37 protein-coding genes (1 of these 37 running past the window's edge) are annotated in these 57671 nt (G+C 73.5%); 24 read left to right on the forward strand and 13 right to left on the reverse strand.

All coding sequences use genetic code 11. The annotated features are described in order from the left end of the window. Positions 1 to 295 precede the first annotated feature (295 nt). The 4 genes from ABTY61_RS34545 to ABTY61_RS34560 all read left to right on the forward strand — a co-directional run bounded on the left by ABTY61_RS34545 (position 296) and on the right by ABTY61_RS34560 (position 3794). A complete protein-coding gene (locus ABTY61_RS34545; protein WP_350509118.1) occupies positions 296 to 1003 on the forward strand; it encodes a ricin-type beta-trefoil lectin domain protein in 708 nt (235 codons plus the stop codon). 39 nt (positions 1004 to 1042) lie between these two features. Next, complete coding sequence (locus ABTY61_RS34550; protein WP_350509119.1) at positions 1043 to 1606, forward strand: YbaK/EbsC family protein; 564 nt, start codon at positions 1043 to 1045, stop codon at positions 1604 to 1606. A gap of 152 nt (positions 1607 to 1758) precedes the next feature. Further along, a complete protein-coding gene (locus ABTY61_RS34555) occupies positions 1759 to 3303 on the forward strand; it encodes an MFS transporter (protein ID WP_350509120.1) in 1545 nt (514 codons plus the stop codon). 101 nt (positions 3304 to 3404) lie between these two features. Next, positions 3405 to 3794 carry an SCO5389 family protein gene (locus tag ABTY61_RS34560; RefSeq protein ID WP_350509121.1) on the forward strand — a complete coding sequence of 130 codons (390 nt, stop codon included), beginning with the start codon at positions 3405 to 3407 and terminating at the stop codon, positions 3792 to 3794. A gap of 111 nt (positions 3795 to 3905) precedes the next feature. Here the strand turns inward: ABTY61_RS34560 and ABTY61_RS34565 are convergent, their stop codons facing one another. After that, complete coding sequence (locus tag ABTY61_RS34565) at positions 3906 to 4205, reverse strand: MarR family winged helix-turn-helix transcriptional regulator (protein WP_350509122.1); 300 nt, start codon at positions 4203 to 4205, stop codon at positions 3906 to 3908. Here ABTY61_RS34565 and ABTY61_RS34570 point away from each other — a divergent pair. Next, a complete protein-coding gene (locus ABTY61_RS34570; RefSeq protein WP_350509123.1) occupies positions 4195 to 4722 on the forward strand; it encodes a carbonic anhydrase in 528 nt (175 codons plus the stop codon). The genes ABTY61_RS34565 and ABTY61_RS34570 overlap by 11 nt on opposite strands. 25 nt (positions 4723 to 4747) lie before the next feature. Here ABTY61_RS34570 and ABTY61_RS34575 read toward each other — a convergent pair whose 3' ends face one another. After that, the gene (locus ABTY61_RS34575; RefSeq protein WP_502895479.1) at positions 4748 to 5557 is read right to left on the reverse strand and encodes a helix-turn-helix domain-containing protein; all 810 of its coding nucleotides are present in this window, start codon (positions 5555 to 5557) and stop codon (positions 4748 to 4750) included. A 131-nt stretch (positions 5558 to 5688) separates the two neighbouring features. Here ABTY61_RS34575 and ABTY61_RS34580 point away from each other — a divergent pair, with 131 nt between their 5' ends. The 3 genes from ABTY61_RS34580 to ABTY61_RS34590 all read left to right on the forward strand — a co-directional run bounded on the left by ABTY61_RS34580 (position 5689) and on the right by ABTY61_RS34590 (position 7934). Next, positions 5689 to 6465, forward strand: coding sequence for an alpha/beta fold hydrolase (locus tag ABTY61_RS34580; protein ID WP_350509125.1), 777 nt, complete (start codon positions 5689 to 5691; stop codon positions 6463 to 6465). Positions 6466 to 6543: 78 nt separating this feature from the next. Further along, positions 6544 to 6669: a hypothetical protein gene (locus ABTY61_RS34585; RefSeq protein ID WP_350509126.1), complete on the forward strand. Its 126-nt coding sequence runs from the start codon at positions 6544 to 6546 to the stop codon at positions 6667 to 6669. A gap of 218 nt (positions 6670 to 6887) precedes the next feature. Then, complete coding sequence (locus tag ABTY61_RS34590; protein WP_350509127.1) at positions 6888 to 7934, forward strand: SgcJ/EcaC family oxidoreductase; 1047 nt, start codon at positions 6888 to 6890, stop codon at positions 7932 to 7934. 619 nt (positions 7935 to 8553) lie between these two features. Here the strand turns inward: ABTY61_RS34590 and ABTY61_RS34595 are convergent. Beyond that, a complete protein-coding gene (locus tag ABTY61_RS34595) occupies positions 8554 to 9996 on the reverse strand; it encodes an MFS transporter (RefSeq protein WP_350509128.1) in 1443 nt (480 codons plus the stop codon). Further along, positions 9993 to 10451, reverse strand: coding sequence for a MarR family winged helix-turn-helix transcriptional regulator (locus tag ABTY61_RS34600; protein WP_350509129.1), 459 nt, complete (start codon positions 10449 to 10451; stop codon positions 9993 to 9995). The genes ABTY61_RS34595 and ABTY61_RS34600 overlap by 4 nt, the downstream gene beginning before the upstream one ends. Positions 10452 to 10683: 232 nt before the next feature. Here ABTY61_RS34600 and nadC point away from each other — a divergent pair, with 232 nt between their 5' ends. The 3 genes from nadC to ABTY61_RS34615 all read left to right on the forward strand — a co-directional run bounded on the left by nadC (position 10684) and on the right by ABTY61_RS34615 (position 13227). Beyond that, positions 10684 to 11544 carry a carboxylating nicotinate-nucleotide diphosphorylase gene (gene nadC, locus ABTY61_RS34605; RefSeq protein WP_350509130.1) on the forward strand — a complete coding sequence of 287 codons (861 nt, stop codon included), beginning with the start codon at positions 10684 to 10686 and terminating at the stop codon, positions 11542 to 11544. Positions 11545 to 11828: 284 nt separating this feature from the next. Beyond that, positions 11829 to 12122, forward strand: a complete 294-nt coding sequence (locus tag ABTY61_RS34610; protein WP_350509131.1) for a DUF1330 domain-containing protein — start codon at positions 11829 to 11831, stop codon at positions 12120 to 12122. A 439-nt stretch (positions 12123 to 12561) separates the two neighbouring features. Next, positions 12562 to 13227 carry a hypothetical protein gene (locus ABTY61_RS34615; RefSeq protein ID WP_350509132.1) on the forward strand — a complete coding sequence of 222 codons (666 nt, stop codon included), beginning with the start codon at positions 12562 to 12564 and terminating at the stop codon, positions 13225 to 13227. A 600-nt stretch (positions 13228 to 13827) separates the two neighbouring features. Here ABTY61_RS34615 and ABTY61_RS34620 read toward each other — a convergent pair. Further along, complete coding sequence (locus tag ABTY61_RS34620) at positions 13828 to 15852, reverse strand: sensor histidine kinase (protein WP_350509133.1); 2025 nt, start codon at positions 15850 to 15852, stop codon at positions 13828 to 13830. A gap of 574 nt (positions 15853 to 16426) precedes the next feature. On the opposite strand from ABTY61_RS34620, the gene ABTY61_RS34625 reads away from it, so the two are divergent. The 4 genes from ABTY61_RS34625 (at position 16427) to ABTY61_RS34640 (ending at position 19549) form a co-directional block, all read left to right on the forward strand. Continuing rightward, on the forward strand, positions 16427 to 17317 hold the full coding sequence (locus tag ABTY61_RS34625) for an ATP-grasp domain-containing protein (protein WP_350509134.1): 891 nt from the start codon (positions 16427 to 16429) through the stop codon (positions 17315 to 17317). A gap of 648 nt (positions 17318 to 17965) precedes the next feature. Then, positions 17966 to 18757 (forward strand): YwqG family protein, encoded by a 792-nt coding sequence (locus ABTY61_RS34630; RefSeq protein WP_350509160.1) that lies wholly within the window; start codon positions 17966 to 17968, stop codon positions 18755 to 18757. 190 nt (positions 18758 to 18947) lie between these two features. After that, the gene (locus ABTY61_RS34635; RefSeq protein ID WP_350509135.1) at positions 18948 to 19136 is read left to right on the forward strand and encodes a hypothetical protein; all 189 of its coding nucleotides are present in this window, start codon (positions 18948 to 18950) and stop codon (positions 19134 to 19136) included. Further along, positions 19133 to 19549 carry a hypothetical protein gene (locus ABTY61_RS34640; protein WP_350509136.1) on the forward strand — a complete coding sequence of 139 codons (417 nt, stop codon included), beginning with the start codon at positions 19133 to 19135 and terminating at the stop codon, positions 19547 to 19549. Before ABTY61_RS34635 ends, ABTY61_RS34640 begins: the two co-directional genes overlap by 4 nt. A gap of 63 nt (positions 19550 to 19612) precedes the next feature. Here ABTY61_RS34640 and ABTY61_RS34645 read toward each other — a convergent pair whose 3' ends face one another. After that, positions 19613 to 20287, reverse strand: a complete 675-nt coding sequence (locus tag ABTY61_RS34645; protein WP_350509137.1) for a hypothetical protein — start codon at positions 20285 to 20287, stop codon at positions 19613 to 19615. A 1144-nt stretch (positions 20288 to 21431) separates the two neighbouring features. Continuing rightward, positions 21432 to 21914 (reverse strand): carboxymuconolactone decarboxylase family protein, encoded by a 483-nt coding sequence (locus tag ABTY61_RS34650; protein WP_350509138.1) that lies wholly within the window; start codon positions 21912 to 21914, stop codon positions 21432 to 21434. A 232-nt stretch (positions 21915 to 22146) separates the two neighbouring features. Between ABTY61_RS34650 and ABTY61_RS34655 the strand changes: the two genes are divergently transcribed. After that, positions 22147 to 23013 carry an RNA polymerase sigma-70 factor gene (locus tag ABTY61_RS34655; RefSeq protein ID WP_350509161.1) on the forward strand — a complete coding sequence of 289 codons (867 nt, stop codon included), beginning with the start codon at positions 22147 to 22149 and terminating at the stop codon, positions 23011 to 23013. Positions 23014 to 23071: 58 nt separating this feature from the next. Then, positions 23072 to 23488, forward strand: coding sequence for a nuclear transport factor 2 family protein (locus ABTY61_RS34660; RefSeq protein WP_350509139.1), 417 nt, complete (start codon positions 23072 to 23074; stop codon positions 23486 to 23488). Positions 23489 to 23909: 421 nt separating this feature from the next. Here the strand turns inward: ABTY61_RS34660 and ABTY61_RS34665 are convergent, their stop codons facing one another. Continuing rightward, on the reverse strand, positions 23910 to 24398 hold the full coding sequence (locus ABTY61_RS34665) for a hypothetical protein (RefSeq protein WP_350509140.1): 489 nt from the start codon (positions 24396 to 24398) through the stop codon (positions 23910 to 23912). Positions 24399 to 24862: 464 nt separating this feature from the next. Between ABTY61_RS34665 and ABTY61_RS34670 the strand changes: the two genes are divergently transcribed. Together ABTY61_RS34670 and ABTY61_RS34675 are read left to right on the forward strand one after the other, a co-directional pair. Next, positions 24863 to 25948: an LLM class flavin-dependent oxidoreductase gene (locus ABTY61_RS34670; RefSeq protein WP_350509141.1), complete on the forward strand. Its 1086-nt coding sequence runs from the start codon at positions 24863 to 24865 to the stop codon at positions 25946 to 25948. Positions 25949 to 26018: 70 nt separating this feature from the next. Continuing rightward, positions 26019 to 26759 carry a hypothetical protein gene (locus ABTY61_RS34675; protein ID WP_350509142.1) on the forward strand — a complete coding sequence of 247 codons (741 nt, stop codon included), beginning with the start codon at positions 26019 to 26021 and terminating at the stop codon, positions 26757 to 26759. Positions 26760 to 26896: 137 nt separating this feature from the next. Here ABTY61_RS34675 and ABTY61_RS34680 read toward each other — a convergent pair whose 3' ends face one another. After that, positions 26897 to 27070, reverse strand: a complete 174-nt coding sequence (locus ABTY61_RS34680) for a hypothetical protein (protein ID WP_350509143.1) — start codon at positions 27068 to 27070, stop codon at positions 26897 to 26899. Positions 27071 to 27413: 343 nt separating this feature from the next. Here ABTY61_RS34680 and ABTY61_RS34685 point away from each other — a divergent pair, with 343 nt between their 5' ends. Continuing rightward, a complete protein-coding gene (locus ABTY61_RS34685; protein WP_350509144.1) occupies positions 27414 to 28349 on the forward strand; it encodes an LLM class flavin-dependent oxidoreductase in 936 nt (311 codons plus the stop codon). Between the two features lie 173 nt (positions 28350 to 28522). Here the strand turns inward: ABTY61_RS34685 and ABTY61_RS34690 are convergent, their stop codons facing one another. From ABTY61_RS34690 to ccrA, 4 genes are all read right to left on the reverse strand, one after another. Beyond that, a complete protein-coding gene (locus ABTY61_RS34690; RefSeq protein ID WP_350509145.1) occupies positions 28523 to 29551 on the reverse strand; it encodes a beta-ketoacyl-ACP synthase III in 1029 nt (342 codons plus the stop codon). Next, a complete protein-coding gene (locus tag ABTY61_RS34695) occupies positions 29548 to 31353 on the reverse strand; it encodes a fatty acyl-AMP ligase (RefSeq protein WP_350509146.1) in 1806 nt (601 codons plus the stop codon). The genes ABTY61_RS34690 and ABTY61_RS34695 overlap by 4 nt, the downstream gene beginning before the upstream one ends. A gap of 159 nt (positions 31354 to 31512) precedes the next feature. Then, positions 31513 to 32733, reverse strand: coding sequence for a cytochrome P450 (locus ABTY61_RS34700; protein WP_350509147.1), 1221 nt, complete (start codon positions 32731 to 32733; stop codon positions 31513 to 31515). A gap of 76 nt (positions 32734 to 32809) precedes the next feature. Beyond that, positions 32810 to 34159 (reverse strand): crotonyl-CoA carboxylase/reductase, encoded by a 1350-nt coding sequence (gene ccrA, locus ABTY61_RS34705; protein ID WP_350509148.1) that lies wholly within the window; start codon positions 34157 to 34159, stop codon positions 32810 to 32812. A 470-nt stretch (positions 34160 to 34629) separates the two neighbouring features. Between ccrA and ABTY61_RS34710 the strand changes: the two genes are divergently transcribed. The 4 genes in view from ABTY61_RS34710 to ABTY61_RS34725 are tightly spaced (at most 58 nt apart) and all read left to right on the forward strand, a layout consistent with a single transcriptional unit that may run on beyond the window. Beyond that, positions 34630 to 43281, forward strand: a complete 8652-nt coding sequence (locus tag ABTY61_RS34710; RefSeq protein ID WP_350509149.1) for a type I polyketide synthase — start codon at positions 34630 to 34632, stop codon at positions 43279 to 43281. Between the two features lie 25 nt (positions 43282 to 43306). Then, positions 43307 to 48460, forward strand: a complete 5154-nt coding sequence (locus ABTY61_RS34715) for a type I polyketide synthase (protein ID WP_502895482.1) — start codon at positions 43307 to 43309, stop codon at positions 48458 to 48460. A 58-nt stretch (positions 48461 to 48518) separates the two neighbouring features. Then, positions 48519 to 57308: a type I polyketide synthase gene (locus ABTY61_RS34720; RefSeq protein WP_502895483.1), complete on the forward strand. Its 8790-nt coding sequence runs from the start codon at positions 48519 to 48521 to the stop codon at positions 57306 to 57308. Further along, positions 57289 to 57671: the beginning of a type I polyketide synthase gene (locus ABTY61_RS34725; protein WP_502895480.1), read on the forward strand. The gene runs 3610 nt beyond the window's last position; the window shows 383 of its 3993 coding nt (coding positions 1–383); it begins with the start codon at positions 57289 to 57291; its stop codon lies off the right edge, out of view. Before ABTY61_RS34720 ends, ABTY61_RS34725 begins: the two co-directional genes overlap by 20 nt.

Consider the following 57671-nt stretch of genomic DNA (forward strand, 5'->3'; position numbering starts at 1 on the left):
TCGGCGAACTCCCCAAGACCCGCTCCGGCAAGATCATGCGCCGCCTGCTGCGCGACATCGCCGAAGGCCGCGAAGTCGGCGACACCACCACCCTCACCGATGCCGCCGTGATGGCCACCATCCAGGCCCAGCTGACCGACGGAGCGCTCGGCGGCTGAGCCCGTCCCGTACGCCCCGCACGCCGCTCACCGGTTCCCCTCCCCGGTGAGCGGTCCGCGGCCGTGCGCAAGCACGACCTGTCACCACTGGCCACCAGGCGGTCACCGCCTTCGAACTCGCCCGAGGAACAACCACGTTGTCGCACCGGCCCGCACTCGCCGCCACCAGGGCGACCGCCGCGCTCGCCCTGCTCCCCTGCCTCCTGATCATCACCGGCCAGCAGGACCGGGCCGGGGCGGACCGGGCCGACGGCCGCGGCAGTCCGTTCGCGCACGAGTCCGTCGACCGCTCCGCAACGGTGCCACCGGCACCGGACCGCTTCCGGCCCCAGCCCGTCCCGCCGCCCCTCGGCAGGCGCAGCGGGCTCGGCGACCTGACGGCCGGCCGGTCCGGGCTGAGGGTGACGGCGTTCGGGCACGACTCCTCGCACGCCGCCGACGGCGCCGCGGTGACCGCCATGCCGGAGAACGCCGAGGAGAACCAGGAATGGCTCGTACGGCCCACCGCCGGCGACGCGTTCCTCCTCCAGTCACTGCTGCTGGGCACCGGTGAGGACACGACCGGCCCCCTGCTGCTCACGGCGGACCCGGACGGCTCCGTGTACCTCTCCGCCGAGCGCCCCGGAAACGGGCCGGAGGCCGCGGCCGAGGACCAGTCGTGGACCTTCGCCGACCTCTCCGCCCCGCTCCGCTGGAACGCCCCCGACGGACGGTCCGCCATCCGGCTCCGGATCCACGCCCACGGGGGCCGCTGCCTCCTCGACCAGGGGTACGGCGAGCGGCTCACCCTAGGAGCCTGCGACGACCCCCGGGCCTGGTGGACCGCCGGAGGACTGACCGGCTGAGCTCGTACTGCGGCTGCCGGTGCGGCTACAGTCCGTCCCATGAGTGAGCCGCTGCACCCTCCCTTCGGAAACTTCACGACCGTCGTCGCAGCACTGGAGGTCTGCGACGACCTCGCCGCCCCGGTGGCCGACGCCCTGAAGAACTGGGACGTCCGGGAGGCTGCCGAGGCCGCGCTGTACGCGGACACCGACCCGGGAAAGGCGGACACGGCGGTGTTCTGCGAGTTCTACGAGGTGCCGCCGGAGCTCTCCGCGAACTGCGTGGTGGTCGCGGCCAAACGCGGCGGGGAGGTCACCCTGGCCGCCTGCCTCGCCCTCGCCGACACCCGGGTGGACGTCAACCGTGCCGTCCGCACACACCTGGGGGCGCGCAAGGCCTCGTTCGCCCCGATGGACACCGCGGTCGAGCTGACCGGCATGGAGTACGGCGGCATCACCCCGGTCGGCCTGCCCGGCAGCTGGCCGCTGCTCATCGACGAGGCGGTGGCCGCGGCACCGTACGTCCTGGTCGGCAGCGGTCGGCGCCGGGGCAAACTCATCCTCCCCGGCTGGGCACTGGCCCAGCTGCCGGGCGCCGAGGTGCTGGCGGGCCTGGCCGGCTGAGGACCGGACCGCGCGCCGCGGCTGTCCGAAAACGGATGGTTGTCGGTAATGAACGGTTGTGTTCCCTATCGCCCGGGGCTACCGTCGGTAGTGGCGAACGAATCCGTCCCCCCTGCCCCCGCGTTCGCCCCCGAGCCATTGGGGAACCTGCCATGGCCACCTCGCGTGCCCTGGCCACGGCTCCGCCCGCGACCGCACGTCGGGGCCAGCACCCAGGGATTGCCCTCACCGTCATCGCGGCCACCCAGCTGATGGTGGTCCTCGACATCACGATCGTGAACATCGCCCTGCCGCACATCCAGCGGGCGCTGAGCTTCTCCACCACCAACCTGTCCTGGGTGATCAATGCCTACACCCTGACCTTCGGCGGGCTGCTGCTGCTCGGCGGCCGCGCGGGCGACATCCTCGGGCGCCGGCGGGTGTTCATCGTCGGCGTGCTGCTGTTCAGCTTCGCCTCGCTGCTCGGCGGGGTCGCCCAGTCCTCGTCCTGGCTGCTGGCGGCCCGGGCCTTGCAGGGGGTGGGCGGGGCGATCGCCTCGCCCACCGCGCTGGCGCTGATCGCCACCAACTTCAAGGAGGGCCCGGAGCGCAACCGCGCGTTCGGCGTCTACTCGGCCGTGGCCGGCGCGGGCGGCGCGGTGGGCCTGCTGCTGGGCGGCATGCTCACCTCCTGGCTGTCCTGGCGCTGGGTGCTGTTCGTCAATGTGCCGATCGGCATCGCGATCGCGCTGCTGGCGCCGCTCTACATCAACGAGTCCGACCGCCACCCCGGGCGCTTCGACCTGCCCGGCGCGTTCACCGCCACGGCGGGCATGGTCTCGCTGGTGTACGGCTTCATCCGGGCCTCCGACCACGGCTGGACGGACGCCGTCACGCTGACCGCCTTCAGCCTCGCGGTGGTGCTGCTCGCCGCGTTCATCCTCAACGAGCGGCGGGTCCCGCAGCCGATCACCCCGCTGCACCTGCTGCGCGACCGCAACCGGTCGGGCGCGTTCGGGCTGATGCTGTGCGTGGCCGCGACGATGTTCAGCATCTTCTTCTTCATCACCCTGTTCGTGCAGGAGATCCTCGGGTTCAGCCCGCTGCGAGCGGGCTTCGCCTTCCTCCCGATCAGCGTGGCGATCGTCGCGGCCGCCCAGTTCGCCGCCCGCAACCAGATCCGGTGGGGCGCGAAGCCGTTCCTGGTCGCGGGGTCGGTCCTGGTCCTCGGCGGCGTGTTCTGGGCGACCCGGATCGACATCCACAGCACCTACGCGGGCGGCATCCTCGGGCCGACCCTGCTGTTCGGCCTCGGGATGGGTTCGATCTTCGTCCCGGTGATGCTCACCGTCGTCTCCCACGTGGCCCCGCACGAGACCGGAGCGGCCACCGGCAGCCTCAACACGATGCAGCAGGTGGGCGGTTCGCTCGGGCTGTCGATCCTGGTCACGGTGTACGGCACGGCCAGCCGCAACGAGGCCGGGCAGCAGGTCGGGAAGTTCCTCCGGCAGGCCACCCCGCAACAGGCCCTCCAGTTCAGGGCGACCGGCAAGCTCCCGGCGCCGTACTCCTCGGAGGTGCTGGTGCACGGCATCGCGACGGCCTTCCAGATGGGGCTGGTGTTCGCCTCGCTCGCGGTGCTGATCGCGGTGTTCGTCATCAAGGTGCGGCGGGTGCCGCAGGTGCCGCACGTCAGCCCTTCGGGGGGCGGTACTTGACAGGGCGTCGGGGCGTCGAGGACAGTCCTTTACGCAAATGGTTTTCATCTTCGCTAACCATTCACGTCCGCGCCCCGCGCGCCCCGCGAAAGAGGACCCCCATGTCGCTCGACGTCTCCCCCGCCCTGCTCGACCAGGCCCGCGACGGCCACGTCGACCAGGCCGACTTCCTCGACACCGTCCGCGTCTCGCTCCCCTACGCCTACCAGGTCGTCGCCGGGCTCAGCACCGAACTCTCCGCCTCCGAGGCCGAGTTCAGCACCGACAACACCACCCCGAGCGACGAGCAGCGGGCCCAGCTGCTGCGCGCGCTCGCCAGCAACGCCATCCGCGGCAGCCTGGAGGACCACTTCGGCGTGAAGCTGGCCTTCGTCAACTGCCACCGCGTCGGCGCCTTCCGACCGGGCTCCGAGGACAGCGCCGCGTACCGCGAGTTCACCTCGCTGCACAACCAGATCCGCAACCAGAGCCCCGAGTTGCGCAGCTGCTGACCCGGATCCCGGCCGCGTCGGGCGCCCACCCGGGAGCGGGTGGGCGCCCGACGCGCGCGTACCCGGCGCTGGGGTGATTCGGCTCGGGCCTCCGGGGTCGGGCGTTCGCGGTCAGCGGGGCCGGGGGGCGAGTTCGAGGACGGTGAGCCAGCGGTCGAGCGCGTCGACGGCGTCCTCGTCGACGGCGGCGCTGATCCACGCCTGCGCCCGTTCCCAGGCGGGCTGGGCGTCCGCCAGTGCCTGATGGCCGGCGTCGGTCACGACGACACGGGTCGTTCGCCCGGTCGCCGACGTCTCCGCGGCGCGGACGTAGCCGAGCTGGGCGAGGAGGTCGAGGTTGCGGCTGATCGTGGAGCGCTCGATGCCGAGCCAGCCGGCGATCTCGGACTTCGACGAGTTCTTGAAGCGCAACCAGGTTTTCGCGGCGAACGTGGACCTCGCCCGGTTGGCGATGCCCACCTCGCTGCCGGAGCGGCTGCCGCTGGTACTGGTCTGTACCGATCCGCGCGTCGAGCCCGCGGGCTTCCTCGGGATCGGAACAGGGGACGCGGGAGTGCTGCGGAACACGGGCGGACGGGTGGACAGCCGCGCAATCGAGGACATCGCCTATCTGGCGGTGCGGCTCGGAGTCAGGATGGACGTCGCGATCGTGCATCACACGCAGTGCGGTACCGGTCTGCTCGCCGACCAGGCGTTCCGCCGCGCGTTCGCGGACCGCACCGGAGGCGACGACGCCGTGCTCGCCCAGCGCGCGGTGACGGACCCGGTCGCAACCGTGCGGCACGACGTCGAGAAGCTCCTCGCCGACCCGCTGATGACGGGCGAGGTCCTCGCGTCGGTGTCGGGGTACGTGCTGCGGCTGGAGACCGGGCTCGTCGAGACCGTCGTCGAACACGTCGTCGAGACCGTGGCCCCGGCCGGCAGGTAGCCCGGTGGGGGCGAATGTCGACGGGTCAGTCAAGGACCGTCGCCGCCTGCCAGGCGCCGGGGCGCAGGCCCGTCGCGTTCTGGAAGAAGAGCGAGAAGTTCGACGGGTCCGGGAACCCGAGCTCGCTCGCACAACGCGCCGCGGTGATGCGTTCGTGGGCGAGTAGGCGCTTCGCCTCGAGCACGATCCGTTCCACGATGTACGCCTTCGCGGTACGCCCGGTGACCTGCTGCACCGCCCGGGTCAGGGTGCGCGGGGCGAACCCCAGCCTCGCTGCGTAGTAGCCGACGTCGTGGTGGGTCCGGAAATGCGCCTCGACGCTCGAACGGAACAGCTGGAACGTCGGGTTCGCCGAGCGCGCCTCGGAGTGCGGCGGCTCGACGCGGGTGATCAGCGCGGACAGCAGGATCTCGGGCAGCTCCGTCGACGGGCCCTCGGCCAGGGCGGCCGCCTCCAGGACGAGATGCCTGCGCGCCGCGTCGACGAACGGCCAGGACTCGGCGGGCACCGGCCACCGGGCGACGAGATCGGGAGAGGCGACCAGCTCCCGCGTGCGGTGCGTTACCGGCGCGGTCGGGACGAAGAGCACCAGGTGTCCCGCGACGCGGGCGATGTCGTCCCAGCGGTGCACCGCGCCGGGTGAGATCCACACCGCGGTCCGTGCCGAGAGCGGGTGACAGACGAAGTCGACCGTGACCGTGCCCTCCCCTTCGTCGACGAGAGCGAGGACGTGGAAGTCGGCACGTTGCGTGCCGCCGTCGTTGATCTCCCGCAGCCGTTCGAACGTCATCACCTCGACCGAGGAGGCCCCGCTGCCGACGGGCTGATAGGTCATGTGCCGGATCGTTGCCACGAGTCCAGTTTCCACCATCGGCCGTCCAGTCCTGCCGATGATCCCTTCCGCAGGCGGCGGTCCAATGGTGACAAGGCAGAACCAGCCTCGAAGCGAGACCGAAGGATCCGAGTATGACCAGCACGCAGCAGCTTTCACTGCCCGCATACGACCATCGCAGGGGCACGGGCCCGACCCTGGTCTTCCTGCACTACTGGGGCGGGTCCGCCCGCACCTGGGACCTGGTCGTGGACCGCCTGCCGGGCCGCGACACGCTCACGGTCGACTTCCGCGGGTGGAGCCGTTCGAACACGCTTCCCGGGCCCTACACGCTCCGCCAACTCGCCGACGACACCGTCGCCGTCCTCGCCGCCGCCGCAATCGACGACTACGTGCTGGTCGGACACTCCATGGGCGGCAAGGTCGCGCAGCTCGTCGCCGCGACGCGACCCACCCGTCTGCGGGGGATGGTCCTCGTCGGATCCGGACCGGCCAGGCCGCCTGCGGAAATCACCGCCGAGTACCGCGAGTTCCTCTCCCACGCCTACGACACCGAAGAGTCCGTTGCCGGCGCCAGGGACACCGTCCTGACCGCCGGCGACCTGCCGGCACGGGTCAAGGCACAGATCGCTGCGGACTCCCGGGCCGGCGCCGACGCCGCCCGCACGGAATGGCCGCTGCACGGAATCGCCGAGGACATCACCGAACACGCCCGCATGATCAGCGTCCCGGCCCTCGTCATCGCCGGCGAGCACGACCGCGTCGAACCCGTCGACGTGCTGCGCCGCAACCTCCTCCCCTACCTCTCCGGAGCGCAGTTCGCGGTCATTCCGAACACCGGGCACCTCATCCCGCTCGAAGCCCCCGACGAACTCGTCGACGCGATCACCGCATTCGCACCGGCCACCTGACCAGCACTCCGCCCCAAGGCCGGCCCGCACCGCAGAAGTTGCGCATCGCGCAACCGCCACCGTTCCATCCCGAGCGAAATGGCCGACCGCATGCACGCGCACACCGAGGACATCGACGCCTCCCACACGGCCTTCGTCGCACATCCGAAGCGCGTCGCCGACTTCGTCGAGCGCGCCGCCAAGGATTTCGCAGAGCGCGTCTGACCTGCCGGGGCCGCTTTCGACCCTCCCTCACTTCCAGCACACCACAGCACGCCACCAGCCCGCACCGGTGGCAGCCGCCCATCCCCGGCAGGGCGATCCGCCCTCGCTCCACGTGCCGTGCGCAGCACCTCCAAGACCCGGCACGCGTCAGCGCGTCGCCGGGGCACCGAACCGATCGGCCCCGCCGTACCGGGGCATCCGGACGAAAGACACACGTCATGACCACAGCTGCACCCTTGTCCGTCTTCGAGCAGCTCGACCTGCCCGACACGAGCCTCACCCGGGACACCTATGCCTATGTGGACCGGATCTCGCCCGCATTCGTTCTCCATCACAGCGTCCGCAGCTATGTCTTCGCTCGCGCCCATGCCCACAACCAGGGTCTGCGCGCCGGCAGCGACTACGACGACGAGTTGCTGTTCCTCAGCTGCGCTCTGCACGACATCGGCCTGACCGAGGAAGGCAACGGCGACCAGCGCTTCGAAGTCGACGGCGCTGACACCGCAGCGGCATTCCTGCGCGGGCACGGCGTCGAGGAACGGCGTATCGCCATCGCCTGGGACGCCATCGCCCTGCACACCTCCGACGGCATCGCCGAGCGCAAGGGCACGGAGGTCGCGCTGGCCCAGGCCGGTATCGGCACCGACATCCTCGGAGTCCAGCGGGAGAGCCTGCCATCCGGCCTCGCCGACGACGTGCACCTCCTGCTCCCGCGCCTGGACCTCGGCTACGCCCTCAGCGACGCCATCCTCACCCAGGCCAAGGCCAAGCCCCACAAGGCGTCCCCGCTGACCTTCCCGGGCGACCTGCTGCGCCGCCACCTGCCCCACGGCGCCTATCCCGGCTGGTACGACCTGCTCGCCGCAGCCGGCTGGGGCGACAAGCCGGTCGGCGCCGTCGCCCGGCGCCGCGCCGAGACCCCGCAGCAGGTGGGGACCTTGTTCATGGAGTACCTGGAGGCAGGCGACGTCGAGGGGCTGGTATCGCTCTACGAGCCGAACGCCCACTTCGTCCCCGCCCCCGGGACTCGCTCGGTGGGCACGGACGCCATCCGCGCGGCCATGCAGCAGATGGTCGACAGCGGCTCCCGCCTCACCCTCGAACTGCGCGACATCCGACAGGTTGACGACGTCGCCCTGGTGTCGAACACCGCCACCCTCACCGGAGCCGGACCGGAGCCGGTGATCTCCACCACCACCGAGATCCTCCGACGACAGCCGGACGGCGGCTGGGCCCACGTCGTGGACGACCCGTTCTTCAGCTGACCACATCCGGCCTCGACCCATGAGCTCGACCTGCCCCCGGAGGCGTACGAGCAGCATCTCGACGTCGACCTCACCGAACTCGACCCCGCGCAGGACGGCTTCCGGGATTCGGCATGACCTGCGGCGGACCGGGCCCCGGTCCGCCGCAGCCAATCTGTCGAAGGGGGTGGCTACGGTGCAGTTCCAGTCGTAGCCGTGGCCAGTCGCTCCGGAGCAATGTCGCGGTGCTCGGGACGGGTGAGCAGGAAGACGGATGCCGCGAGCATGAGGCGTGCGATGGCGAGCAGGCCCACGCTGATCCACGGCGGGCTGGGGCCGATGAGCGCCGAGCCCACGACCACGGCCGTAGTCGACGGTGCTATCTCCAGGAGGAAACCGAATCAAGGACCGGCACATCAACTTCCTGCGCCGCTACCTGTTCAACATCAGGGCCGGCAGCCCCGGCCGGGACCTGCGCCCGCTGCGCGACCCGGATGCGCCCGAGCTGGACGAGGACGACGAGGCCCTGGGCTGGCCTGGGCTTTCTCTCGTCCGAGCAGGCCATCGGCGCTGGCGACCATCGACGGGTTTCCTCGGCCCCGACCAGGGCGACGGGACCGCCGCCCTTCCGGCGAGCCGGTCATCGGCTCGACCGGCGCCGACTCGGCACGCCGGCCGTGGCCGCGGCGGGGTTGATCTCGGGCGGGCGTTGGCGGGCGAGAGCGGCGGCGGTCAGGGCGGTGACCGCCATCGCGGCGATGCCGACCAGCGCTGCGGTGGTGTAGGCATGGTCGTTCGGGAAGAGCTGACCGGTGCCGGTGGCCAGGATCAGGCCGCCTGTCGCGCTGCCCAGGGAGTACCCGACGCTGCGGACGACGTAGTTGAAGCTCATCGCGCTCGACGTCTCGCTCTTGGGTGTGACGGCCAGGATGACGCCGGGCATGGCGGCTGAGAAGCTGCCGACGCCGAAGCCCAGCACACCCATCGCGACGAGCAGTTCGGCCAGGTTCGACCGGGCCGCGGCGAAGAGGACGAACCCGCCGCCGACGATGACGGCGCTGCCGGCCAGGAGAAAGGGTGCGTCGATCCGCGTCCGAACCCGGGGCGTGAGTTTGCCGGCGACGAACCCCAGCACCGAGAAGGGGACGAGGACCAGCCCGGCGACGAAGGTGGTCAGCCCGAAGCCGTAGCCGGCGCTGTGCGGCGTCTGCGCGTACCGCGTGATGAGCGTGAGCAGGAGGTACATGCCGCTCCCGCCGACGAACATGGCGATGTTCGCTCCGGCGACCGCCGGGTGCCGTACCGCCCGGACGCCGACCAGAGGCGCCTTGCTGCGCAGCTCGGAGGCAGTCCAGACGCACAGCAGGAGCACGGCGGCGACGGCGAGGATCGTCGCCGTGGCGAGGTGACGGCTCCACAGGCTCCTCTGGCCGGCCAGGAACAGGACGAGGAACAGCCCGCCCGCCAGGACGAGCGCGCCCGCCACGTTCACGTGAGCGGAGCGGCCTTCGGGAGCCGCGGGTATGGAACGCCACGCGGTCAGGAAGGCGACAGCGGTGACGAACAGACCGAATCCGTAGGCGGCCCGTACGCCGCCGATCTCGGCGAGCAGTGCGGTGAGCGGGTAGCCGACGCCGGCGCCGATGATCGAGACCACCGAGATCAGGGCGATCGTCGCCGTGCTGCGCTCCTCGGGAAGGTGGTCCCGGGCCACGCCCATCATCAGCGCCGTCAGACCGATCCCGACACCTTGGGCCGCCCTGCCGATGAGCAGCCCCGCGAACGACAGCGGCAGCACGGTGAGTGCACTGCCGGCGACGACGATCGCCAGGGTGGCGAGGATCGTGGCCCGTCGGTGTGGGCCGGCTCCGAGCCGGCCGAGGACGGGCGTGGCGACGGCGCCGCTCAGCAGTGCGACGGTCAGCGTCCACTGCGCGCTGTCGAGCGAGATGTGGAACGTGGTCGCCACACTGGTGATCAGCGGCGTCCCGAGGCTGGCGACCGCCGCCACGACCAGGGCGATGAATATCAGGGCGGGGACCAGCAGCCGCGCCTCGGAGCGCTCCGGGGTGCGCCCCGTCACCGCTTCGGCCCTTCTCGGTCCTGGCTTTCGATCTCTGCCAGGTGCGCCAGCGCCGGAAGCGCCGCCACCAGGGCCTTGACCTCGTCGTCGGCGAGTTCGTCGATCAGCCGCGCGAAGGCATCGACGCCCGCCTGGCGCCGCGTCTGAACGTACGACGCGCCGGCCTCGGTCAGACATACCAGGGTGACCCGCTTGTCGGACTCGTCGCCCCTCCTCTCGACCAGTCCGGATTTCTCCATCACCCGGACCAGCACGGTCATCGCGGGCTGGGTGACACCCTCGATCACGGCCAGATCGGTGATGCGTCGCGGGCCGGTCCTGTGCAGGGTGGCCAGGGTGGCGGCGGACGTGATGCTCATATCGCGCGGAAGGCGTCTCACAGCCGTGGTGGCCAGCCCGTAGAGGGCCGACCCGATCGCAGTGGAAGCGCCATGAGTGGCATCTTGACGGCTCATGCGTGAAGCATACAATATTTATATGAATGCTTTATACATCTCTCGTCCCGAACGCCGCGCCCCTGCCCCGCACTCGGCGCGGGAGGCCGACCGGAATCGCTCGGGATCCCAGGCAGCCGGAGACGGGCCCTCGCCGGACCCGGCGGCCGCCTCGGGCTCCTCCGACCCCGCTGCCCCGCACGACGCCCCGCCGATGCCGACCCCGCACCAGACGGCGGTCGCAGTCGGCGCCATGGCGGACGCCGTGCGCCGTGCCCTGGTCGAAGACCGCGCCGAGGACGACATCACCACCCACTGGGCAGTACCGGACGACACCGGCGCCCATGCGCGCGTCGTCGCCCGCCAAGACGGCGTGATCGCCGGTATGGCCATCCCAGCCGAGGTGTACCGGCAGCTCGGCAGCGACGTCGTCGTCACCGAGCACGTTCAAGACGGCGACCGCGTCCACTCCGGGCAGGACCTGCTCACGCTGGCAGGACCCGCACGGGAGATCATCACCGGCGAGCGGACGGCTTTGAACTTCCTGCAACGGATGTCCGGCATCGCCACCGCCGCTGCGGCCTTCGCGGAGGCGGTAACCGGGCTTTCGGCCCGGATCCTGGATACCCGCAAAACAGCGCCCGGGCTTCGAGCGCTCGACAAGGCCGCGGTTGCCGCCGGCGGAGTGAGCAACCACCGGCTCGACCTCGCGGCGATGGTCCTGCTCAAGGAGAACCACATCGCCGCGGCGGGTGGCGTGGCTGCCGCGATCGCGGCAGTGCACGCGTGCAACACACGGGGCGTCGCCGTCGAGGTGGAGGTCGAGTCGACAGCCGAGGCCATTGAGGCGCTGCGCGCGGGAGTCGATTGGATCATGCTGGACAACATGTCCATCGAAGACATGCGGTACATCGTGACACTGCGAGGGTCGGAAGGGCCCCGACTCGAGGCGTCTGGATCCATCACACTGGACACGGTCAGGGCCGTCGCGGAGACCGGAGTCGACGCGATATCCGTCGGTGCCATCACCCACAGCGCGCCGGCGTTCGACCTCAGCCTGCTGCTGACGCCGACGGCACCAGCGGGTGGCGGACACCCGGCGAGGTTCGGATGAGGCCGCGTCTCCTCCAGCGTGGACGGGCTGGAATGCCCGCCATGGCCGACCCCGTCGACCGGGAGTCCTTCGTTCCCGTCTCCGGCACGCTCCCCCGTCACCGAGGGCGCCCCGGGGCCCCGAGGAAGACTTCGCCGGGACACGAACCGGCAGCCGCGGGCGGCAGAGCCGAACCAGACCGGATCAGCACATCCTCACAGATGCCCGGTGCTCCGTCGCCGGTATCGACCAATCCGAGCGTCAATTCGAAGTCGGATATATCCGGCCGAACACAGGAGGTTTCCATGGCCAAGGGCTACTGGGCCAGTGTCTACCCCGCCATTACCGACCCTGAGAGGCTGACTGCCTACAACAAGCTGGCGGGTCCCGCTGTCCGGGCTGCGGGCGGGCGCCTCCTGTCCCGTGACGGTCGAGTCGTCGCCCACGAGGCCGGAATCACGCAACGCGTCGTTCTGATCGAGTTCGACAGCTTTGAACAGGCGGTCGCGGCATACGAGAGCGAGGCATACCAGAAGGCGCTGGTCGCCCTCCCCGACGGCTTCGAGCGCGACCTCCGCATCATCGAAGGCATCGACTGACCGACGGGCCCAGCCATCGCTGAGCATCCGTCACCTGATACGCACACGGTACTCAACGACGACTCGCGAAACGAGGTCCGGGCCGGCTGGACTGTCTCGCTGACCTCGTCGACGAGACTCACGCTCGCCCGAAGCGAACCGCGAGCCGCTTCTCACACGACAGATCGGTCCAGCGAACTCAGGGTACTGATATACAGTTTGAAGAATCGCAGGCCGAGACCTCTTTCGGGGGGTCCCGGTCGGCGGTTTCTCTGTTGATTGGAGTAGCCCGGGGACGCGCCTGACTGCGCCAGGTACCCCCGTTCCGCTTGGGCACTCAAGCAGGCTGTCCGCAGCCGTGAGCCCATGCCCTGCGGCCCGCAGCCCGCGGCGCTCCGGCGAGCGCGGTTGCTGCACTGGCCGGTACCTGTCCTGTGCGGCCCTGTCGCCGACGGATGCGATGATCGCCGCCTCCAGCGCGAACGGGCTGGTATCGCAACTCAGGGGTGTTCGGATGAACAACTGGCAGGCGTTGGCGGAGACCGTGGAAGCGCGGCTGGCCGGCATATCCTCGGACGAGCGCGGTGTGTTCGCCGCAGGCGTCGCGGAGCGGCACCTGAGCTGGCACGAGTCGCTGCCCGAGGACCACCAGGCTCCCTTCACCCTCAGCCTGCGACCCCTGCTGGATTCGGTGTGGGCGGGCGTCCTCGGCGACGGGAGCGCGTTTGCGGCCGTGAACCGCGGGGTGGCCGAGTTCATGCTCAGCGAGTACTGCCACAACGACGGCCAGGAAGGACCCCAGGAGGCGGGCGAACCTGCTGCGGAAGCCACGCTGCAGGCCGCGCACACGTACCTGTTCGGGTGTGTCGAGTTCGCGATCGAGGTCAGCCGACGGGCGGTGGATGCCGCTGACCTGCGTGACGACTACTTCGACGAACTCCGGGGGTACGACATCCCGTACACCGATGCGACGCTCGTCGCCGAGGTCCGGCGCCAGCTGCGCGATCTCGACCTGATCGCAAGTCACGCGGACGAACTTGGCGGTGCCTTCAGGAGGGGGCTGGCCCCCGAGATCTCGGCCCGACTCCGTCTTGAGCTGCGGACTCCGCTCTCCAGCCAGGACTGACAGCCAGGTCCGCTGTCGCGTCCGGCGGCACGGCAGTGTGGATCTGGGGTGGACCCGCTTCTACGAGTCGCGCCAGGCAGCGCCGCTGGTTGTGCGTGACGGCGTCGTCATCTGGCCGTCGTAGTACCGGTGGGCTCTCGTGTTCAGCTTTCGCCGGTCCCCGAGGACTCCAGCCTGCTGGTGACCGAGTGTGATCGCCGGCGGCGTATCGGCTCCCGATGTCCGTGAACGGGTCCACCAGGGCCAGCGCCCGATCGAACTCCCCGGCCGCACACAACTCCCGGACCGCCGCCTCCGCACAGTTCCAGTCCCCACGCTCCCGCGCCGCCCGGATCAGCAGTTCCACCTGCCCCAGGTCGAGGAGGGTCCGCACCATCCGCGGGTAGACGCCACCATGGTTGCGCGCCTGCCAAGAAAGATCGTCGATGTTCACCCGGGCACCCTACGAACTGCCACCGACAGCCTCCGCCCAACCGGAGCCGGGGTTACCGACCCCGCTCGGCTCGCGAAACGGTGAGAATCCGACAAGACGGATGAGCCGGAATCCGGTCGGGGGTGAGGCCGGCGGTCACGGCGTCGAGGTCCTGACGGCGGCCCTGGTCAGTCGGCCTGACCGTAGGGGAAGACGGCGCGGACGACGGCACCGACGGGGGCGTTGCCTGCGGTGAAAGTGCCGCCGAGCTCTTCGACGCGCTCGGCCATGGAACGGAGGCCGACCCCTGACGTGGAGGCACCGACGGGGAAGCCGGTGCCGTTGTCGGCGACCTCGACGGTGACCCGGTCGGGGAGGGCGTGCAGGCTGAGCCGCACGGCCGTGGCACCCGCGTGGCGGACCACGTTGTTCAGGGCCTCACCGCTGATCCGGTACACGGCGACCTCGACCGCAGCAGAGAACACGGGCAGCGGGTCCGGGCACAGGTCGAGGGTGACGTCGAGCGACCGGCTCCCGAGGGTGTCCGCGAGCCGACGGAGCGCGTCGGCCAGACCCTTGCCGTCGAGGGGACCGGGACCCAGGCCGTGGGTGATCTGCCGGAGCTCGGTGATCGCGTCGCCGATGCCGACGGAGGCCGCGGTAAGCGAGTCAGCGGCTTCGGAGTCATCGGGCAGGTCGGCACTGGCGGCATCGATCCTCAGGCGCAGGCCGGAGAGGGCGGGGCCGAGACCGTCGTGGAGGTCGTGGCGCAGCCGGCGGCGTTCCTCCTCGCGGGCCTGGACGAGTTGCTCGCGGCTCGCTTGGAGGTCCTCGTACAGGCCGAGCGAGGCGATCGCCGGCGAGGCCTGGTCGGCGAGCAGACGCAGCACCTCGCGGTCCTGTCGGTCCAGCTCGGACTGCCCGGGGCGGGGCGGCACCAGCAGTTCGCCGATCTCGGCGCCCTCGTAGGTGAGCGGGAAACTCACGCCGGTCGGGTCGGGTGCCCCGATTCGGGCCAGCTCGCGCGGCCCGCCGCGGGTCCGGACCCGGACCGCGGCGGCGGGCAGTCCGAGGGCTTGCACCACGGTTCGGCAGAGCAGCGGTGGCGCGTCCGCCGGGTTGACGGCGTGGCTCATCCGCTCCGCCAGCTGCCGGATCAGCTGGTACGGGTGGGCCCGCTCGCCGTAGTAGTAGCGGTCCACGGCGTGCCCCACTGCGTGGGCGGCCGGGCGCAGGAGCGCGCCCAGGACCGCTGCCGTCGCCACCTGCCACCAGCGCGCTTCGGGCCCGGTGTCGGGTAGCAGCCGGTGCGTCAGGTAGGCAGCGAGCAGGGCGCCGACGAACAGCAGCGCGCAGAACACGAACGCGACCAGGTATCGCCGGGTGGCCCGGTCCAGGGAGAATCGGCGGTCGCGCCGGAAGGCGGCGATCGGCACCAGCATCCAGGCGGCCTCGCCCGCCACGATAACCGCGTACGGCAGCCACCTGGGAGAGTCGGTGACGAAGTGCGGGACGGCGGCCAGCGCGGCCCACACCACGTAGGCGGTCATCACCGCCCACAGGTACGGGTGCGCCCCGGGCAGGCGCCACCAGCGGACCGCCGCCACCGTCAGGGTGAGCACCAGGCTCGCGGCGAACAGGTCGAAGGTGTACGGGCTGAGCCACCCGTCCAGCCAGCCGTACAGCGCGGTGTGGTGGAGCGGGTTCGGCAGGCCGTACCACTCGGGCACCCGGGCGGTGTTGGCGAAGGCGAGCAGGACGCTCCACCCGCCCACCAGCACGGTGACCGAGCGCCAGGCTCCACTGGGTAGCCGGGCGTCCGGGAGCCAGAGCGGGAAGCCCACCACCACGAAGGCGTTGGCGATGTCCGCGGCCAGCACCACGACCGCGATGACCCCGACGACCGCCGGCGCTGCCCCGGCCAGCCCGGCTGCCAGTAGCAGCACCATGCGCAGCGACTGCAGGACACCGGCGGCCAGCAATAGTGCCCCCAGGGCCTGGCCGTTCCGGTTGACCACCAGGAACAGGCCGGCGAGCGTGAACGTCAGGCCGACCGCGACCCAGAGGCCGTCGTAGAAGTAGTGCTCGCTGACACCCGCCACGGCGGGGTGGGTGAGCGCGAGGAGCGACCACACCGCCGCGCACAGCAGTGTGGTCCCGGCTGCCGCGAGAGCCGTGGCGACACCGGCACCGCCGACCTTGAACCCTTTCATGCGCCACCACCTGCCTGACCCGTTCCATGCTGCTCGGCCCGTCGTCCCGGCCGCACGGGCCACCGGTCCCCTCTCCCGCCGGGGCGCGGCGGGTGGGCGTACAGCGCTGCGGCCGTCCGCGGCGCCCGCCCTGCAACTGAACGCCACCACCCCCGCTCCGACGGACTCGGCGCGCCGCGAGCACCCTCACGAACGGGCTTCGCAGCCTGCACGCCCGGAGATTGGCTTCGGCCGTGGCTGTTCCTCTCATCGTCTCGGGTCGCAAGCAGTCAGTTCGTATCCATCCCACCCTCGGCTTGCCAATTCAATTACGCATAGCAGCAGTACTGTCGCAATGAGTGGCATTCGGTGCCATGGTCGTGCTTCTGCGCACCCGCGCTCGGGGGAGGAGCAGCCGGACGGGGCCGGGTGGACTCGGCCATGGGCCCGGCGGTCGCGGCCATCCAGGATCGGACGGCATGAGGGCGGCCGTGTTCGACGTCAACCGGGGTTAGGTTCGGAGGCTGTCAGTGGTCGGTTCCGGGAGGCTGCAACCCTTTCGAAAGGCGGCAGGCGTGTTCGGTGGGAGAGTTGCATGAGCGTTGCCCGGGTTGCGGTCGTGACCAGTGATGACGGCGTCGAGTGCGACGTTGATCTCCCGCTGATCGTGGATGCCCTGCGCGCCGGCGGGCTGTCGGCGGAGCCGGTGGTGTGGGACACGGCTGCGGTGCCCTGGGAGCGGTTCGGCCTGGCGGTCATCCGGTCGACCTGGGACTACGTGGAACGGCTAGACGAGTTTCTGACCTGGGCCGATGCCACGGCGGCCGTCACCAGGCTGTGGAACCCCGCGCCGATCGTTCGCTGGAACAGCGACAAGCACTACCTGGCAGGACTCGCCCGGCACGGGGTCGCCGTCACGCCGACGCGGTTCCTCGAACCAGGGACGCAGCTGCAGCTCACCCCGGCAGACTTCGGCGCGGCCGACGGCGTGGTGGTCAAGCCCGCAGTGTCCGCGGGTGCGTTGGACACCGCCCGCTACGAGCCCGGCCAGCACGTGGATGCCGCCCGTCATGCCCGGATGTTGCTGCATCAGAACCGCAGCGTGATGGTCCAGCCGTATCTGCCCCGAGTGGCAGAAGGAGAACGTGCGCTGATCTTTGTCGACGGCACCTTCAGCCATGCGATCCGCAAGGATCCCCTGCTGACAGAGCCCGGCGTGATCGACAACGACCGGGTGCCGCACCTCGGCGTCGCACCGTACCAGCCGATCGAGGCAGAAATCCGTACCGCGTCGGCGGCGCTGGCAGCGGTCCCGTCGCCGAGCGCGCCACTGTTCGCCCGGGTGGATCTGGTACTGAACAACGTCGGGGAACCAGTCGTCCTGGAGCTGGAACTCATCGAACCGAACCTATTTCTTCAGACAAACCCGGAAGGACTGGGACGTTTCTTCGAAGCGGTGGCGGTGCGAGCCGGGGCACAACGCTGATCCTGGAGCATGGATCGCCGTAAAAGAGCGTCGAGTCATGCGGCAGACGTGACCGGGCCGGTTTCTGTTCCCGCGGCCCGGCTGCGGGTGATGGCGGGCCCTGGGGGTGATGGCGGGCCCTGGGGGTGATAGCGCTCCGGAGGAGGTGCGCTTCCTGTTGACTGAACTAACTTGGGAGTTATCCCAGTTCAGGCACTGTATGGAGGATGCTGCCGCCAGCTTCCGGGCATGCCTGAGGATGAGGGTGCCGAGCGTGATCTGTCCGCTTTGGAGCTGCCGCAGTGGGGCCGCTCACGGGAGACCGGTGATCCCTGGGATCCGTACCAACTGATGGGTGCGGTTCGCTTCGAGTGAAGCTGTTGATCAGGCAGTGAGGGTGTAGTTCCGCTGGTTGGGGGTGGGGTGGAGGCGTTCGTGCTCGCGGGCGGCGTGGAGGCGTCAGTAGGGGTCGAGGTCGCCGTTGGAGACGAGCGAGCGAAGTCGCAGGACAGCTTCGGCTCGGTGGAGGCACCGGCGGGCTCCGGTGCTGTCCATTCAGAAGTGATGTCAGGTGCCTTCGGTGATCCCGGCGGCAAGCCGGCGAGCGTCGGCTTGTTCGCGGGCCGAGCACGGCTGACGGTGGCAGCCGCTACATTCTGCGTCATGACCATGGACGAGTGCGTCGAAGCCGCCCGGGACTATCTGCCTGCTGATGCCTTGGAGCACTGGACGGGACTGCTGCGCCGCAGTTGCCGGCTGCGTCCGCTGAGGCCGGGCGAGACTGCGGCTGCCGTGGGCCGACTCGGCGGCAATCCCCGCATGCCGCAGGACACGGCGTGGCCGGAATGGCCCGGCCACGGCCCGCTGACCTTCATTGCCTCCCTTGACTGCGCCGCTCTGCCGACCGATGACATCGACCTGGCCCTGCCGGCGACGGGTACCCTGCTGTTCTTCTACTTCGACGGCCAGCTCGACGACGGGTATGAGGTGGTCACCGCCTTCGATGAGGAGACTCAGCCCGGCGCCCGGGTGTTGTACGTCCCGGAGGGCGTGCCCGTCGTGGAACGCGCCGCGCCCGTGACCGAGGGAACGGGAATCCGGCCCCACGCCGAGCAGGTGCTCGCAGCCGACCTGTTCGTCTCCGCCCCGGCCTATGACGCCTCTGGCGACTACCTGGAGCACGAGGAGGCCTTCTCCGCCCTCGCTCATGATCTGGGCGGCGACTACCCGCACCATCGTGTCGGCGGGTACGCGCTGCCAATGCAGCACACCGTGGAGCTCGAAGTCGCGCACGATGACCATGCGCAGGCCCGCGAGTGGCTGCTCCTGGCTCAGATCGACTCGGACGAGGACGCCGCGATGGTGTGGGGCGACGGTGGCAGGCTCTTCTGGCTCATCAGGCCGCAGGATCTGGCCGAACTACGTTTCGACCGTGCCCGGTTCACCAGTCAGCAGTGCTGATCCGACGCCATGCCGGAGCCGCGGCTCAGCTTGACATCTGAGGTGGGTGCAGTGCTTCTTCCGGGTCGGGGTGACCTGGGAGAACGCTGAACGGGGCTGTGCGGGAGGCCGCTCGTCTCTACCGTGGAGGTGGAGGAGGGCGGCTGATGGGTTCGCTGAAGGACTCCCCAACCACGGCGGCTGCAAGCCCTTGGCCTGCCGCAACGTCGCCCTCACTCCCGAGAACACCGCCGCCTGGCAACGCGAGATCGAGCGCACTACCCGCCGCCTGGCCACCCGCCCGACCCTGCCACCACTCCTGAGGCACCGGCTGGAGGCCCGCCGTACGGAGATCACCGCGTTCCTGCTGGAGAACACCACCACCAGGGAGTCCGCGTGAGTCGCCCCGCCAACGTCCCCGCCGAGGCCCACGTCCGCCGCGTCCTGGACCTGTACATCAACGAGTGCCACGACAACGGCACCCGCCCCGGCGTCCTGGCCCCCCTGGCCGCAGAGTTCGACCTGAGCAACACCACCTTCCGCCGACACTTCCCCGACTTGGCCAAAGAGATCTCCACCGCCCGCACCAACCCGGAACCTCGCGCTGACGCCGTGAAGCGGTCCAGCCCCTACGAGGTCCTCCCCGCGAGGAACGCCAAACTCCGCCGCGCCAACCGCTCGCTGCCCGAGAACCTCCAGTTGGCAGCAGCCCAGATCCAGCGTCTGGCCATGGACAACGCCCGCCTGCGCGAGACGCTGGAAGCCAGCAGCAACGTCACCCGCATCGATCGAACCGATCGCGCGGGACGCTGATGACGGCCAATCGGCTGCAATCTGAGATGTATCGGCGATAACGCAGAGCACGACGAACTACCGTCACCGGTAGAGCCGTTGGCTGCGGCGGCCAGACGCTGGTCCCCTGGGTCGGCGCGGGGGTTTCAGCACCTTGGTCTGAACTCTGGCGAGCAGATCGGTGAAAACCTCCACGTCGCACCTGCTGACCAGTTCCGAGAGACTCCTCCCTATCGCTTCCACGTCCCTGCCGGCCGGGGCCATGTCCATGTGGTCGAGTGCGAAGGTCAGCAGCTTTCGGTGCCGGAAACCGTCCCCCAGCGCCCGGGCGCGGAACAGCTCGGCTCGCAGGCCCTCGGCGTCCAGGACCTCGCACTGCGCTGCAAGGGCGTGGAAGTTGCTGCGTGACCAGCCCACGATGGTCTGGAAGTCGTGCTCACACAAATCGTCGTCGAAGCAGGCCAGGAGAAGGGCAGACCGGGCGGTGGACCAGGCAGTGCCCGAGATCAGGACTCGGTTCGCCCTCCCTCGTCGCAGTCGCACGCCGTCGGCGGCGAACCGGCGAGATTCGGGTCCCGAAGGCCGTGCCGTCGATCTGACGCGACGAAGTTCGTCGAAGAGGGCTCGGCACGTGTCCACCGACGGTTCGCTGTCCGCAGGTGGGCACCGGTGATAGAGGGCGATGAAGAGCGCGCGCTCGATGATGTCCGTCTCGTCCCGGTCCAGGAGGACGCCGCCCGGCAGCAGGTCAGCGGTCATATCTCCCGGATTCGCTGCCTCCACCACGCTGCTGCATGCCATGAACTCACCGACGCGGCCGATGGGTCGGGCAAGGTGCGACCGAGGAACTCCTCATCAAGTCGTGCGACGATCTCGCGCAGCCCTCCCCGCGCTGCGGGTGACAGCCGGCGAAGGGCGTCTTCGAGGGTGCCCCGGGCGTCCGTCGGGTCGCAGCAGGGGCAGTCATCCCAGGGCAGATACAGGTAGCGGCCGGGTTTTTGGAGGAAACTCTCGTATCGGTGCAGAGCCTCAGCAACAGCACCGCGCCCCAGATGCTGGGCCTCGATCTGGTAGATGGCCGCCCGAGTTCGACGGGGAATGCCCGGAATCCGGCGGACGGAACGGGCCGTGCTGCGGGCTGGCCACCGCTGAGCGCGGATGGCGCCGGGCGGCCTACGCGCCATCGGCCTTTCGGGTCTGCGTCATGGGGCCCATCATGCCAGGACTCACGCGGGTAGGGCCACCAGAAAGTGAGGCGTGCTGGGCAGAACCCGGGGCAAGAGCCAACGTGACCGAGCGAGCCGGCTCCAGACACCGCCAGAGACCCAGAAGACCCTGACCATTGGTCAACGGTCAGTCCAGAACTACGTCCACAACCCAGGCCTGGACCTGTTCACACACTCGGCCCCCGCGTTCCGGCTCACCTCGCTCCTCGCACTCAACATCGAACGACGCCACGGTTTCACCCCCGAGAACATCCCCCCAGGAACTACCCGACCAGTGCTTCCGGATCTTCTGGACAGACGCGGACTGCCCGTTCCCGCCTCACTCACGCAGGTTCCGCCGCACGGCCGCGATCCTGCTCGTCGAGACCACCGAAGACATGAACGCCCAACAGGCCGCCGAGTATCTCGGCTCTTGGCCGACGGATACCCGACGAACGGCACCGAGGCCGCATCGACACGCTCGGCCTCGACGAGAACGGCGTACTGGTCATCCTCGATTTTACCGACCGCAGGAGCGCGCAAACCGGCTCTGAACTGTGACGATTCATGGACTACATGTCCGGGACGGGGAGTTGGGTTCGTTGTCGTAGCTCGTCAGGGTGATCTCATGGGACGGCCCGTCCACCGAGACGGTGGACGGGCCGTCCCATGAGTGCCCGGTTTTTCAACCGTCGCACTCAGTCGAGCGCGGCGAACATGCCGGGTTCGTAGGAGCCCCCCTGGTTGTGCAGGATCACGCTCATCCGATTGGCCGCGTTGATCATGGATACCAGGCAGACCAGCGCACCGACCTGGTCGTCGTCGTAGTGCTGGCGTACCTCGGCCCAGGTCTCTTCGGACACGCCCTGGTTGGCGTCGGCGAGCCGGGTGCCCTCCTCGGTGAGCGCCAGAGCGGCGCGCTCGGCCTCGGTGAACACGGTGGTGTGGCGCCAGGCAGCGACCAGGTTCAGCCTCAGCGGCGTTTCCCCGGCGGCCGCGGCCTCCTTGGTGTGGATGTCGATACAGAAGCCGCAGCCGTTGATCTGGCTGGCGCGCAGCTCCACCAGTTCCTGCACGGTCTTCGGCAGCGTCGACTCCCGGAGCGCCAACGAGGCGTTGTAGAACCGTTTGGCGACCTTCGCGGCGGTCGGGCTGTCGAACAGGTTGAATCGGGGTTCCATCGGTCGGTCCTCACTCGTGGTGTCGTGTGCAGCCGCACGGGACGGACACAAGATGCCGATAGCCCGGTCCTTGTGACGACGCGGCAATGTGACATGCACCACGGGCTGCGGGTGTCACAGAGCGGTGGGGACCGGCGTCTGGTGTACGGCACATCCGAGAACGGAACGGCAGGAGCCGGCATTGAGTGAGCACACCACGGACGCCCCCGAGCCGCTCCCTCCGGGCGGCCGCATGGGCTCTGCCACCGAGACGTTCATCGCCCACCGCAACCTGCTCTTCACCGTCGCCTACGAGATGCTCGGCTCGGCCGCCGACGCGGAGGACGTCCTGCAGGAGGCCTGGCTGCGGTGGGTGGGCGTCGACCTCGACACTGTGCGCGACCAGCGTGCCTACCTGGTCCGGATCACCACCCGCCAGGCGCTGAGCCGGCTGCGGACGCTCGCACGCCGCAGGGAGTCCTACGTCGGCCCCTGGCTGCCCGAGCCGCTGCTGACCGCGCCCGACGTGGCCGAGGATGTCGAGCTGGCCGACAGCGTCTCGATGGCGATGCTGCTGGTGCTGGAGACGCTCGCGCCGACCGAGCGGGCGGTGTTCGTGCTGCGCGAGGTGTTCGATCTGGAGTACGACGAGATCGCTGAAGCCGTCGACAAGAGCCCGGCCGCGGTCCGCCAGATCGCCCACCGAGCACGAGCACACGTCGCTGCGCGCCGGCCGCGTGGGGGCATTCCCGCATCCGAGACCCGCCGCGCGCTCGAGGCGTTCCAACGGGCGATCGAAACGGGCGATCTGCAGAACCTGCTCGGCATCCTCGCGCCGGACGTTGCCCTGCTGGGTGACGGCGGCGGAGTCGTGAAGGCCGCGCTGACGCCCGTCGTGGGGGCCGAGCAGGTGGCCCACGTGTTGGGCAGGATCGCTGCCGCGGCATCGCTGCAGCCGGCATCCGTCAACGGCTGCCCGACGCTGGTTATCCGCCTTGACGGCGAGCTCGACACCGTCATGGCGCTGCGCATCGACGACGGTCTCATCACCGGGCTCTACGCAGTGCGCAACCCCGAGAAGCTGTCGCGTATGGATCGGGAGACCGCCCTGCGACGCTGAGTCTTGGGCGCCATGGCATCATCACCCGGCTAACGACCGGACCGAGGGAGAAGACCACATGGAGATCACGCTCGCAGACCGCCTGGCCATCGCAGAGCTGATCTCGTCACACGGGCACTTGGTCGATGATGGTGACCTGGACGGACTGGAGAAGCTGTTCACCGCCGACGTCATCTACGACCTGACCGACTTCGGCCAGGGCCTGCTCGCCGGGGTGGTGGCCATCAGGGAAGCCGCGCTGGCACTCGGCGACGCCAATCCTGTCGCGCACCACGTCACCAACATCGTCATCGCCCCTCCTCAGGACGACCAAGTGTCCGTCCGATCCAAGGGGCTGGGCATCAAAGCAGATGGGACGTGCGGATCTGTGACCTACGACGACGCCGTGGTGCGCACAGACGGCGGCTGGCGGATCTGCTGTCGCAAGGTGTCACCTCGACGCGTTCCCTTGAATGGCGTGACACGACTGGGATGACGCAGTGGCGACGCGAGCCGTGAATGACCCAGGTTGAACTCGTAGTGCTGATAGGACTGCTGACGGTACATGGTCCCTGCGGTATGCCGTAGGGATGAGGTATGCGCAGGCGGGTGGGTACGCGCCCGAGGAGCAGGCGGCGCGTGAACGGTTGAGGCTGGCTGCCGTACGAGCTCTTCACCGAGCTGGTCGGCGGGCCGCCACAACAAGGTCTGCAGCCCGCCGCGCGAGCTTCAACGGGGACATTCTCTCCGGGCTGGACACACAGCGGGCGTGAATTTCGCCATCCTCGGCTTGAAGAAGGCGAGGAAGCGGTGCCAGGCCACGCCCATCGACGGGTTGATGTTTCGCCGAGAGCACGTTGGCGCAAGACCTCGCCTGCTGCCTGCTCGTTGTGAGGCTGCATATCCCGGAGCCTGGCCTACCGAACGGTCCATTGACCAAGGGTTTCCCTGGTCAACGAACCTGATCGAGCGACACTCGTTGAGTGGTCAGGTACCCGCGATCTGGGCTTCGAGGTCCGCGACGCGGCGGTCCTGGAAGCGGGGGTGGAGCGGGCGGCCTTGTGGCGTTCGTCGAAGGACCGGTTGTCGGTAGTGAGCTGGCGGACGCGCTGTTTGAGGGTGGTGTTCTCGGTGGTGATCCGCTGGATGGTCTCCTGGGTCCATTCGGCTTCCAGGTCGATGATCTGGCCGAGGAGTTCGCCGATGCGGGTGCGCTGGGTGAGGATCTCGGCGTGGGCGGCTTTGAGGGCGTCTTCGGCGTTCAGGGCCCGTTCGCGCCAGGTCGCCTCGCGTGCTTCGTCCTGGTCGGTGACCATCCGGGAACGTTTCTCGCCGGCTTCGGCCATCGCGGTGGCGACCGCGGCTCTGGCGTAGTCGGCGAGGTCCGGCTGACCGAGCTGTGTCACAAGGTTGGTTGCACAGGAACAGGGTGCACGTCGCCGGGTCGAAGACATCCACAGCCGGCCAGCACGTCCGTCTCGAACCGCTCCAACTCCTCCGCCGACACCGGTTCCCGGTACTCGCGCAGGTTCCGCACCACCGCCAGCGTCGACAACCCGCGCCTCCTCGCCTTCGACCGGACCGCAGATCGGTCGCACGAGCTGAGAACGCTTCAGGAATCCCGAAGTCACGTCACACTCCGGCAGAGCACTCGAAGGAGGACGAAGCTGCTGGCCACGGCCTCGTGTACTCAGCGGGGCTCAGGAGAACTCGCGGGCTGTCGCACATTGCCGCCCGTTACGCCGCGTTGCGGCCCCTTGTCCGGATCACGCGCCGATCTTGTCGCGCGCCCGGCGCTCTGCGTACGGTCGACGGGCACCCCCTCCCCGGCCCTCCCCTGGGCCGCAAGACCCCACGCGGAGCCGCCACCATGCCGTCCTCCCCCCGACCGCTGCGGAAACTCGGCTTCCTCACCATCGGGCTCTTCGACGAGGCCGACCCGCGCCGAGGCCACGAGTCCACCCTCGACCTGATCACCCTCGGCGAGCAGCTCGGCTTCGACAGCGCCTGGCTGCGCCACCGCCACCTCCAGTACGGGATCTCCTCCCCCGTCGCCGTCCTCGCCGCCGCCACCCAGCGCACCAGCCGGATCCAGCTCGGCACCGCCGTCACGCCGCTCGGCTGGGAGAACCCGCTGCGGCTCGCCGAGGACCTCGCCACCGTCGACCTGCTCTCCGGCGGCCGGCTCAACCCCGGTTTCAGCGTCGGCCCGCCCGTCCACTACGAGCATGTACGCGGTGCGCTCTACCCCGACACCGGGGACCACGAGGACTTCTCCCCCGCCCGCGCCGAGCGCTTCCTCGCCCTGGTCCGGGGCGAGGACGCCTCCGACTTCGCCGGCACCGAGGGCATCGAGGTGTACTCGCGCCGCGTCCAGCCGCACTCCCCCGGCCTCGCCGACCGGCTCTGGTACGGCGCCGGCAGCCTGCGCTCGGCCCGCTGGGCCGGCGAGCAGGGGCTCAACCTGCTGACCAGCAGCGTGGTCAAACCCGAAGCGGGCGGCCCCGCAACGGACTCCGCAGCGGACCCCGCGCTGGACTTCGCCACCATCCAGGCCGAGCAGATCCGCGCCTTCCGGGCCCGGCACCCGGACGGCGAGCGCGCCCGGGTCTCGCAGGGCCTGGTGGTCATCCCCACCGACAGCGCCACCCCTGAGCAGCGTGCCAAGTACCGGGCGTACGCACTCTCCCGCACCCCGCGCACCCTCGCCCCGCAGGGGCCGAACCGGCTGCTCTTCGCCCCCGACCTGGTCGGCGACTCGGCGGAACTCGCCGAACGACTGCACGCCCACGCCGGCTACCGGGAGGTGGACGAGGTCGCCTTCGCGCTGCCGTTCAGCTTCGAGCCCGAGGACTACGTGCAGATCCTCACCGACCTGGCCACCCGGCTCGGCCCCGCCCTGGGCTGGTCGCGCTCGGCGCCCGGGAAGGGCCAGGTCCGGCCTGACGCGCCCTAACGGCTGACCCGTCGGTGCGGCGCTCGGGGGCCGCACCGACGGGTGCCCGGCCGTCCCCTACCGTCGCCGCATGCACCCGACCCGCCCCAGCCTGATCCGCCCGCCCGAGACGCTCCTCGACACGCCCGGCACCCGGCTCAGCCACGGCGGGCTGCTCGACACCCCGGCCGGGCTGTTCACCGTGGTCGCCCTCGAACACCGCCCGGTGCCGCCGGTCGCCAAAGCCCTCCCGCTCTGGCTCGCCTACCTCACCCGGCCCGGCGACTCCCACGCCGTCCTCGCCCTGCCCGGCGTCTTCAACGACCCGGAGTACGGCGTGGAGTTCGTGATCTGCCGGTTCGGTCCGGTGCCCGAGCGCGGCGGGCTGGTGCTGGTCGTCCACCATGCCCTCCTGCCCCGCTCGGCGGCGCTGCACCTCGACGCGCCGGCCGCACCCTCCGCCAGCACCGAGCTGCTCGCCGAGCCGGCGTCGCTGGGCGGCTCCGAGGCGGGGGACGTCCGGGTCTGGCACAGCGGGGCGCTGCGGGTCGGCGGCCTGCTGCACACCCACCTCGAGGCCACCGCCGACCGGCCCGGGCTGCTGACCGGCCCGCTCGGCTGGGAGCTCTCCCCGGACCGGCCGTCCGGCACCCCGCGCCCGCTGGAGGTCGGCGTCGAGCCCGGGGGCGGTTACCGGCACGGCAGCGGCAGCTGGGGCGATCGGCACTCCAGCCTCGACGCCCTGCTCACCGCCTCCGCGACCGAGCAGCGGATCCAGTGGACCTGCCACCCGCTGGGGCTGACCGGAGGTTCCACGATCTCCGGGAGTTGAGCCGCAGCCGGGCCGGACCGGGCCGGTGCTGCGGATGCTCAGACGGCGAATGCTCATGGCGCTTTCTCTGCGGGGCGATCGTGCCGGTCGGCGGGGGTGGGGCCGCGGGGGTGGGGCTACGGGGGTGGGGGCGGAGCTCAGCGGAGCCGATCGATCGGCGCAGAGCACGGATTCGCGTTCTCCGCCGGGCGGGCTCCGGGGCCGTCGGAGGTCTCGGTGGACCGGAGGCGGTCCAGGATGCGGCGGAGTACGGCCTCGTGGGCGGCCCATTCCACCGGCAGGTCCTCGGCCGGGAGCGGTATCGCGGGCACGGGGGATTCCTGTGGTCGAGAGGAAATCGGGCGGGGACGGGAAATTACCGGAGAGCGACCGCGGCTCGCGACGGGCGGCGCTACCAACTCCTGGACGGCGCCCGCACCGCCCTGCCCGGCCGGACCCGGCCGGGCACCCGTCGATCAGATACCGGACGGACTAATCCAAAGTCGACCGGCAGCACAGCGAAAGCGGCATTCTCCGGTGCTACGGTCCTTTTGCACGGAATCACCCACGGATTCCCGGGGCCAAATTTTCTCCCGCGATGGAATGCAATTCCCCGCGATCGATGCGGGTCACGACTCCACCGCTCCGCGATCCGAAAGGCTCTTCCCACATCCGATGGAACTGATCGTCGATGATCAGGCGCCGATCCACGTGTCGAGCCAGGAGGACGGGCTCACCGGTACGGCGCTCGCCGCCCAGGAAGCCGTCCGGCTGGCGCTCGACTGCGAACAACTGGGCTGGGACGGCTACTGGGCGGCCGCCGGCCTCGGTACGACCGGCCACCCGCACGCGCTGACCGCCATGGCCTCCGCCGCCGCCACCATCACCGGATCCATCCGGGTGGGGACCGGCCTGGTGCTGCCGGCGGACGGCGGCCCGGTGCGCGGTGCCGCCGGCTTCATGTCGCTCGCCCACCTGCACCCACGGCGGTCCGACCTGATCGTCACCCCGGACCTCGACGCGCCGCCCGGCCCGCGCTCCCCGGGCCCCCGGATCGCGGCGCTGCTCGCCGCCCTCCGCCACGAGGACGCCCAGACCACCCTGGACACCGCTGATCCGCCGGACCGGACCTCACCGAGGATCTGGCTGGCCGGGCGGCACGCCGAGGACTCCGCCGTCGCGGCGGCCCACGGGCTTCCGTTCTGCCTCAGACTCCCCGCCGATGAGCTGCCCCGCCCCGAAGCGCTCGACCACTACCGGCGGTTCTGCCGGACGGAGGCTGGCCCCGGGGCACCGCGCATCGCGCTGGCGGTGCGGATCGCCTGCGCCGACGACCCCGACGAGGCCGCCGTACTGCGGGCCCTGCTGGCCTGGGCCCAACCTGCGGACCAGCCGACTGAGCAGCCCGCGACCACCGCTCCCCCGCCCTCCGCCCGGCCCCGGACCCTGGTCGGCACCCCGGAGCAGGTCCGGCCGCACCTGGCCCATCTTCTCGACCTGTACCGGCCCGACACCCTGGCCGTCTCCACGCCGTGCCCGGACCACCAGCTGCGCCTTCGCTCGTTCGCGCTCGTCCGGGAGCTCGTCACCGGCCGGCGGCCCACGGCCTGAGCCGCCTCGCGGTGCTGCCGTCCTCGCGCGGGACCTCGATCGGCACGCCGAGTCCGCCCGTGGCGTCGAGCTTGCGGTCGACCATCTTCCTGACGTCGACGCCGGCCGCGGCGGCGAGGACGGGCGTCCTCGTGCCCGAACCGCCGACCTCGGTGACGGTGGCGGTCGGTCCTTCAGGGCAGGACGACCACTTGGCCCGCGTACGACAGGCCGGCGCCGAAGCCCACCAGGAGGGCCAGGCCGCCCGGTTCGACGGCGCCCTCGCTGAGCAGGCGGTCCATGGCGAGCGGCACCGAGGCGGCCGAGGTGTTGCCCGCGTCGGTGACGTCCCGGGCCACCGCGACGTGCGCGGGCAGGCCCAGCGACTTCGCCGCGGCCTCGACGATGCGGACGTTCGCCTGGTGCGGGATGAAGGCGGACAGCTCCGCGGCATCCACTCCGGCCGCCGCCAGGGCCCGACGGCCGATCTGCGGGACGGTCGCCACGGCCCAGCGGAAGACCGCCGGACCGTCCATCCGCAGGGTCGGCCACGCGGCGGGCGCGGGCAGGGCGTCGGACGGTCGGCCGGACCGGCGCAGCACCGTCCAGGGGGACGAGTGGGCGATCGCCGCCGAGGCCGAACCGTCCGCGCCCCACACCACCGGGCCGATGCCGGGGGTGTCCGCGGGGCCGACCACCACCGCGCCGGCGCCGTCGCCGAACAGGAAAGCGGTGCCCCGGTCGGTGGGGTCGACGATGTCGCTCATCCGCTCCGCACCGACCACCACCACATGGCGGCCGTGCCCGGAGCGGACCAGGCCGTCGGCCAGCGCGAGGGCGTGGCAGAACCCGGCGCAGGCCGCGCCCACGTCCACCGCGCCCGCCCCGGCGGCGCCGATCCGGTGCGCCAGGCGGGGCGCGGCGGGCGGCGACTGCTCCAGGTGCGACATGGTCGCCAGGATCACCGCGTCCACCGACTCCGGCGGCACCCCCGCGTGGGCGAGTGCCTTCAGGGACGCCGCCGCGGCCATCTCCACCAGCGTCTCGTCCGGCGCGGCGAAGCGGCGGGTGGCGATGCCGGAGCGCCGCCGGATCCACTCGTCGCTGGAGTCGATGGCCGGGGCCAGTTCGTGGTTGTCCACCACCCGGCTCGGCCGGTACGCGCCGACGCCGAGGATCCGCGCACCGCCGACCGGCGCCGGGGCCCGCAGCACCCCCGTCATCGCCCGGCCTCCACCCGTTCGCGTGGCGCCGCCGCCCCGGCCGTCCCGAACTCGCCGTCCAGGTAACGGCGTCGGGTCTCCCGGCGCTGGACCTTGCCGCTGGAGGTGCGCGGCAGCGAACCGCGGCGCACCAGCACGATCTCGTCCGCCTCCAGCCGCTGGCTGTCGTGCACCGCGCGGCGGATCCGCTCGCGCAGCTGCTCGCCGCCGGCCCGCAGCGTCCGGCCGTCGGCCTCGACCACCAGGACCAGGCGCTCCCGGCTGCCGTCGTCGGCGGAGAACGCAGCCGCGCAGTTCGGGTGCAGGCCCGGGTCGGCGTTCTCGGCGGACAGTTCGATGTCCTGGGGGTAGAAGTTGCGGCCCTGGCGGATCACCACGTCCTTGATCCGGCCGGTGACGAACAGTTCGTCCCGGTGCCGGAAGCCGAGGTCGCCGGTGCGCAGCCAGGTGCGCCGCTCGGTGCGGTCGGCGCGGCGGGCCCGGAAGGTCCGCTCGGACTCCTCCGCCCGGCCGTGGTAGCCGGCGGCGACGCAGGGGCCGCTCACCCAGATCTCGCCGACCTCGCCGTCCGGCCGGGTGACGCGGGTCTCCGGGTCGACGATCCGCAGCAGGCTGTCACCGACCACCCCACCGCAGCCGATGCTCGGTACGACGGCACCGGTGCCGGCCCCGTCCTCGGGCACCTCGACCGCCCGTCCGGCGCGCAGTTCCTCGGCGGACAGCCACAGCACGGTCGGCAGCCGGTCCTCCGGACTGCCGGTGGCCTTCAGGGTGTTCTCGGCCAGGCCGTAGCCCGGGCACATCGCCTCCGGGCGGAAGCCGGCCGGGGCCAGCGCCTCGGTGAAGGACCTGAGCGTCTGCCAGCGCACCGGTTCCGCGCCGTTCGCGGCCACCCGCCAGGAGGACAGGTCCAGGCCGGGCGCGAGCTCGCCCTGCGCCACGGCTCGGGCGCACAGCTCGTACGCGAAGCTCGGCGCCGCGGCGTGGGTGCCGCGGAACCGGGAGATCGCCTCCAGCCAGCGGGCCGGGCGGCGGATGAACGCGTCCGGGGTCATCAGGTAGGAGGGGATGCCCGCCCACAGCGGCAGGACCACGCCGAACAGCATCCCCATGTCGTGGAAGAGCGGGAGCCAGTTCACCACCCGGGCGTCGCCCCGGCACGGCCAGAGCCGGTCGGTCTCGTCCACGTTGCCGCCGAAGTTGGCGTGGGTCACCCGGACCCCCTTCGGCGTGCCCGTCGAGCCCGAGGTGTACTGGAGCAGCGCCAGTTCCTGGGCGCCGATCGGGCGCGGCTGCCAGGCCGCCACCGCCCCGGGCGCCGTCCGCTCGGCCTCGGCGGCGAGGGAGGCCGGGTCGTGCAGGGTCAGCCCGGTCAGGTGGGGCAGTGTGCCGAAACGATCCTCCAGGTCCCGCTTCACCTCCGCCGTGGTGAGCACCACGGTCGTCCCGGCGTCGTCGGCGATCCTGCGCAGCCGTTCCAGGCCGCGGGCGCGCGACGGCACCTGCACCGGTGCCGCCGCCACCCCCGCGTACATGCAGCCCAGCAGGTCCGACACGAAGCCCGGCTCGGACGGGTGCAGCAGCACCACGCTCCGCCCGCCCAGCCCGAGCGCGGCCAGCCGCGCCGCGACCTCCCGCGCCCGGACGTCGAGCTGTCGGTAGGTCAGGGTCTCGGCGATCTCCTCGCCGTTGCGCAGGAACACGTAGGCCGGCTCGTCCGGCTGCTCGGCACTGCGGCGCGCCAGCACCTCGGGAAGGCTGGGCAGCGCGCCGGGCGCGGCGCCGGGAACGGAATCGGTCATGGCAGGCATCCCTCGATATCGCTTGGGGCCGGGCGGGGTCGGACGGAGGCTGGGTCGAACGGGGTCGGGGTCGGACGGCACCTCGGACGGCTCGTCGGACGGCACCTCGGACGGCTCGTCGGACGGCACCTCGGACGGCTCGTCGGTGCGGTTCGGGGCTCAGGCCGCGACCAGGCGCACCGGGAGGCGGGTGAGGCCGTGGAACTGGTAGGAGCGCAACCGCCGGGAGGCCCCGGCCGGCCGGAACTCGGCCACCCGCTCCACCAGCGTGCGGAACATCAACTCGACCTCCAGCAGAGCGAGATGGCGCCCGATGCAGAAGTGCGGGCCACCGCCGCCGAAGCCGAGGTGGGGATTCGGGTCGCGCCCCACGTCGAAGCGGAACGGGTCGTCGAACACCTCCTCGTCGCGGTTGGCCGAGGTCAGGTGCGCCACGACCTTGTCACCCGCCCGGATCAGCCGGCCGCCGATCTCCACATCGGTCACGGCCGTCCGCCGGAACACCTTGGTCGGGGTCTCCCAGCGGACGATCTCCTCCGCCGCGGTGGCCACCAGCGACGGGTCCGCCTTCAGCCGCGCCCACTGCTCCGGGTGCGCCATCAGGGCCTGCACCCCGCCCGCGATCGCGTACCGGGTGGTCTCGTTGCCCGCCACCGCGAGCAGCACGAAGAACGCCTGGAACTCGCTCTCGGTCAACTGGTTGCCCTCCGCGTCGCTGCTGACCAGCCGGGAGACGATGTCACCCACCGGGCAGCCGCGGCGCTCCGCGCCCAGCACCGCCGCGTACTGCGCCATCTCCTGCGCGGCCGCCCGCGCCCCCACCGCGCCGCCCGAGTCCGGGTCGGCCTCCCCGGCCACCCCCTTCGACCAGGCGAACAGCTTGTGCCGCTGTTCCCGGGGCACCCCCATCAGCTCGGCGATCACCACCAACGGCAGCTCGGCGGCGACCAGTTCGACGAAGTCGCCCCCGCCGGCGCGCAGCGCCTCGTCCACGATCCGTTCGCACTCGGCGGCGATCCGGTCGCGGAGCTGCTCCACCATGCGCGGGGTGAACCCGCGGTTGACCAGGCTGCGGACCCGGGCGTGCTGCGGCGCGTCCTGGTTGATCATCATCATCCGCTGCATGCCGATGGCCACCTCGTCGTACTCCATCGGCTGGGCACCGGCCAGCTGAGAGGAGAACAGCTCGGGCTTGCGGGCGATCCAGGACACGTCCGCGTGTCTGGTCACCGCCCAGTGGCCGGCGGACAGTTGGGGGTCGCGCTGGCGGTATGCCGGGGCCTGGCTGCGGAGCACGGCGAAGTCGTGGTGGGGAGGGGTGGGCACGTACTGGTCCGGGTCGAACACGTCGATGCCGGCGGGGACGGCTTGCGGGGTCATCCATGACTCCTCGGACGGCGGCGGAGGACGGAGAACGGGGGCGGGGACCCGGCCTGGCGCGCGGGCGGGGCCGCGGTCAGCCGACCAGGGCGGGCCGGCGCTCCTCGGCCAGCGGGCTCAGGAAGTCCTCGCCGAGCCGGGCCCTGGTCGCCGGGTCGGTGACGCCGAGGCCCGGACGGTCGGCCAGGCAGAGCACGCCCACCTTGCCGGTGTGGCCGTTGGTCTGCACCAGCCGGGCGGCCTCGCCGACCTCCTCCAGCGGGTACACCCGGGACACCACCGGGGCCAGCAGCCCGAGCCGGTAGAGCCGCATCATCTCGTCGGCCTCGCCCAGGTTCATGCCGTGACTGCCGATGATGCGCTTGAGGTTCATCCAGAAGTAGCGGTTGTCGAAGGTGTGCTGGTAGCCGGTGCTGGAGCCGCAGGTGACCACCGTCCCGCCGCGTCGGGCCACGATCACCGAGATCCCGAAGGTCGCCCTTCCGACGTGGTCGAAGACGACGTGGGGGTCCTCGCCGACCTGCTGCCGGATCGCCCGGCCCAGCCGCTTCGCCAGCTCCACCGTCTCGTCGGCGGACTCGGGGGCCCGGCCGATCCCGATCTCCTCCCGGTTGATCACCACGTCGCAGCCGAGCCGGCGCACCAGCTCCGCCTTGCGCTCCGAGTTCACCACGCCGACCGGGATGCCGCCGCCGTTCTTCACCAACTGCACGGCGAAGGCGCCCAGTCCACCACTGGCACCCCAGATCAGCACCACGTCGCCCTGCTTGATCCGGGCCCCGCGGTCACTGACCAGCATCCGGTACGCCGTCCCCCCGCAGAGCGGGATGCTCGCCGTCTCCTCCCAGGTCAGGTGCGGCGGCTTGGCCACCAACTGGCTGGCCCGCACCACCGTGTAGTGCGCCAGCCCGCCGAAGTTGGTCTCGTAGCCCCAGGCCTTCTGGTCCGCACCGAGCATGCCGTCGGCGTGCGTCACCGGGTCCTGGTCGTCCACCACCGCGGTGCTCACCGCGACGTGGTCGCCGACCTTCCAGCGGCGCACCCCGGCACCGGTGCGGACGATCACTCCCGCGGCGTCCGAGCCGATCACCTGGTACGGCTGGTCGTGCCGCGCGGCGTACCCGCCCGCACGGGCGAAGCGCTTGAGCGCGCCGAAGGTCGACACCGGCTCGAAGGTCGCGGACCAGACCGTGTTGTAGTTGACCGAACTGGCCATCACCGCCACCACCACCTCGTCCGGCGCCGGCTCCGGCAGCGGCACCCGGCCGACGTGCAAGGAGCGGCGGACGTCCTTGTCCGCAACACCCCGAAACATCGGGACATCTTCCTGTCGCAAATGCGCGGCGGTGTAATCCTGCGGCAACGCAAGACCCGCCAACTCCTCCGGCGGCGCGCCCCGCAGGACCGCCTCGGTCAGCTCATCCACCTGAATTCCCCTCACCAGCACGGAGTGGTCGTCCGGAACTTCCCAATGGCCGTCTCCGACGCTACGCGCGCACCTTCCGGGCCGGGAACCCCTAACGCTTCGGGCCGCCACCGGGGGGACGAATCCGCAGCTCAAGGCCGGTCCCCTTGGGGCGGACCCCGCCCAGGACCTCCAGCTGAACGGTCATTCCGGCCCGAGAGATAGGGGTGGACCGGAAATCCGACGGGCGCCGATACTTCCAGGACGCGCACCGCTCCGAACGGGCACGCCCCGCAATTCCCGCACCGAACTCGAGGCGGAATCAACGGCGCTCGGCGACAGGATTCCCACCGAATCCCCGGGGTCGGCAGCGATACCGCTCCGCTCCTTTCCGTGCGGCACGCACGGCACGCACGGCCTGCGCGACCTGCGCGACCCGCGCGACCCGCGCACAGAACCCGATTCACTCCAGAAGGGGTGCCACTCCCACCATGACGCGCCAGGACCAGCACCCCACCCCTGCGACACCGGAGCTGCCGCCGAACGCGGTCGCCGTGGTCGGCCTGGCCTGCCGGCTGCCCGGCGCTCCCTCCCCGGACTCCTTCTGGACCCTGCTCGCCGAGGGCCGCAGCGCGATCGGCCGCCCCGCCGCCCACCGCGGACTCGACCCCGCTCTGCCGCCCGCCGGCTACCTCGACCACGTCGACCGCTTCGACGCCGACTTCTTCGGCCTCTCCCCGCGCGAGGCCGCCGAGACCGACCCGCAGCAGCGGCTGCTGCTCGAACTCGGCTGGGAGGCCCTGGAACACGCCGGAATCCCGCCCGCCGGGCTGCACGGCAGCCGCACCGGCGTCTTCGTCGGCGCGATGGCCCACGACTACCGGCTGCTCCGGCACGGACCGGACGCGCCGCCGCCCTCCCGGCACACCCTCACCGGGCTCGCCCACGGCCTGCTCGCCAACCGGATCTCCTACACCCTCGGCCTGCACGGCCCCAGCCTCACCGTCGACACCGCCCAGTCCTCCGCCCTGGTCGCCCTCCACCTCGCCCACCGGGCCGTCCGCGACGGTGACTGCGAGCTGGCCCTGGCCGGCGGCGTCAACCTCATCCTGGACTCCGGAAGCACCGTCGAGGCCCGGGAGTTCGGCGGACTCTCGGCGGACGGCCGCAGCTACCCGCTGGACGCCCGGGCCGACGGCTACGCCCGCGGCGAGGGCGGCGGCCTGGTCCTGCTCAAGCGGCTCGACCGAGCCCGCGCCGACGGCGATCCGGTGCACGCGGTGATCCTCGCCAGCGAGACCAACCACGGCGGCGCGGCCGAGGGCCTCACGGTGCCCGACGCCGTAGCCCAGCGGCAGCTGATCCGACGGACGCTCCGGCAGGCCGGTGTCGACGCGGCGGACGTCCAGTACGTCGAACTGCACGGCACCGGCACCCCGGTCGGCGACCCGGTCGAGGCGGCGGCGGTCGGCGCCGCCTACCGGGGTGAAAGTGGCCACGGGGCTGTGGACGAGGCCCCGAACGCCGACGAGCACCCGAAGGCCGACGAACGCCGGACCGCCGACGAGGACCCGACCGCCGAGCGGCCGGGCGGCGGCGTCCTGCTGGTCGGCTCGGCCAAGAGCAACGTCGGCCACCTGGAGGGCGCGGCCGGGATCGTCGGCTTCCTCAAAGCCGTGCTCAGCCTCCAGCACCGGCAGGTCCCGGCCACCCTGAACCACCGCACGCCCCATCCCCGCATCCCGCTCGACCTCCTCGGACTGCAGGTGCCCGACGCCCTCATGCCGTGGCCCGACCCGGCGCGCCCGCCGATCGCGGGCGTCAGCTCCTTCGGCATGGGCGGCGCCAACTGCCATGTGCTGCTGACCGGGGCGCCTTCCACTGCGGAGCCGGTGGGCGCCGCCGCACCGGGCTCCCGGGCGGGAGGGCTGGCCTGGCCGCTGTCGGGTCGCACCGAGGCGGCGCTGCGCGCCCAGGCCGCCCGGCTGGCCGAGCACCTGTCCACCCGGCCGAACGCCGAACCGGACGTTGACGGGGAGCCTGACCTGGCGGCGCTCGCCGAGGCGCTGGCGACCACCCGGACCCACTTCCGGCACCGGGCCGTGCTGCTCGGCGAGCACCGAGCCGATCTGCTGGCGGGCCTCCGCGCCCTGGCGGACGGCGCCGCGGACCCCCGGACCGTCCTCGGGACCGGGCCGACCGGGCCGGTCGGCGGCCTCGCCCTGCTGTTCTCCGGCCAGGGCAGCCAGCAGGCCGCCGCCGGTCGCGAACTGTACCGGTCCGTACCGGAGTTCGCGGCCGCCCTGGACGAGGTCACCGCAGCGCTCGACCCCCACCTCGACCGGCCGCTGCGCGAGGTGCTGTTCGCCGATCCGGGCTCCCCCGGGGCCGCGCTGCTCGACCGCACCGAGTACACCCAGCCCGCGCTGTTCGCGCTGGCGACCGCCGTCCACCGTCTCACCGAACTGCGCGGCCTGCGACCGGCGTTCGTGCTCGGCCACTCCGTCGGCGCGATCGGCGCCGCGCACGCCGCCGGGGTCCTCGACCTCGCCGACGCCGCCGTCCTGGTCACCGCCCGTGGCCGGCTGATGCAGGCCGCCCGCGCCGACGGCGTGATGACCGCCGTCCAGGCCGGCGCCGACGAAGTCGCCCCGCTGCTCGCCGCCCAGCACGGGCGGGTGTCGCTCGCGGCGGTCAACGGCCCCGACGCCGTGGTGCTCTCCGGGGACGCCGGAGCGGTCGCCGAGGTCGCCGCCCACTTCGCCGAACTGGGCAGGCGAACACGGCGGTTGCGGGTCAGCCATGCCTTCCACTCGGCCCACATGGACAGCGCGGTGGCGGAGTTCCGGCGGATCGCCGCCGGGCTGCGCTTCCACCCGCCGCGGCTCACCGTCGTCTCCGAGGTGACCGGACGGGTCGCGGGGGCCGGAGACCTGGGCTCCGCCGACTACTGGGCCGAGCAGATCCGCCGGCCGGTCCGCTTCCACCAGAGCGTGCTCACCCTCGCCGAAGCGGGCGCGGCCGGCTACGCCGAGGTCGGGCCCGGCCGGGTGCTCGCCTCGCTCACCCGGCAGGCCCTCGCGGCCCGGCCCTCCGGCGACGGCAGCCGCCGCCCCGTCGTCCCACTGCTGCACGGCGGCGCTGCGGAACCGGCGGAGCTGCTGCGCTCCCTCGCCGAACTGCACGTCCACGGTGTGGAGTTCGACTGGTCCGCCGTCGTCGGGCGGGGCGGCGGCGCCCGGACGACGCTGCCCACGTACGCCTTCCAGCGGGAGCCGCACTGGTTCACCGACTTCACCGCCCCGCCGCGGACCGCCGGGGGACCGGCCCGACCGGCCGTACCCACCGCCCCCCGACCGCAGACACAGCCGCAGACACAGCCGCAGGTGCCGGCCGCAGCACGGACGAGCAGGACCGCCGGGCTGCCGCAGGTGCTGGCCGCCGTCGCCGCCGTGCTCGGTCACCGGGATGTCGAGCGGGTGGATGCCGACCGGACGTTCCGGGACCTCGGCCTGGACTCCATCGGCGCGGTCGAGTTCACCGAACGCCTCAGCGCCGCCACCGGGCGCGATCTGCCCGCCACCCTCACCTTCGACCGCCCGACCCCACGGGCGGTGGCCGACCACCTCACCGAGGCGCAGCCGGGCGCCGAGCCGCCGGCGGAGCCCCGGGCCGCCGCCGAGGAGCCGATCGCCATCGTGTCGATGGCGGGCCGCTTCCCCGGCGGGGTGAACTCCCCGGAGGAACTCTGGGAGTTGGTGGCGGACGGCCGGGACGCGATCGGCGCGTTCCCGGCCGACCGCGGCTGGCCCGAGCAGCTCTACCACCCCGACCCCGACAAGCCCGGCCACAGCTACACCCGCCAAGGCGGATTCCTCTACGACGCGGGGCAGTTCGACGCCGAGTTCTTCGGCGTCTCACCCCGCGAGGCAGCGGCCATGGACCCCCAGCAGCGCCTGCTGCTCGAAGTCGCCTGGGAGTCCCTGGAACGCGCCGGGATCCGCCCCGCCGAGCTGCGCGGCACCCGCACCGGCGTGTACGCGGGCCTCACCCAACTCGACTACGGCCCGCGGCTGCACGAACCCGCGCCCGGTCACGAGGGCCACCTGCTGACCGGGAGCAGCATCAGCCTGGCCTCCGGCCGGATCGCCTACACCCTCGGCCTGGAGGGCCCGGCCGTCACCGTGGACACGGCCTGCTCCTCCTCGCTGGTGGCCGTCCACCTTGCCGCCCAGGCCCTGCGCAGCGGCGAGTGCACCCTGGCCCTGGCCGGCGGCGCCACCGTGATGTCCACCCCCGGCATGTTCACCGAGTTCAGCCGCCAACGCGGCCTGGCCCCCGACGGCCGCTGCAAGCCCTTCGCGGCCGGCGCCGACGGGACGGGCTGGGCCGAGGGCGTCGGGGTGCTGGTGCTGGAGCGGTTGTCGGACGCCCGGCGCAACGGTCACCGGGTGCTCGCGGTGATCCGCGGCAGCGCCATCAACTCCGACGGCGCCTCCAACGGCCTCACCGCGCCCAATGGCCGTGCTCAACAGCGGGTGATCGCCGAGGCGTTGCGGCGTTCCGGCCTGACGGCGGGCGAGGTGGACGCCGTCGAGGCGCACGGCACCGGCACCACGCTGGGCGATCCGATCGAGGCCGCCGCCCTGGTCGAGACCTACGGGCGCGGCCGGACCGGAGAGCCGCTCCGGGTGGGCTCGCTCAAGTCGAACGTCGGCCACATGCAGGCCGCCGCCGGGGTCGGCGCGGTCATCAAGACGGTCTCGGCCCTACGTCACGGCGTGCTGCCGAAGTCCCTGCACGTCGATCAGCCCTCGGCCCTGGTCGACTGGGACGCCGGGGTCTCCCTGCTCACCGAGCAGCGGGCCTGGCCCGAGCTGGACCGGCCGCGCCGGGCCGGCATCTCCTCCTTCGGGATCAGCGGCACCAACGCCCACCTCATCCTCGAACAGGCCCCGGAACCCGCCCCCGCCGCGCAGCCCCCCAGCGGCCTCCCGTCCGTACCGTGGGTGCTCTCCGCCCGTACGCCGGCCGCCCTGCGCGCCCAGGCGGACCGCCTGCTCAAAACCCTCGGCGAGGACCCCGACGTCGACGCCGTCGCCCGGGCGCTGGCCGGCACCCGTACCGCGTTCGACCACCGCGCCGTCGTGACCGGCACCGACGCGGCCGGCCTGCGGACCGCCCTGACCGCGGTCGCGGCCGGCGTACCGACCACCGCGGCCGTCCTCGGCGAAGCGGCCGCCGCCGGGCGCACCGCCTTCCTGTTCACCGGCCAGGGCAGTCAACGGCCAGGGGTGGGAAGCGAGTTGTACCAGGTCTTCCCCGTGTTCGCCGCCGCCCTCGACGAGGTCAGTGCCGCCTTCGACCCCCATCTGCGACGCCCTCTGCGCGAGGTGCTCCTCGCCCGACCCGGCAGCGCCGACGCGCAGCTGCTCGACCGCACCGCGTACACCCAACCCGCCCTGTTCGCCCTGCAGACCGCGCTCTTCGGACTCATCCGCACCCTGGTGCCCGCGCCGGACCTCCTGATCGGGCACTCCATCGGCGAGATCGCGGCCGCGCACCTGGCCGGTGTGCTGTCGCTCGACGACGCCGCCGCGCTGGTCGCGGCCCGCGGCGCCCTGATGGACGCGCTGCCCGAGGGCGGCGCGATGGCCTCGATCGAGGCGCCGGCCGGGGAGGTCGAGGCATCCCTGGCGGAGCCGGCGGGCCTGCCCGGCCGGATCTCGGTGGCGGCCGTGAACGGCCCGCGCGCCACCGTGGTCTCCGGCGACCTGGACGCGGTGGAGGAGGTCGTGGCCCGCTGGCGGGGCCGTGGCCGTCGGGCGGCCCGGCTGCGGGTCGGCCACGCCTTCCACTCCCCGCTGATGGAGCCGATGCTCGCGGATTTCCGCCGGGTCGCCGAGCGGATCACCTACGCGGAACCGCAGTTGCCGGTGGTCTCGACCGTCACGGGCCGGCTCGCTGCTCCCGGTGAGCTGACCGATCCGGAGTACTGGGTGCGGCACGCCCGCGAGGCCGTGCGCTTCCACGACGGCCTGACGGCGCTGCGGGCGGCCGGGGTCCGGCGGTACGTCGAGATCGGGCCCGACGCGGTGCTCGCCACGCTCGCGGCGGACGCGCTCGCCGCCGAGGGCGGGACGGCCGTGGCCGTCCCGACCCTGCGGCGCGACCGCCCCGAGGTGGCCGGGCTGCTGGCGGCGCTCGCCGCGCTGTACGTCGACGGCGGCGAGGTGGACTGGCCGGTGCTGCTCGGACCGCCGCTGACGCCCGTCGAGCTGCCCGTCTACCCGTTCGAGCGCCGCCGGTACTGGCTGGACGCGCCCGCTCCGGCGGCGGCCGGAGCGACCGGGCATCCGCTGCTCCCGACCGAAGTCGCACTCGCCGACGGCGGTGGGGCGGTGCTGACCGGCCTGGTGTCCGCCGGCACCCATCCGTGGGCGGCCGACCACGCCATCGCCGGGACGGTCCTGCTGCCCGGCACCGCCCTGGTGGAACTGGCCCTGCGGGCGGGCGAGTCGGTACGGCTCCGCACCCTGGAGGACCTCACCCTGGAGGCTCCGGCCGTGCTGCCCGAGCAGGGCGGGCTGCGGCTCCAGGCGGTCGTCGGCCCCGCCGACGAGACGGGCGCGCGCCGGGTGACCGTGCACTCCCGCCGGGCCGACGCCGACCCGGGCGAGCCGTGGATCCGGCACGCCTCCGGCACGCTGGCGGCTGCCTCCGCCGGCCCCTCGCACCGGCCGTCGCCGGAACCCCCGGCCGTCGAGCCGGCCTCGGCCCCGGCCCCGGTTGAGCGCTTCTACGCCGAACTCGCCGCCGAGGGCTACGGCTACGGGCCCGCCTTCCGGGCGGTGACCGCCACCGGGCGGCGCGGCGCGGAGTCGTACGCCGAGCTCCGGCTCCCGGCCGAGGTCGATCCGGCCGGGTTCCTGCTCCACCCCGCGCTGTTCGACGCCGCCCTGCACCCGCTGGTCAAGGGGCGCGGCGACCAGGGCTCCGGCCGGATCGCGCTGCCGTTCTCCTGGTCCGGGGTGTCGCTCGGCGAGGGCTCCCCCGCGAGGGCGGCCCGGGCCCGGATCATCCCGACCGGCCCCGACCGTGCCCGGCTGGAGCTGACCGACGCCGAGGGCGCCGTCGTCGCCACCGTCGCCGAGCTGAGGCTCCGCGAGGTGGAGACCTCCCGGCTGGGCGGTTCGGAGGCGGCGGTGGCCCGTGACCTCCTGCGGGTCGACTGGCAGCCGGCCGGGCCCGCGACGCCGGCGCCGGTGGGCTCGGTGGCCGTCCTGGACGCCCCCGAGCTGGCGGCCGCCCTGCGGGCGACGGGAGCGGCCGTCCACGAGGTGGCCGGCCCGTTCCCGCCCGCCGAGGGCGAGGCCCCGGACGTGCTGCTGGTCCGCGCACCGACCGGTTCCGACGAGCCGCTGAGCGCCGCGCACGCGGCCGTCCGGTCGGTCCTGGCAACGCTGCAGGATGTCCTGGCGGACGACCGTACAGCCGGTACCCGGGTGGTGCTGGTCACCGAGGGCGCGGCCGACGGCGGCGGCCCCCAGGCACCGGCCGCGGCCGCGGTGTGGGGCCTGGTGCGGTCGGCGCGCGGCGAGCACCCGGGGCGGCTGACCCTGATCGATCTGGACGGCACCCCGCAGTCGCTGCGCGCGCTGCCCGGGGCGCTCGCCCTGACGGAGCCGGAAGTGGCACTGCGCAAGGGCGGGTTGGCGGTGCCCAGGCTGGTCCGGGCGGACGACGGCGGCTCAAGGGGCGCCGGGCCGGGGCCGCTCGACCCGGACGGGACGGTCCTGATCACCGGCGGTACGGGCGCGCTCGGCGCACTGCTGGCGCGGCACCTGGTGCGGACCGGGCAGGCCCGGCGGCTGCTGCTGGTCAGCCGGCGCGGTCCGGAGGCGCCCGGGGCGACCGAACTGCTGGCGGAGCTGGCAGCGCTCGGCGCCGAGCCGACCGTTGCCGCCTGCGACGTGGCCGACCGGGCCGCGCTGGCCGGGCTGCTGGCGCGGGTCCCGGCGGACCGGCCGCTGACCGCGGTGGTGCACACCGCGGGCGTGCTGGACGACGGCGTCCTCGCCGCACTGACCCCCGAGCGCCTGACCGCGACGCTGCGGGCCAAGGCCGATGCCGCCTGGCATCTGCACGAGCTGACCCGGAGCGCGGACCTGGCCCAGTTCGTCCTGTTCTCCTCGGTGGCCGGCGTGCTCGGCACCGCCGGCCAGGCCAACTACGCGGCGGCCAACGGCTTCCTGGACGGCCTGGCCCGACACCGGCACGCACTCGGCCTGCCCGCCACCGCCCTGGCCTGGGGCCTGTGGTCCGGCCCCGGCGGGATGGGCGACCGGCTGGACGACACCGGCCGGTCCCGCTTCGAGCGGCTGGGCCTGGCCCCGATCGAGGCCGAGCACGGGCTTGCTCTCTACCAGGCCGCGCTCGCCCGCCCGGATGCCGTTCTGGTGCCCGCCCCGACCGTCCCGGCCGTCCTGGCGGGCCGGGCCGCCGACGGCGGACTCGCCGCGATCCTGCGCGCCCTGGCCCGCCGGCCGACGGCCGTCGCCGCCGAACCGGCGCCCGGTGGGCGGCGTGCCGTCACCGCACTGGCCGAACGGCTCGCCGGGCAGCCCGCCGAGGCGCGGACGGCGCTGGTCGGCGACTACCTGCGCGAGAAGGTCGCCGCCGTCCTCGGCCACGCCCCGCGAACGCTGAGCGAGCACCGCGGCTTCCTGGAGCTCGGGGTGGACTCGCTGACCGCGGTCGAACTGCGCAACCGGATCAACTCGGACACCGGACTGCGCCTGCCGCCCACCCTGCTGCTGGACCATCCGACCATCGGCGAACTGGCGCTGCACCTCCAGGCCGTCCTGGCCCCCGAGCCGGCCGCCCCCGGCCCCGACCGGCCCCACCCCGACCGGCTCCGTGCCGAGCTGAGCCGGCTGGCCGCCGACCTGGCCGCGCTGAGCGAGCCCGAACGGGGCCCCCTGGTGGCCGAACTACGTGACCTGCTGGCCCCGTTCGACCCGGACCGCGCCGAGCTGGACGCGGCCACCGACGAGGAGATCTTCGACCTGATCGCCGACGAGTTCGGCATCACCGACTTCGACATCACCGACTTCGGCACCACCGACAGCGAGGAGGACTGAGACGATGAACACGACGGAGGAGAAGCTGCGCGGCTACCTCAGGCGCGTCACCACCGAGCTGCGGCAGAGCCGTCGACGGCTGGACGAACTGGAGGCCCGGGAGTCCGAGCCGATCGCCATCGTGTCGATGGCGGGCCGGTTCCCGGGCGGGGTGAACTCCCCGGAGGAACTCTGGGAGTTGGTGGCGAACGGCCGGGACGCGATCGGCGCGTTCCCGGCCGACCGCGGCTGGCCCGAGCAGCTCTACCACCCCGACCCCGACAAGCCCGGCCACAGCTACACCCGCCAAGGCGGATTCCTCTACGACGCGGGGCAGTTCGACGCCGAGTTCTTCGGCGTCTCACCCCGCGAGGCAGCGGCCATGGACCCCCAGCAGCGCCTGCTGCTCGAAGTCGCCTGGGAGTCCCTGGAACGCGCCGGGATCCGCCCCGCCGAGCTGCGCGGCACCCGCACCGGCGTGTACGCGGGCGTCATGTACCACGACTACGGCTCCCGGTTCCGGCGCGCCCCCGAGGAGTTGGAGGGCTATCTGGTCGTCGGCAGCGCGGGCAGCGTGGTCTCCGGCCGGATCGCCTACACCCTCGGCCTGGAGGGCCCGGCGGTGACCGTCGACACCGCCTGCTCCTCCTCCCTGGTGGCCGTCCACCTGGCCGCCCAGGCCCTGCGCAGCGGCGAGTGCACCCTGGCGCTGGCGGGCGGCGTCACCGTGATGTCCACCCCCGCGACCTTCGTGGACTTCAGCCGCCAGGGCGCCAACTCCCCCGACGGGCGCTGCCGTTCGTTCGCGGCCGGCGCCGACGGGACGGGCTGGGCCGAGGGCGTCGGGGTGCTGGTGCTGGAGCGGCTGTCGGAGGCCGAGCGCAACGGGCACCGGGTGCTCGCCGTGATCCGCGGCAGCGCGGTCAACCAGGACGGCCGCAGCAGCCAGCTCACCGCACCCAGCGGCCGGGCCCAACAACGCGTGATCAAGGAGGCCTTGCGGCGCTCGGGCCTGACGGCGGGCGAGGTGGACGCCGTCGAGGCGCACGGCACCGGCACCACGCTGGGCGATCCGATCGAGGCCGCCGCGCTGGTCGAGACCTACGGGCGCGGCCGGACCGGAGAGCCGCTCCGGGTGGGCTCGCTCAAGTCCAACCTCGGCCACATGCAGGCCGCCGCCGGGGTCGGCGCCGTGATCAAGACGGTGGCCGCCCTGCGCCACGGCGTGCTGCCCCGGTCCCTGCACGCGGAGGAGCCCACACCGCTCGTCGACTGGGCGGCCGGCGTCTCCCTGCTCACCGAGCAGCGGGCCTGGCCCGAGCTGGACCGGCCGCGCCGGGCCGGCATCTCCTCCTTCGGGATCAGCGGCACCAACGCCCACCTCATCCTCGAACAGGCCCCGGAACCCGCCCCCGCCGCGCAGCCCCCCAGCGGCCTCCCGTCCGTGCCGTGGGTGCTCTCCGCCCGTACGCCGGCCGCCTTGCGCGCCCAGGCGGGCCGACTGCTCGACAGCGTCGGCGACCGCCCCGACCCCGACGCTATCGCCCGCGCCCTGGCCGGCACCCGTACCGAGTTCGACCACCGTGCCGTGGTCACCGGCTCCGACGCGGCCGGCCTGCGCGCCGCCCTGGCCGCGGTCGCCGCGGGTGAGCCCACCACCGCGGCCGTGCTCGGCGAAGCCGTCACCGGCGGGCGGACCGCCTTCCTCTTCACCGGCCAGGGCAGCCAGCGCCCCGGCGCGGGGCGCGAACTCCACGCCGCCTTCCCCGTGTTCGCGGCGGCCCTCGACGAGGTCACCGCGGCCTTCGAGCCGCACCTCCGGCATCCGCTGCGCGACGTGCTCTTCGCCCGCCCCGGCACCGCCGAGGCCCGCCTGCTGGATCGCACCGCCTACACCCAACCCGCCCTCTTCGCCCTGCAGACCGCGCTCTTCCGGCTGTTGGAGTCCTGGGGCGTCCGGCCCGACCGGCTCGCCGGGCACTCGATCGGTGAGATCACGGCCGCGCACGCCGCCCAGGTGCTCACCCTGCCGGACGCGGTCACCCTGGTGGCCGCGCGGGCCCGGCTGATGGACGCACTGCCCGAAGGCGGCGCGATGCTGGCGGTGGAGGCCGACGAGAGCCTGGTGCTGGCCGAACTCGCCGCCGTGGACGGTGTGGTGGCCGTGGCCGCGGTCAACGCCCCGGGCTCGACGGTGGTCTCGGGCGAGGAGCGGGCCGTGCGGGAGCTGCGGGAGCGGTTCCGGGCGCTCGGCCACCGGTTCAGCCGGCTGCGGACCAGCCACGCCTTCCACTCCCCGCTGATGGACCCGATCACCGCCGAGTTCGGCCGGATCGCCGCCACCCTGCCGCACCATCCGCCGCGGATCCCGATCCGCTCCGCCCTCGACGGCGAACTCTACGACGCCCAGCGCCCGTTGAGGCCCGATCACTGGACCGCGCACGCCCGGCAGGCGGTCCGCTACCTGGACGCGGCCCGCGGACTGGCGGCCGACGGCGTCACGGCCTTCCTCGAACTCGGCCCGGACGGCGTCCTCGCCGCGCTCACCAGAGCGGCCCTCGCGGACGAGCCGGACACCTCGGACACCCCCGACGGCTCGGACGGCTCGGACGGCTCGGACGGCTCGGACGGAACCCGGGCCGAGCCCGCGGTGGCCGCACTGCTCCGCCGCGACCGGCCCGAGGCGCAGACCCTGCTCACCGCCCTCGGCACGGTCTACACCCGGGGCACCCCGGTGGACTGGACGGCCCTGCTCGGCGGTGTCCGGGGCTCCGCGGACATCCTCCCCACCTACGCCTTCCAACACGAGCGGTACTGGTCCGCGCCCCCGGAGGACGGCGGCGGCGCGGCGACCGTACCCGGCGAGGACGGCTTCTGGTCCACGGTCGCCCGGCAGGACGCCGGGAGCCTGGCCGAGCTGCTCCGGGTCGACGACGAGGCGCAGCGGTCGGCGCTCGGCGCGCTGCTGCCGTCCCTGGCCGGTTGGCGTGCGGCGCGCGAGCGGGACGAGGAGATCGACGGCTGGCGGCACCGGGTGGTCTGGCGCCGGGTCACGGAGGACGAGCCGGCGGGTCCGGCCGGTCGCTGGCTGCTGGTGCTGCCCGAGGCGGCGCGGCTGGACGCGGACGAGGCCGAGCGGGTCTCGCTCTGGCGGGAGCTGCTGGAGGGCGCGCTGCGGCGGGCCGGCGCGGCGGTCGGGCGGGTCGAGGTGGCACCGGGGGCGGACCGGGCCGAGTTCAGCGCATGCCTGGCGGACGCCGGCCGGCTGGGCGCGGCAGCGGCTGACGCCCCGGACGGCCCGGCGGTGGACCGGGCGACGGCGGCGGTGCTCGGCACCCAGGCGGTGCTCAGCCGTCTGGGCGCGGCCGGTGCCCCGGACCCGGGCGGTCCGGTCACCGGCGTGCTGTCCCTGCTGTCGCTGGTCTCCGCGCCGGTCGAGGGCCGACCGGCGGTGCCGGGCGGCCTGGCCGGGACCTTGGCGCTGCTCCAGGCCCTGGAGGCGGCCGGGTTCGACGCCCCGCTGTGGTCGGTGACCACGGGCGCGGCCGCCACCGGGCCCGGCGACCCGGTGGCCGATCCGGACGGCGCGCTGGTGTGGGGCCTCGGGGTGGTCGCCGCCGCCGAGACCCCCCAGTGGGGCGGCCTGATCGACCTGCCGGAGGAGCCGGGCGGCCGGGCCGCCGCCCGTGCGGTGCGGGCGCTGCTCGCGGGTGGCCCGGAGGCGGAGCTCGCGGTGCGGGCCGAGGGCCTGTTCGCCCGCCGGGTGGTCCCGGCCCCGGCGGACGGCCCGGCCGTCCCGGCAGCCGCAGCCGCAGGCACCGACACAGGCACAACCGCAACCGCAGCCCCGGAGGAGCCCGGCACCCGCCCGCGCGGCCCGGTGCCGCTGGCCGCGCCCCGGGGGACGGTCCTGCTCACCGGCGGTTCCGGCGCCCTGGCCGGGCATGCGGCGCGCTGGCTGGCGCGGCGCGGGGCCGAACACCTGCTGCTGGCCGGGCGGCGCGGCGCGGCGGCGCCCGGGGCGGCCGAACTGGCGGCGGAGCTGACCGGGCTGGGGGCCGCCGGAGTGAGCTTCGCGGCGGTGGACGTGGCGGACCGGGAGGCGGTGGCGCGGCTGCTGGCGGAGATCCCGGCGGACCGGCCGCTGACGGCGGTGCTGCACACGGCGGCGGTGCTGGACGACGCCACCCTGGGCGCGCTGACGGTGGAGCAGCTGGACCGGGTGCTGCGGGTGAAGGCGCTCGGGGCCCGGCACCTGGACGAGCTGACCCGGGGGCTGGACCTGGAGGCCTTCGTGCTGTTCTCCTCGGCCGCCGCGGTGACCGGCCTGCCCGGGCAGGGGAACTACGCGCCCGGCAACGCCTACCTGGACGCCCTGGCCCTGCACCGGCGGGCCGCCGGGCTGCCCGCCACCTCGGTCTCCTGGGGCCTGTGGGCGGGCGCGGGCATCGCCGACGCGGAGGCCGCCCGGCAGAGCCGTCGGCACGGCTACCTGCCGATGGCCCCGGACACGGCTCTGGCCGCGCTGGACCGGGTGCTCGCCGACGGCACCCCGCACCTGCTGGTCGCGGCCGCGGACTGGTCGGCGCTGGCGGCCGTGCGCTCCCATCCGCTGCTCGCCGAGCTCCTCCCGGCCGCCTCTGCCGAGGACGGCGCCGCGGGCGCGGCGGCGCGCGGTGCGGATCCGGGGGCCGGACTGCGGGCCGAGCTGGCCCCGCTGGCGGCGGCGGACCGCGCCCGGGAGCTGCTGCGCCGGGTCCGCACGGAGTCCGCCGCCGTGCTCGGCCGGGCGGACGGCGACACCGTCGCCGCGCACCGGGGCTTCCGCGACCAGGGCTTCGACTCCATCGCCACCGTCGAACTGCGCAACCGCCTGGGCCGGCTGACCGGTCTGCGGCTGCCGGCGACCCTGGTGTTCGACCATCCGACGCCACAGGCCCTGGCCGAGCAGCTGCTCGCCCGGCTGGACCTGCCGGCGCCTGCCGCCGCCGGGAGGGGCGGCGAACTGCTCGCCGGGCTCGACCAGGTGGAGCGGCTGTTCGCCGCCCTGGCGGAGGACGACCCCGCCCGCGACGAGGCGGTGCGGCGGCTCGGCGCGCTGACGGGCGCCGGGCACGGCTCCGCGCTCGGCGCGGGCCTGGCGGCGGCCAGCGACGACGAGCTCGTCGACTTCATCGGCCGGGAACTCGGCATCTCCTGACCGTCGCCCGTGCGGTGCCCTCCGGTACCCGGGAACGGCCGACCCTACGAAGGACGGAATTGTGAACGACGGCAGGATGCGGTACCTCCTGGAGCGGGTGACCGCCGAACTCCAGGAGACCCGGAGCGAGTTGCGCGAGGCGAAGGCCCGGAGTTCCGAGCCGGTGGCGCTGGTCGGCATGGCCTGCCACTTCCCCGGCGGCGTGGACTCCCCGGAGGACCTGTGGCGGCTGGTCGCCGAGGGCGGCGACGCGGTGGGCGGGTTCCCCACCGACCGGGGCTGGGACCTGGCCGCGCTGATCGACCCCGATCCGGACCATCCGCGGACCTCGTACACCGGCAACGGGGCCTTCCTGGCCGCACCCGGCGACTTCGACGCGGACTTCTTCGGCGTCTCGCCGCGCGAGGCACTGGCCAGCGACCCGCAGCACCGGCTGCTGCTGGAGACCGCCTGGGAGGCGTTCGAGCGGGCCGGCATCAGGCCGGGCGAGCTGCGCGGTTCCAACACCGGCGTGTTCGTCGGCACCAACGGCAACGACTACCCGCCGCCGGCCGGCACCGCGCCCGAGGAACTGGAGGGGTACCTCGCGGTCGGCAACGCGGCGAGCGTCGCCTCCGGCCGGATCTCGTACACCCTGGGCCTGGAGGGCCCGGCCGTCACCGTCGACACCGCCTGCTCCTCCTCCTCGGTGGCGCTGCACCTGGCGGTCCGGGCGCTGCGCTCCGGCGAGTGCGACCTGGCGCTGGCGGGCGGGGTGACGGTGATGACCACGCCGTCGATCTTCGTCGAGTTCTCCCGGCAGCACGGGCTCGCCCCGGACGGCCGGTGCAAGGCCTTCGGGGCGGGCGCGGACGGCACCGGCTGGTCGGAGGGTGTGGCGCTGCTGCTGGTCGAGCGGCTCTCCGACGCCAGGCGCAACGGGCACCGGGTGCTGGCGGTGGTCCGCGGCACCGCCGTCAACCAGGACGGCGCCTCGCACGGCCTCACCGCGCCCAACGGGCCCGCCCAGCAGCGCGTCATCCGCCAGGCCCTGGCCGACGCCGGGCTGGCCCCCGGGGACGTCGACGCGGTGGAGGCGCACGGCACCGGCACCCGGCTCGGGGACCCGATCGAGGCGCAGGCCCTGCTCGGCGCCTACGGCCAGGACCGGGCGGCGGACCGGCCGCTGTGGCTGGGTTCGGTCAAGTCCAACCTGTCGCACACCCAGGCGGCCGCCGGCGCCGCCGGGGTCATCAAGATGGTCCAGGCGCTGCGGCACGGGGTGCTGCCGCGCACCCTGCACGCGGACGACCCGACCCCGCACGTGGACTGGGAGTCGGGCGCGGTCCGGCTGCTCACCGAGGACCGGCCGTGGCCGCGCACCGGGACGCCCCGCCGGGCGGGCGTGTCGGCCTTCGGGGTCAGCGGCACCAACACCCACCTGATCCTGGAGGAGGCCCCGCCGGAGCCGGAGCCGGAGCCGGCTGACGCCCCGTCGGGCCCGGTGGCGTGGACGCTCTCCGCCCGCACCGACGAGGCGCTGCGCGCCCAGGCCGCCGCGCTGGCCGCCCGGGTCCGGGCCGGGCACGGCACGGCGGACGCGGACCAGCCCACCGCGATCGGGCACGGCACGGCGGACGCGAACGCGCTCACCGCGATCGGGCACGCCCTGGTCGCCGAGCGCACCGCCTTCGAGGAACGCGCCGTGCTGATCGGTCACGACGCCCCCGAACTCCTGGACGCCCTGGACGCGTTGGCCGCCGGGGAGCCCTCCCCGGCGGTGGTCCGGGGCCGGGCCGGCGCCGACCGCAGGGTCGTCCTGGTGTTCCCCGGGCAGGGCGCCCAGTGGCTCGGCATGGCCGCCGAACTCCTCGACACCGCACCGGTGTTCGCCGAGCGGATCGCCGCCTGCCAGCAGGCGCTGGCAGAGTTCACCGACTGGTCGCTGGAGGACGTGCTGCGCGGCCGGGCCGGCGCGCCCGGCTACGACCGGGTGGACGTGGTGCAGCCCGCACTGTGGGCGGTGATGGTGTCGCTGGCCGCGCTCTGGGAGTCCTACGGGGTGCGCCCGCATGCCGTGGTCGGCCACAGTCAGGGCGAGATCGCCGCCGCGTACGTCGCCGGGGCGCTGACCCTGGAGGACGCCGCCCGGGTGGTGGCGCTGCGCAGCCGGGCGATCGTGGAGCTGGCCGGGTCGGGCGGGATGGCCTCGGTGCCGCTGCCGCTCGCCCGGGCCGAGGCGCTGATCGCGCCGTGGGGCGGGCGGCTGTCGGTCGCGGTGGTGAACGGCCCGACGGCGGTGGTCGTCGCGGGCGAGCCCGCGGCGCTGGACGAGCTGGTCGCGCTCGGCGAGCGGGAGGACCTCCGGATCCGCCGGGTGCCCGTCGACTACGCCTCGCACTCCCCACAGGTCGAACGGATCCGCGCCCGGCTGGCCCGCGCGCTGGCGCCGGTCGCCCCGCGCACCGGGCACACCCCGCTGGTGTCCACGGTCACCGGCGACCGGCTGGACACCGAGCAGATGGACGGCGCGTACTGGTACACCAACCTGCGGCGGACCGTCCGCTTCGAGGAGGCCGTCCGGCGGCTGCTGGACAGCGGCCACGAGGTCTTCGTCGAGGCCAGCCCGCACCCGGTGCTGACCGCCGCAGTCCAGGCCACCGCGGAGGACGCCGGGCACCCCGGGGCCGTCGCCACCGGCTCGCTGCGCCGGGACGAGGGCGGGCTCCTGCGCTTCCTCGGCTCCGTCGGCCAACTCGCGGTGGCCGGTGTGCCGGTGGACTGGACGCCCGTGCTCGGCCCGCGCCCCGCCACCCGGGTCGACCTGCCGACCTACCCGTTCCAGCGTCGCCGCTACTGGCTGGAGCGGCGCGCCGACCTGACCGGCGACCCGCTCGCCCTCGGCCTGCGCGCCGCCGGGCACCCGCTGCTCGGCGCCGTCCTGCGGCCCGCCGAGGGCGGCGGGGCGACCCTCACCGGGCGGCTCGCCCGGCACTCCCACCCGTGGCTCGCCGACCACACGGTGCTCGGCCGTACCGTCGTCCCCGGCACCGCCCTGGTCGAACTCGCCGTCCGGGCCGGGGACGAGCTCGGCCTGCCGGTCCTGGACGAACTGGTCCTGGAGGCACCGCTGGTGCTGCCCGGGGAGCAGTCCGTCGAGGTCCAGGTGACGGTCGGCGCTCCCGACGCCACCGGGCGGCGGCCGGTGGCCGTGCACGCCCGGGTGCAGCAGGAGCGCGCCGATGCGGACGACTGGCAGCGGCACGCGCACGGCGTGCTCGCCGCCGACTCGGACACCGACGGTGAGCCGGGCGGATCCTCCGGCTGGGCCCCGGACGGCGTCTGGCCGCCCGCCGGGGCCACCGCCGTCCCGCTGGACGGGCTCTACCGGCGCCTCGCCGACACCGGGCGCGCGTACGGCCCCCGGTTCCAGGGCCTGCGCGCGGCCTGGCGGCTCGGCGACGAGTTCTACGCGGAGGTCGCCCTGGCGGAGCCGGAGCAGGCCGACGCGGCCCGCTACGGGCTGCACCCGGCGCTGCTCGACGCCGCGTTCCACCTCGTCGAACCGGGCGGGGGGAGCGCCCGGGGCGAGGGCGTGCCGCTGCCGTTCGCCTGGAGCGCGGTCCGGCTGCACGCGGGCGGCGCCGGCGCGCTGCGGGTGCGGCTGCGCCCCGGCGCCGGTGACACCGTCGTGCTGGACGCCGCCGACCCGTCCGGCGCGCCGGTGCTCACGGTCGGCGGCCTGGCCTCCCGGCCGGTCTCCGCCGAACAGCTCGCCGGCGCCGCGCGCGGGCTGCCGCTGCACGTGGCCGGCTGGGCCGAGCTTCCGCTGCCCGAGCCCGCTGCGGACCGTCCGGCCGACCCCGGCGAGCCGCTTCCGTCCCACCCGGCCGCAGCCGCCGTCGCGGCGGCGGCGGGCGGGGTCGCGGCGGCGGGCGGGGTCGCGGCGGCGGGCGGCGCGCCCGGGACGGCGTGGCTGCCGGTCGAGCCCGGTGCCGCGGACACGGTGCCCGAGCGGGCCCGGGAGGTGCTGCACTCGGTGCTCGCCGCCGTCCAGGACCGGCTGGGCGGCGCCGAGCCGACGGACCGCCGCCTGGTGGTGGTCACCAGCGGAGCGGTGTCCGTCACCGGCGAGGACGTCGACCTCGCCGCCGCCCCGGTCTGGGGCCTGCTGCGCTCCGCCCAGGCCGAGCACCCCGACCGACTGGTGCTGGTCGACGTGGACGACAGCGCCGAATCCCGGCGCGCCCTGCCCGCGGCCCTGGCCGCCGCGGCCGCCGCCGGGGAGACCCAGCTCGCGCTGCGCCGGGGCGCCGCCTCCGTTCCCCGGCTGGTCCCCCTGCCCGCACCGGACACCGCACCGGACATCGCACCGGACACCGCGCCGGAGACCGCAGCGAACACCGCGGCGGACCGGCTGCTCGACCCCGAGGGCACCGTGCTGGTGACCGGCGGCCTGGGTCTGCTCGGCAGGCTGGTGACGCGCCGGCTGGTCGTCGACCACGGCGCCCGGCACCTGCTGCTGGCCGCCCGGCGCGGGCCGGACACCCCCGGCGCGGACGAGTTCCTGGCCGAACTGGCCGGGCTCGGGGCCCGGGCCACCGCCGTCGCCGCCGACGTGGCCGACCGGGAGGCGCTGCGCGCGCTGCTGGCGCGGATCCCCGCCGAGCGGCCGCTGACCGCCGTGGTGCACGCCGCCGGCGCCCTGGACGACGGGCTGCTGACGGCGCTGGACCCGCAGCGGCTGGACACCGTGCTGCGGCCCAAGCTCGACGCGGCCTGGCACCTGCACGAGCTGACCCGCGACGCCGGACTGTCGGCCTTCCTGCTGTTCTCCTCGGCCGCCGGCGTGCTCGGCGTCCAGGGACAGGCCAACTACGCGGCCGCGAACGCCTTCCTGGACGCCCTCGCCGCGCACCGCCGCGCCGCCGGGCTGCCCGCCGTCTCGCTGGCCTGGGGCCTGTGGGCGGACGGCAGCGACCTCACCGGCCACCTGGGCGGCGCCGACCTGGCCCGACTCGCCCGGCAGGGCGTGCGGCCGCTGACGGCGGACGAGGGGCTGGCACTGTTCGCGGCCGCGGTCCGCAGCGGCCACCCGCTGCCGGTGCCGCTGGCGCTGCGCGCCGACGCCGACCCGGCCGCGGCACCGCCGGTGCTGCGCGGTGTGCTGGCCCGACGGCGGGCCCGCCCGGCCGCCGGCGGCGCGACCGGCCCCGGCGATGGGACGGGACTGGCCGACCGGCTGCGGGGCCTGCCCGAGCACCGGCGGCAGGAGCTGCTGCTGACGCTGGTGCGCCGGGAGGCCGCCGTGGTGATCGGGCGCACCGACCGGGACGGCGTGGCCGCCGACCGGGCCTTCAAGGACCTCGGCTTCGACTCGCTCACCGCCGTGGAACTGCGCAACCGGCTGAGCACCGCCACCGGCCTGCGGCTGCCCGCCACCCTGGTCTTCGACCACCCCACCGCCCAGTCGCTGGCCGCCCACCTGGCCGCCGAACTGCCCGGCGGCCGTCCGCCCGCCGACCGGGCGCCCGCCGACCGGGACCGGCGGCCGGACGGACGACCGGACGAGCGGGATCCGATCGTCATCGTCGCGATGAGCTGCCGCTTCCCCGGCGGGGTGACCAGCCCCGAGGAGCTGTGGGAGCTGGTCGACTCCGGGCGGGACGCGATCACCCCGTGGCCCACCGACCGCGGCTGGGACAACGAGTCGCTGTACGACCCCGACCCGGACCGGCCCGGCCGCACCTACACCCAGTACGGCGGGTTCCTGCACGACGCCGCCGAGTTCGACGCCGCGTTCTTCGGCATCTCCCCGCGCGAGGCCCTGGCCACCGACCCCCAGCAGCGGCTGCTGCTGGAGACGGCGTGGGAGGCGTTCGAACGGGCGGGCATCGACCCGGGCACCCTGCGGGGCAGCCGGACCGCGGTCTACACCGGCGTGATGTACAACGACTACGCGGGCCGACTGCGGGAACTGCCCGAGGAGTTGGAGGGGTACCTGCACAACGGCAGCGCCGCCAGCGTGGCGTCGGGGCGGATCTCGTACGCCTTCGGCTTCGAGGGCCCGGCCGTCACGGTGGACACCGCCTGCTCCTCCTCGCTGGTCGCCCTGCACCTGGCCGCCCAGGCGCTGCGCTCCGGGGAGGCCGATCTGGCCCTGGCCGGCGGCGTCGCCGTGATGGCCTCGCCTGCCGGGATGGTGGCCACCTCGCGGCACCGCGCCTTCGCGCCCGACGGGCGGGTGAAGGCTTTCGCCGCCGCCGCGGACGGCACCAGCTGGGCGGAGGGAGTCGGCCTGCTGATGCTGGAACGGCTCTCCGACGCCCGGCGCGCCGGGCACCCGGTGCTGGCAGTGGTGCGCGGCAGCGCCGTGAACCAGGACGGCGCCTCCAACGGCCTCACCGCACCCAACGGACCCGCCCAGCAGCGGGTGCTCCGGCAGGCGCTGGCCGCCGCCGGGCTCGACCCGCGGGACGTCGACGCGGTCGAGGCGCACGGCACCGGCACCCGGCTCGGCGACCCGATCGAGGCGCAGGCGCTGCTGGCCGTCTACGGCGCCGACCGGCCGGCCGAACGACCGCTGTGGCTGGGCTCCTTGAAGTCCAACCTGGGCCACACCCAGGCCGCGGCGGGCGTCGCGGGGCTGATCAAGATGGTCGGCGCCCTGCACCACGGACGGCTGCCCGCGACCCTGAACGTCGAACAGCCCGACCCGGACGTGGACTGGGACGCGGGTGGGGTCAGCCTGCTGACGGACAGCCGGCTCTGGCCGGAGACCGACCGTCCGCGCCGCGCGGGGATCTCGGCCTTCGGCGTCAGCGGCACCAACGCCCACGTGATCATCGAGCAACCACCGTCCGATGCCCGTGAGTCGGAGGGCGACGGGAAGGCGAGCGGCCCACTCCCCTGGGTGCTCTCCGCCCGGACGGCCGGCGCGCTCGCCGCCCAGGCCGCCCGACTCGCCGAGCGCCTGCCCGGGTCGGCCGAGGCACCGGCCGACCTGGCCCACACCCTGCTGGCCGGACGGGCCCGGTTCGAGCACCGGGCCGTGGTCGTCGCCGCCGAACCGGCCGCCGCCTCCGCCGCCCTGCGCGCCCTGGCGGCCGGCGAGCCCTCGGCCGACCTCGTCCAGGGCTGGGCCGACGGTGCGCCTCGAACGGTGTTCGCGTTCCCCGGCCACGGCTCCCAGTGGGCCGGCATGGCCCGCGAACTGCTGGACACCGCACCGGTGTTCGCCGCCCGGATCGAGGAGTGCGCGCGGGCCCTGGCCCCCCACCTGGACTTCGACCTGGACGACGTCCTCCGGCAGCGCGCCGGTGCAGCCCCGCTGGACCGGGTCGAGGTCGCCCAACCCGCCCTCTGGGCCGTCCTGGTGGCGCTCGCCGCGCTCTGGGAGTCGTACGGGGTGCGCCCGGACGCCGTGGTCGGGCACAGCCAGGGCGAGGTGGCCGCCGCCACCGTCGCCGGGGCGCTCACCCTGGACGACGCGGCGCTGATCGTCGCCGCCCGCAGCCGGATCCTGGCCACCCTGGTCGGCCGCGGCTCGATGGCCTCCGTCGCGCTGCCGCCCGACGAGGCCGAACGGCGGATCGCCGCCTGGCCGGGCCGCCTCGGCGTGGCCACCGTGAACGGCCCGAACGCCGTCGTGGTGGCCGGCGAGGAGGACGCCCTGGACGAACTGGTCGCCGCCTGCGCCGCCGAGGGAGTGCGCGCCAAACGGCTGCGGGCCGCCACCCTGGCCGGGCACTCACCCGTGATCGACCAGGTCCGCGAGGAGCTGCTGGCCGCCCTCGCCCCGGTCCGGCCGCGCGCCGCACGGCTGCCGATCTGGTCCACCGTCACCGCCGAACCGGTCGAAGGTGACGAACTGGACGCCGGCCACTGGTACCGCAACCTGCGGCAGACCGTCCGCTTCGCCCCCGTCGTCCAGCGCCTCGCCGAGGCCGGCCGCACCCTGTTCATCGAGGTCAGCCCGCACCCCGTGCTCACCGGCGCGATCCAGGACACCCTGGACGCCGGCGGCCTGCCCGGCGCCGCCATCGAGACGCTGCGCCGCGACCAGGGCGGCAAAGACCGCTTCCTGCTCTCCGCCGGCGCGGCCCTCACCCAGGGCGCCCCGGTCGAGTTCACCGACCTGCCGGCCGGCGCCCGGTCGGTGCCCACCGCGCTGCCCACCTACCCCTTCCAACGCCGCCGCTACTGGCTGGACGCCGGATCCGGCCCGCTCACCACCGCGGCGGCCACCGGCCTCGACGACGGCGACACGCCGCCGGACGAGGCACCCGGCAGCCGACTGACCGCCCGGCTCGCCGGGCTCACCCCCGAGGAACGGCGCGCCCACCTGCTCGACCTGGTGCGCCGCCAGGCCGCGGCGGCCCTGGGCCACGCCGACGCCGAGGAGGTGCTCGCCGACCGCGCCTTCCGCGACCTCGGGTTCGAATCGCTGACCGCCGTCGACCTGCGCAACCGCCTTGTCACCGCCACCGGGCTGCCCCTCCCGGCCACCCTGGTCTTCGACCGGCCCAGCCCCGCCGCCGTCGCGGCCCACCTCGACGAACGGCTCGCCGCCACCGAGGCGCCCGAACTGCCCCACCTGCTGGACCTGCTGGAACGCTCCCTGCCCGGCACCGGGGCCGACCGCCGGGAACTCGCCGCCCGACTGGCCGCGCTGGCCGCCCGGCTCGACCCGTCCGACGGCCGGCCCACGCCGCTCGGCGGCGAGCCCGGCCCCGACCGCGACCTCGGCCGCGACCCCGAGCTCGACCTGGCGAGTGCCAGCGACGAGGAGCTGTTCGCCGAACTCGACCGCGCCCGGCCCGCCGCCGGCACCGCACTCACCGGAAGGAGTGGCGACGATGGCCGATGAGGAGAAGCTGCGGGACTACCTGCGCCGCGCCCTCGCCGACGCGCGCGACGCCCGACGCCGGCTGGAGCAGGCCGAGTACGAGCGGGGCGAGCCGATCGCCGTCATCGGGATGGCCTGCCGGCTGCCCGGCGGCGCCGACTCGCCCGAGCAGCTGTGGGAGCTGGTCGCCGCCGAACGCGACGCCGTCGGCGCCTGGCCCGAGGACCGCGGCTGGGACACCGACGCCCTCTACCACCCTGACCCGGCCACGCCCGGCACCAGCTACGCCCGGCACGGCGGATTCCTGTACGACGCCGCCGAGTTCGACGCCGCGTTCTTCGGCATCTCCCCGCGCGAGGCCCTGGCCACCGACCCCCAGCAGCG

Source organism: Kitasatospora sp. NPDC096128 (genome assembly GCF_040303105.1).
Lineage (GTDB): Bacteria > Actinomycetota > Actinomycetes > Streptomycetales > Streptomycetaceae > Kitasatospora.

What these genes read in the sequence shown, in the direction of transcription:
- ABTY61_RS34630 (WP_350509160.1), top strand. Translation starts at nt 17,966, where the DNA reads ATGGACGAGTGCGTCGAAGCCGCCCGGGACTATCTGCCTGCTGATGCC.
- ABTY61_RS34600 (WP_350509129.1), bottom strand. Translation starts at nt 10,451, where the DNA reads ATGAGCCGTCAAGATGCCACTCATGGCGCTTCCACTGCGATCGGGTCG.
- ABTY61_RS34650 (WP_350509138.1), bottom strand. Translation starts at nt 21,914, where the DNA reads ATGGAACCCCGATTCAACCTGTTCGACAGCCCGACCGCCGCGAAGGTC.
- ABTY61_RS34580 (WP_350509125.1), top strand. Translation starts at nt 5,689, where the DNA reads ATGACCAGCACGCAGCAGCTTTCACTGCCCGCATACGACCATCGCAGG.
- ABTY61_RS34655 (WP_350509161.1), top strand. Translation starts at nt 22,147, where the DNA reads ATGGGCTCTGCCACCGAGACGTTCATCGCCCACCGCAACCTGCTCTTC.
- ABTY61_RS34585 (WP_350509126.1), top strand. Translation starts at nt 6,544, where the DNA reads ATGGCCGACCGCATGCACGCGCACACCGAGGACATCGACGCCTCCCAC.
- ABTY61_RS34555 (WP_350509120.1), top strand. Translation starts at nt 1,759, where the DNA reads ATGGCCACCTCGCGTGCCCTGGCCACGGCTCCGCCCGCGACCGCACGT.
- ABTY61_RS34685 (WP_350509144.1), top strand. Translation starts at nt 27,414, where the DNA reads ATGGAACTGATCGTCGATGATCAGGCGCCGATCCACGTGTCGAGCCAG.
- ABTY61_RS34690 (WP_350509145.1), bottom strand. Translation starts at nt 29,551, where the DNA reads ATGACGGGGGTGCTGCGGGCCCCGGCGCCGGTCGGCGGTGCGCGGATC.
- ABTY61_RS34560 (WP_350509121.1), top strand. Translation starts at nt 3,405, where the DNA reads ATGTCGCTCGACGTCTCCCCCGCCCTGCTCGACCAGGCCCGCGACGGC.
- ABTY61_RS34710 (WP_350509149.1), top strand. Translation starts at nt 34,630, where the DNA reads ATGACGCGCCAGGACCAGCACCCCACCCCTGCGACACCGGAGCTGCCG.
- ABTY61_RS34700 (WP_350509147.1), bottom strand. Translation starts at nt 32,733, where the DNA reads ATGACCCCGCAAGCCGTCCCCGCCGGCATCGACGTGTTCGACCCGGAC.
- ABTY61_RS34615 (WP_350509132.1), top strand. Translation starts at nt 12,562, where the DNA reads ATGATCGCCGCCTCCAGCGCGAACGGGCTGGTATCGCAACTCAGGGGT.
- ABTY61_RS34620 (WP_350509133.1), bottom strand. Translation starts at nt 15,852, where the DNA reads ATGAAAGGGTTCAAGGTCGGCGGTGCCGGTGTCGCCACGGCTCTCGCG.
- ABTY61_RS34645 (WP_350509137.1), bottom strand. Translation starts at nt 20,287, where the DNA reads ATGACCGCTGACCTGCTGCCGGGCGGCGTCCTCCTGGACCGGGACGAG.
- ABTY61_RS34590 (WP_350509127.1), top strand. Translation starts at nt 6,888, where the DNA reads ATGACCACAGCTGCACCCTTGTCCGTCTTCGAGCAGCTCGACCTGCCC.
- ABTY61_RS34610 (WP_350509131.1), top strand. Translation starts at nt 11,829, where the DNA reads ATGGCCAAGGGCTACTGGGCCAGTGTCTACCCCGCCATTACCGACCCT.
- ABTY61_RS34575 (WP_502895479.1), bottom strand. Translation starts at nt 5,557, where the DNA reads ATGACCTATCAGCCCGTCGGCAGCGGGGCCTCCTCGGTCGAGGTGATG.
- ABTY61_RS34675 (WP_350509142.1), top strand. Translation starts at nt 26,019, where the DNA reads ATGCACCCGACCCGCCCCAGCCTGATCCGCCCGCCCGAGACGCTCCTC.
- ABTY61_RS34625 (WP_350509134.1), top strand. Translation starts at nt 16,427, where the DNA reads ATGAGCGTTGCCCGGGTTGCGGTCGTGACCAGTGATGACGGCGTCGAG.
- ABTY61_RS34550 (WP_350509119.1), top strand. Translation starts at nt 1,043, where the DNA reads ATGAGTGAGCCGCTGCACCCTCCCTTCGGAAACTTCACGACCGTCGTC.
- ABTY61_RS34695 (WP_350509146.1), bottom strand. Translation starts at nt 31,353, where the DNA reads ATGACCGATTCCGTTCCCGGCGCCGCGCCCGGCGCGCTGCCCAGCCTT.
- ABTY61_RS34660 (WP_350509139.1), top strand. Translation starts at nt 23,072, where the DNA reads ATGGAGATCACGCTCGCAGACCGCCTGGCCATCGCAGAGCTGATCTCG.
- ABTY61_RS34670 (WP_350509141.1), top strand. Translation starts at nt 24,863, where the DNA reads ATGCCGTCCTCCCCCCGACCGCTGCGGAAACTCGGCTTCCTCACCATC.
- nadC (WP_350509130.1), top strand. Translation starts at nt 10,684, where the DNA reads ATGGCGGACGCCGTGCGCCGTGCCCTGGTCGAAGACCGCGCCGAGGAC.